Source organism: Streptomyces sp. NPDC051136 (assembly GCF_044455745.1).
Taxonomy (GTDB): Bacteria; Actinomycetota; Actinomycetes; order Streptomycetales; family Streptomycetaceae; genus Streptomyces.
This window is the reverse complement of sequence record NZ_JBITFE010000008.1, coordinates 162,717-220,387: the sequence shown is the minus strand read 5'-3', so window position 1 is coordinate 220,387 and position 57,671 is coordinate 162,717. Positions and strand designations below refer to the sequence as shown.

General features: G+C 72.9%; 46 protein-coding genes (1 of these 46 only partly in view). 22 read left to right on the top strand and 24 right to left on the bottom strand.

Annotated features, from left to right (window positions below):
* Positions 1 to 74, bottom strand: the beginning of a protein-coding gene (locus tag ACIBCJ_RS23905) for a glycosyl hydrolase family 18 protein (RefSeq protein ID WP_365978363.1). Its footprint begins 1,450 nt before the window's first position; 74 of the gene's 1,524 nt are visible here — the first part of the coding sequence; it begins with the start codon at positions 72 to 74; its stop codon lies off the left edge, out of view.
* Between the two features lie 381 nt (positions 75 to 455).
* On the opposite strand from ACIBCJ_RS23905, the gene dxs reads away from it, so the two are divergent.
* Together dxs and ACIBCJ_RS23895 are read left to right on the top strand one after the other, a co-directional pair.
* The gene (gene dxs, locus ACIBCJ_RS23900) at positions 456 to 2,384 is read left to right on the top strand and encodes a 1-deoxy-D-xylulose-5-phosphate synthase (protein ID WP_362514221.1); all 1,929 of its coding nucleotides are present in this window, start codon (positions 456 to 458) and stop codon (positions 2,382 to 2,384) included.
* Positions 2,385 to 2,521: 137 nt separating this feature from the next.
* Positions 2,522 to 4,036 carry an amino acid permease gene (locus ACIBCJ_RS23895; RefSeq protein WP_362101030.1) on the top strand — a complete coding sequence of 505 codons (1,515 nt, stop codon included), beginning with the start codon at positions 2,522 to 2,524 and terminating at the stop codon, positions 4,034 to 4,036.
* Between the two features lie 150 nt (positions 4,037 to 4,186).
* Here ACIBCJ_RS23895 and ACIBCJ_RS23890 read toward each other — a convergent pair whose 3' ends face one another.
* Positions 4,187 to 4,564, bottom strand: coding sequence for an NTP pyrophosphohydrolase (locus ACIBCJ_RS23890; protein WP_365978362.1), 378 nt, complete (start codon positions 4,562 to 4,564; stop codon positions 4,187 to 4,189).
* 168 nt (positions 4,565 to 4,732) lie between these two features.
* Here ACIBCJ_RS23890 and ACIBCJ_RS23885 point away from each other — a divergent pair, with 168 nt between their 5' ends.
* Entirely contained in the window at positions 4,733 to 5,758 is a 1,026-nt protein-coding gene (locus tag ACIBCJ_RS23885; protein WP_362101024.1) for a hypothetical protein, read from the top strand.
* A 67-nt stretch (positions 5,759 to 5,825) separates the two neighbouring features.
* On the opposite strand, the gene ACIBCJ_RS23880 is transcribed toward ACIBCJ_RS23885, so the two are convergent.
* Positions 5,826 to 6,926, bottom strand: coding sequence for an LCP family protein (locus ACIBCJ_RS23880; RefSeq protein ID WP_399283177.1), 1,101 nt, complete (start codon positions 6,924 to 6,926; stop codon positions 5,826 to 5,828).
* Between the two features lie 342 nt (positions 6,927 to 7,268).
* On the opposite strand from ACIBCJ_RS23880, the gene ACIBCJ_RS23875 reads away from it, so the two are divergent.
* From ACIBCJ_RS23875 to ACIBCJ_RS23855, 5 genes are all read left to right on the top strand, one after another.
* Complete coding sequence (locus ACIBCJ_RS23875) at positions 7,269 to 8,399, top strand: hypothetical protein (RefSeq protein WP_365978361.1); 1,131 nt, start codon at positions 7,269 to 7,271, stop codon at positions 8,397 to 8,399.
* 389 nt (positions 8,400 to 8,788) lie between these two features.
* On the top strand, positions 8,789 to 10,489 hold the full coding sequence (locus tag ACIBCJ_RS23870) for a stealth family protein (protein ID WP_365978360.1): 1,701 nt from the start codon (positions 8,789 to 8,791) through the stop codon (positions 10,487 to 10,489).
* A complete protein-coding gene (locus ACIBCJ_RS23865; RefSeq protein ID WP_365978359.1) occupies positions 10,486 to 13,239 on the top strand; it encodes a glycosyltransferase in 2,754 nt (917 codons plus the stop codon). Before ACIBCJ_RS23870 ends, ACIBCJ_RS23865 begins: the two co-directional genes overlap by 4 nt.
* A 21-nt stretch (positions 13,240 to 13,260) precedes the next feature.
* Positions 13,261 to 14,736: a glycosyltransferase gene (locus ACIBCJ_RS23860; RefSeq protein WP_365978358.1), complete on the top strand. Its 1,476-nt coding sequence runs from the start codon at positions 13,261 to 13,263 to the stop codon at positions 14,734 to 14,736.
* 50 nt (positions 14,737 to 14,786) lie between these two features.
* Positions 14,787 to 17,528 (top strand): CDP-glycerol glycerophosphotransferase family protein, encoded by a 2,742-nt coding sequence (locus tag ACIBCJ_RS23855; RefSeq protein ID WP_362101009.1) that lies wholly within the window; start codon positions 14,787 to 14,789, stop codon positions 17,526 to 17,528.
* A gap of 65 nt (positions 17,529 to 17,593) precedes the next feature.
* On the opposite strand, the gene ACIBCJ_RS23850 is transcribed toward ACIBCJ_RS23855, so the two are convergent.
* The 5 genes from ACIBCJ_RS23850 to ACIBCJ_RS23830 all read right to left on the bottom strand — a co-directional run bounded on the left by ACIBCJ_RS23850 (position 17,594) and on the right by ACIBCJ_RS23830 (position 24,656).
* Complete coding sequence (locus ACIBCJ_RS23850) at positions 17,594 to 19,723, bottom strand: 3-hydroxyacyl-CoA dehydrogenase NAD-binding domain-containing protein (RefSeq protein ID WP_362101005.1); 2,130 nt, start codon at positions 19,721 to 19,723, stop codon at positions 17,594 to 17,596.
* Positions 19,720 to 20,937 carry an acetyl-CoA C-acyltransferase gene (locus ACIBCJ_RS23845; RefSeq protein ID WP_362512334.1) on the bottom strand — a complete coding sequence of 406 codons (1,218 nt, stop codon included), beginning with the start codon at positions 20,935 to 20,937 and terminating at the stop codon, positions 19,720 to 19,722. The genes ACIBCJ_RS23850 and ACIBCJ_RS23845 overlap by 4 nt, the downstream gene beginning before the upstream one ends.
* Positions 20,938 to 21,473: 536 nt before the next feature.
* Positions 21,474 to 22,760 (bottom strand): ribonuclease D, encoded by a 1,287-nt coding sequence (locus ACIBCJ_RS23840; RefSeq protein WP_365978357.1) that lies wholly within the window; start codon positions 22,758 to 22,760, stop codon positions 21,474 to 21,476.
* Between the two features lie 256 nt (positions 22,761 to 23,016).
* Positions 23,017 to 23,679, bottom strand: coding sequence for a response regulator transcription factor (locus ACIBCJ_RS23835; protein ID WP_003972894.1), 663 nt, complete (start codon positions 23,677 to 23,679; stop codon positions 23,017 to 23,019).
* A gap of 290 nt (positions 23,680 to 23,969) precedes the next feature.
* Entirely contained in the window at positions 23,970 to 24,656 is a 687-nt protein-coding gene (locus ACIBCJ_RS23830) for a DUF3000 domain-containing protein (RefSeq protein WP_362100995.1), read from the bottom strand.
* 195 nt (positions 24,657 to 24,851) lie between these two features.
* Between ACIBCJ_RS23830 and hemE the strand changes: the two genes are divergently transcribed.
* On the top strand, positions 24,852 to 25,919 hold the full coding sequence (gene hemE, locus ACIBCJ_RS23825; protein ID WP_362512336.1) for a uroporphyrinogen decarboxylase: 1,068 nt from the start codon (positions 24,852 to 24,854) through the stop codon (positions 25,917 to 25,919).
* A 49-nt stretch (positions 25,920 to 25,968) separates the two neighbouring features.
* Here hemE and ACIBCJ_RS23820 read toward each other — a convergent pair whose 3' ends face one another.
* Positions 25,969 to 27,498 carry a glycoside hydrolase family 3 N-terminal domain-containing protein gene (locus ACIBCJ_RS23820; RefSeq protein ID WP_362100990.1) on the bottom strand — a complete coding sequence of 510 codons (1,530 nt, stop codon included), beginning with the start codon at positions 27,496 to 27,498 and terminating at the stop codon, positions 25,969 to 25,971.
* Between the two features lie 518 nt (positions 27,499 to 28,016).
* Here ACIBCJ_RS23820 and ACIBCJ_RS23815 point away from each other — a divergent pair.
* From ACIBCJ_RS23815 to ACIBCJ_RS23790, 6 genes are all read left to right on the top strand, one after another.
* On the top strand, positions 28,017 to 29,093 hold the full coding sequence (locus tag ACIBCJ_RS23815; protein ID WP_365978356.1) for a YbiU family protein: 1,077 nt from the start codon (positions 28,017 to 28,019) through the stop codon (positions 29,091 to 29,093).
* On the top strand, positions 29,075 to 30,400 hold the full coding sequence (locus ACIBCJ_RS23810; RefSeq protein ID WP_365978355.1) for a DUF6271 family protein: 1,326 nt from the start codon (positions 29,075 to 29,077) through the stop codon (positions 30,398 to 30,400). The genes ACIBCJ_RS23815 and ACIBCJ_RS23810 overlap by 19 nt, the downstream gene beginning before the upstream one ends.
* Positions 30,401 to 30,423: 23 nt before the next feature.
* Positions 30,424 to 31,647: a type III PLP-dependent enzyme gene (locus ACIBCJ_RS23805; RefSeq protein ID WP_365978354.1), complete on the top strand. Its 1,224-nt coding sequence runs from the start codon at positions 30,424 to 30,426 to the stop codon at positions 31,645 to 31,647.
* Positions 31,640 to 32,209 carry a GNAT family N-acetyltransferase gene (locus tag ACIBCJ_RS23800; RefSeq protein ID WP_365978353.1) on the top strand — a complete coding sequence of 190 codons (570 nt, stop codon included), beginning with the start codon at positions 31,640 to 31,642 and terminating at the stop codon, positions 32,207 to 32,209. Before ACIBCJ_RS23805 ends, ACIBCJ_RS23800 begins: the two co-directional genes overlap by 8 nt.
* Positions 32,210 to 32,215: 6 nt before the next feature.
* Entirely contained in the window at positions 32,216 to 33,409 is a 1,194-nt protein-coding gene (locus tag ACIBCJ_RS23795) for an MFS transporter (RefSeq protein ID WP_365978352.1), read from the top strand.
* 201 nt (positions 33,410 to 33,610) lie between these two features.
* On the top strand, positions 33,611 to 33,955 hold the full coding sequence (locus tag ACIBCJ_RS23790; RefSeq protein ID WP_166661694.1) for a hypothetical protein: 345 nt from the start codon (positions 33,611 to 33,613) through the stop codon (positions 33,953 to 33,955).
* Positions 33,956 to 34,037: 82 nt separating this feature from the next.
* On the opposite strand, the gene ACIBCJ_RS23785 is transcribed toward ACIBCJ_RS23790, so the two are convergent.
* Together ACIBCJ_RS23785 and ACIBCJ_RS23780 are read right to left on the bottom strand one after the other, a co-directional pair.
* On the bottom strand, positions 34,038 to 35,435 hold the full coding sequence (locus ACIBCJ_RS23785) for an FAD-dependent oxidoreductase (protein WP_362512355.1): 1,398 nt from the start codon (positions 35,433 to 35,435) through the stop codon (positions 34,038 to 34,040).
* Between the two features lie 27 nt (positions 35,436 to 35,462).
* Complete coding sequence (locus ACIBCJ_RS23780) at positions 35,463 to 36,509, bottom strand: DUF4349 domain-containing protein (RefSeq protein WP_365978351.1); 1,047 nt, start codon at positions 36,507 to 36,509, stop codon at positions 35,463 to 35,465.
* 200 nt (positions 36,510 to 36,709) lie between these two features.
* Between ACIBCJ_RS23780 and hemG the strand changes: the two genes are divergently transcribed.
* Together hemG and hemQ are read left to right on the top strand one after the other, a co-directional pair.
* Positions 36,710 to 38,194: a protoporphyrinogen oxidase gene (hemG, locus tag ACIBCJ_RS23775; RefSeq protein WP_365978350.1), complete on the top strand. Its 1,485-nt coding sequence runs from the start codon at positions 36,710 to 36,712 to the stop codon at positions 38,192 to 38,194.
* Between the two features lie 4 nt (positions 38,195 to 38,198).
* The gene (hemQ, locus tag ACIBCJ_RS23770) at positions 38,199 to 38,930 is read left to right on the top strand and encodes a hydrogen peroxide-dependent heme synthase (protein WP_362513959.1); all 732 of its coding nucleotides are present in this window, start codon (positions 38,199 to 38,201) and stop codon (positions 38,928 to 38,930) included.
* Here hemQ and ACIBCJ_RS23765 read toward each other — a convergent pair.
* Both ACIBCJ_RS23765 and ACIBCJ_RS23760 read right to left on the bottom strand, forming a co-directional pair.
* On the bottom strand, positions 38,927 to 40,531 hold the full coding sequence (locus ACIBCJ_RS23765) for an alpha/beta hydrolase (protein ID WP_365978349.1): 1,605 nt from the start codon (positions 40,529 to 40,531) through the stop codon (positions 38,927 to 38,929). The two genes, hemQ and ACIBCJ_RS23765, sit on opposite strands and share 4 nt — an antisense overlap.
* Positions 40,532 to 40,648: 117 nt before the next feature.
* Complete coding sequence (locus ACIBCJ_RS23760; RefSeq protein WP_362092617.1) at positions 40,649 to 41,446, bottom strand: TIGR04222 domain-containing membrane protein; 798 nt, start codon at positions 41,444 to 41,446, stop codon at positions 40,649 to 40,651.
* Positions 41,447 to 41,622: 176 nt separating this feature from the next.
* On the opposite strand from ACIBCJ_RS23760, the gene ACIBCJ_RS23755 reads away from it, so the two are divergent.
* Entirely contained in the window at positions 41,623 to 42,039 is a 417-nt protein-coding gene (locus ACIBCJ_RS23755) for a hypothetical protein (RefSeq protein ID WP_365978348.1), read from the top strand.
* A gap of 34 nt (positions 42,040 to 42,073) precedes the next feature.
* On the opposite strand, the gene ACIBCJ_RS23750 is transcribed toward ACIBCJ_RS23755, so the two are convergent.
* The 11 genes from ACIBCJ_RS23750 to zapE form a co-directional block, all read right to left on the bottom strand.
* A complete protein-coding gene (locus ACIBCJ_RS23750) occupies positions 42,074 to 43,396 on the bottom strand; it encodes a DUF692 domain-containing protein (RefSeq protein ID WP_365978347.1) in 1,323 nt (440 codons plus the stop codon).
* A 125-nt stretch (positions 43,397 to 43,521) separates the two neighbouring features.
* Positions 43,522 to 44,262: an aminoacyl-tRNA hydrolase gene (locus ACIBCJ_RS23745; RefSeq protein WP_362092625.1), complete on the bottom strand. Its 741-nt coding sequence runs from the start codon at positions 44,260 to 44,262 to the stop codon at positions 43,522 to 43,524.
* Positions 44,263 to 44,343: 81 nt separating this feature from the next.
* Positions 44,344 to 44,571, bottom strand: a complete 228-nt coding sequence (locus ACIBCJ_RS23740; protein ID WP_362513945.1) for a hypothetical protein — start codon at positions 44,569 to 44,571, stop codon at positions 44,344 to 44,346.
* 18 nt (positions 44,572 to 44,589) lie between these two features.
* Positions 44,590 to 45,462 (bottom strand): polysaccharide deacetylase family protein, encoded by an 873-nt coding sequence (locus ACIBCJ_RS23735; RefSeq protein WP_365978346.1) that lies wholly within the window; start codon positions 45,460 to 45,462, stop codon positions 44,590 to 44,592.
* A 93-nt stretch (positions 45,463 to 45,555) separates the two neighbouring features.
* Positions 45,556 to 47,079: an FAD-dependent oxidoreductase gene (locus ACIBCJ_RS23730; protein ID WP_362513939.1), complete on the bottom strand. Its 1,524-nt coding sequence runs from the start codon at positions 47,077 to 47,079 to the stop codon at positions 45,556 to 45,558.
* 66 nt (positions 47,080 to 47,145) lie between these two features.
* Positions 47,146 to 48,528, bottom strand: a complete 1,383-nt coding sequence (locus tag ACIBCJ_RS23725; RefSeq protein WP_365978486.1) for a PhoX family protein — start codon at positions 48,526 to 48,528, stop codon at positions 47,146 to 47,148.
* 99 nt (positions 48,529 to 48,627) lie between these two features.
* Positions 48,628 to 49,404, bottom strand: coding sequence for a slipin family protein (locus ACIBCJ_RS23720; RefSeq protein ID WP_362513936.1), 777 nt, complete (start codon positions 49,402 to 49,404; stop codon positions 48,628 to 48,630).
* A 208-nt stretch (positions 49,405 to 49,612) separates the two neighbouring features.
* Positions 49,613 to 51,103, bottom strand: a complete 1,491-nt coding sequence (locus ACIBCJ_RS23715) for a SulP family inorganic anion transporter (protein WP_365978345.1) — start codon at positions 51,101 to 51,103, stop codon at positions 49,613 to 49,615.
* An 8-nt stretch (positions 51,104 to 51,111) separates the two neighbouring features.
* The gene (locus ACIBCJ_RS23710; RefSeq protein ID WP_362092642.1) at positions 51,112 to 51,693 is read right to left on the bottom strand and encodes a carbonic anhydrase; all 582 of its coding nucleotides are present in this window, start codon (positions 51,691 to 51,693) and stop codon (positions 51,112 to 51,114) included.
* Between the two features lie 78 nt (positions 51,694 to 51,771).
* A complete protein-coding gene (locus tag ACIBCJ_RS23705) occupies positions 51,772 to 52,197 on the bottom strand; it encodes a hypothetical protein (protein WP_365978344.1) in 426 nt (141 codons plus the stop codon).
* Positions 52,198 to 52,445: 248 nt separating this feature from the next.
* Entirely contained in the window at positions 52,446 to 53,558 is a 1,113-nt protein-coding gene (gene zapE, locus ACIBCJ_RS23700; protein WP_365978343.1) for a cell division protein ZapE, read from the bottom strand.
* A gap of 618 nt (positions 53,559 to 54,176) precedes the next feature.
* On the opposite strand from zapE, the gene ACIBCJ_RS23695 reads away from it, so the two are divergent.
* The 4 genes from ACIBCJ_RS23695 (at position 54,177) to msrB (ending at position 57,560) form a co-directional block, all read left to right on the top strand.
* A complete protein-coding gene (locus ACIBCJ_RS23695; protein ID WP_362092650.1) occupies positions 54,177 to 54,971 on the top strand; it encodes a pyrimidine reductase family protein in 795 nt (264 codons plus the stop codon).
* 217 nt (positions 54,972 to 55,188) lie between these two features.
* Positions 55,189 to 55,662, top strand: a complete 474-nt coding sequence (locus tag ACIBCJ_RS23690; protein WP_362092653.1) for an indole-3-glycerol phosphate synthase — start codon at positions 55,189 to 55,191, stop codon at positions 55,660 to 55,662.
* Between the two features lie 87 nt (positions 55,663 to 55,749).
* Positions 55,750 to 57,138 (top strand): UDP-N-acetylmuramate--L-alanine ligase, encoded by a 1,389-nt coding sequence (murC, locus tag ACIBCJ_RS23685; RefSeq protein ID WP_362092656.1) that lies wholly within the window; start codon positions 55,750 to 55,752, stop codon positions 57,136 to 57,138.
* Between the two features lie 14 nt (positions 57,139 to 57,152).
* Positions 57,153 to 57,560, top strand: coding sequence for a peptide-methionine (R)-S-oxide reductase MsrB (gene msrB / locus ACIBCJ_RS23680; RefSeq protein WP_362092658.1), 408 nt, complete (start codon positions 57,153 to 57,155; stop codon positions 57,558 to 57,560).
* The last annotated feature ends 111 nt before the right edge of the window (positions 57,561 to 57,671 follow it).

Here is a 57,671-nt window from a genome sequence, read left to right as displayed (position 1 = left end):
AGGGCGAGGCCCGTCGCGGCCACGATGGTGGCGGCCGCGGTCAGGGCCGCGCGGATGGAACGCATGCGTCTCATGTCAGTCCCGGTGTGTGTGGGGTGAACGTCGAATCCCGTGCTGCGCTGCGGTGTTGCCGGGTACGGGGATATCGCCGGAGCATCGGGGGACGCAATGGTCTGGACCAGAATGGGACTAGACCAATTGGCCGAGCCGGACCCCGCCGGGCCTGGACACCGTGCGCCCGGGGCACTGGACCACCCGGGTAAAGGTGTCCCCAAGCCGGACGGCGACGTGCCGGACGTCACGGACGGGGAAGACGCCACCGGGGAGACGTAGAAGGGCCCGCCGCTGGGTAAGGCCGAACGCGTGACGTACGACGCACCGCCCGGACACGTTCCGCCGGAGCGGAACATTAGACTCGACGAGCCCGGCAACAGCTCTACTGCAAGGAGGCACGGGTGCCGCTGCTGACCCGCATCACGGGACCGCGCGATCTGGACCGGCTCAGCCTGGAAGAGCTGAACCAGCTGGCCGAGGAGATCCGTACCTTCCTCGTCGAGGCCGTGTCCAAGACCGGCGGCCACCTCGGCCCCAACCTCGGCGTGGTGGAACTCACCCTCGCCCTGCACCGGGTCTTCGACTCGCCGAAGGACAAGGTGCTCTGGGACACCGGCCACCAGTCCTACGTGCACAAGCTGCTCACCGGACGCCAGGACTTCTCGAAGCTGAAGATGAAGGGCGGCCTGTCCGGCTACCCCTCGCAGGCCGAGTCCGAGCACGACGTCATCGAGAACAGCCACGCGTCCACCGTCCTGGGCTGGGCCGACGGCATCGCCAAGGCCAACCAGGTCCTGGAGCGCGACGACCACGTCGTCGCCGTCATCGGCGACGGCGCCCTCACCGGCGGCATGGCCTGGGAGGCGCTGAACAACATCGCCGCCGCCAAGGACCGCCCCCTGGTCATCGTCGTCAACGACAACGAGCGCTCCTACGCGCCCACCATCGGCGGCCTCGCCAACCACCTGGCGACCCTGCGCACCACCGACGGCTACGAGCGCTTCCTGGCCCGCGGCAAGGACCTCCTGGAGCGCACCCCGGTCGTCGGCCGCCCGCTCTACGACACCCTGCACGGCGCCAAGAAGGGGTTGAAGGACTTCATCGCCCCGCAGGGCATGTTCGAGGACCTCGGACTCAAGTACGTCGGCCCGATCGACGGCCACGACCTCGAAGCCCTGGAGTCCGCCCTCACCCGCGCCAAGCGCTTCGGCGGCCCGGTGATCGTGCACTGCCTCACCGAGAAGGGCCGCGGCTACCAGCCCGCCCTCCAGGACGAGGCCGACCGCTTCCACGCCGTCGGCAAGATCCACCCCGACACCGGCCTGCCCATCTCCACCTCCGGCGCCGACTGGACGAGCGTCTTCGGCGACGAGATGGTCAAGCTCGGCAGGGAACGGGACGACGTGGTCGCCATCACGGCCGCCATGCTCCAGCCGGTGGGCCTCGACAAGTTCGCCAAGGCCTTCCCCGACCGCGTCTACGACGTCGGCATCGCCGAGCAGCACGGCGCCGTCTCCGCCGCCGGCCTCGCCCACGGCGGCGTCCACCCGGTCTTCGCCGTGTACGCCACCTTCCTCAACCGCGCCTTCGACCAGGTGCTGATGGACGTGGCCCTGCACAAGTGCGGGGTGACCTTCGTGCTGGACCGCGCCGGTGTCACCGGCACCGACGGCGCCTCCCACAACGGCATGTGGGACATGTCGATCCTCCAGGTCGTCCCGGGCCTGCGCCTGGCCGCCCCGCGCGACGCCGACCAGGTCCGGGCCCAGCTGCGCGAGGCCGTCGAGGTGGACGACGCGCCCACCGTGGTCCGCTTCTCCAAGGGCGCCGTCGGACCCGCCGTGCCCGCCGTGGGCCGCGTCGGCGGCATGGACGTGCTGCGGGCCCCCGGCACCGACACCCCGGACGTCCTCCTGGTCTCGGTCGGCGCCCTCGCGCCGATGTGCCTGGAGGTGGCCGGCCTGCTGGACAAGCAGGGCATCTCCACCACCGTCGTCGACCCGCGCTGGGTCAAGCCCGTCGACGAGGCCATGGCCCCGCTCGCCGAGCGGCACCGCGTGGTGGTCACCGTCGAGGACAACTCCCGCGTCGGCGGGGTCGGCTCCGCCGTCGCGCAGGCCCTGCGCGACGCCGGCGTCGACGTGCCGCTGCGCGACTTCGGCATCCCGCCGCGCTTCCTCGACCACGCCTCCCGCGCCGAGGTCCTGGCCGAGATCGGGCTCACCGCGCCCGACATCGCCCGCCAGGTCACCGGCCTGGTCGCCAAGCTCGACGGCCGGTACGACCGCGCCGGCGCCGGGGTGGACCAGGTGGAGGCCGCGCGCGACTGACGTACGACCGGACGGGCAGGTTCCCCCACTCGTCGGGGTGGTGAAACCTGCCCATCCGCGTGAATCCGCTCACGCCGGGGCATACGCAGTACGCCCCCCTCTCGATCATGTCGGGGACGACGCGTCGGAGGTAACCCGTGAGCAGCAGCAGCCTTTTCAGAACCAAGAAGATCGAACAGTCCATCCGTGACACGGAGGAACCGGAGCACGCGCTCAAGAAATCCCTGTCCGCGCTGGATCTGACCGTCTTCGGCGTCGGTGTCGTCATCGGCACCGGCATCTTCGTCCTGACCGGCACCGTCGCCAAGGACACCGCCGGCCCCTCCACGGCCTTGGCCTTCGTCGTCGCCGGTGTCGTCTGCGCGCTCGCCGCGCTCTGCTACGCCGAGTTCGCCTCCACGGTCCCGGTGGCGGGCTCCGCCTACACCTTCTCCTACGCCTCGCTCGGCGAACTGCCCGCCTGGATCATCGGCTGGGACCTGGTCCTGGAGTTCGCGCTCGGCACGGCGGTGGTGGCCGTCGGCTGGTCGGGCTACATCCGTTCGTTCTTCGAGAACGCCGGCGTGACCTTCCCGGAGGCCCTGAGCGGCCGGGACGGGGCCGAGGGCTTCGGCTTCGACATCCTCGCCGCCGCCCTGGTCCTGGTGCTCACCGGCATCCTCGTCCTCGGCATGAAGCTGTCGGCGCGGATCACCTCGCTCGTGGTCGCCATCAAGGTGACCGTCGTCCTCATCGTGATCATCGCGGGCGCCTTCTTCGTCAAGGGCTCTAACTACGACCCCTTCATTCCGAAGTCCCAGCCGGTGGAGGCGGGCGGAGGGCTGCACTCCCCCCTGGTCCAGCTGATGTTCGGGTGGGCCCCTTCCAACTTCGGCGTCATGGGCATCTTCACCGCCGCCTCGGTCGTCTTCTTCGCCTTCATCGGCTTCGACATCGTCGCCACCGCCGCCGAGGAGACCAGGAACCCGCAGCGCGACATGCCCCGCGGCATCCTCGGCTCCCTGTTCATCTGCACCGTGCTCTACGTGGCCGTTTCCATCGTGGTCACCGGCATGCAGCACTACAGCGAACTGTCCGTCGACGCCCCGCTCGCCGACGCCTTCAAGTCCACCGGGCACCCCTTCTTCGCGGGCGTGATCAGTTTCGGCGCCGCTGTCGGCCTCACCACGGTGTGCATGATCCTGCTGCTCGGCCAGACCCGGGTGTTCTTCGCGATGAGCCGCGACGGACTGCTGCCCCGCTTCTTCTCCCACGTCCATCCGAAGTTCCGCACCCCCTACCGGCCGACCATCCTGCTCGGCGTCGTCATCGCGATCGTCGCCGGCTTTACCAGCCTGAGCGAGCTGGCCGAGCTGGTGAACATCGGCACGCTCTTCGCCTTCGTCGTCGTCGCGATCAGCGTGATCATCCTGCGCAGGACCCGCCCCGACCTGCCCCGCGCCTTCCGCACGCCGCTGGTCCCGGTGCTGCCCGTCGTGTCCGTGGCGGCCTCGCTGTGGCTGATGCTGAACCTGCCCGCCGAGACCTGGGTCCGGTTCGGCATCTGGATGGCGATCGGCTTCGTCGTGTACTTCCTCTACGGCCGCACCCACAGCCGCCTGGCCCGGGGCGAGGAGACACCGGCCGAGCCCTCCGCCCCGAGCGGACCGTAGCTCACCCCCGACCCGTCGCGCCGGGGCCCCGCACGTACCGACGTGCGGGGCCCCGGCGTCGTGTCGCGCGTGCGGTGCCCCGGCGTCGTGGTGCGCGTGCGGTGCCCCCGCGCCGCGCGCGTACCCGCCCTGCCGGAGGGGCGCCGGCCCTCAGTCGGGCCGCACCGTCCTGGGCCCCGCCACCTGAGCACCCAGCTCCGTCACCCGGCGGCGCAGCTCGCGGTCGGCCGTCACCACCAGGACGGGCCGGTCCTCCCCGGCCCGCGCGACCAGCCCGACCATGTGGTCGTCCCCGCTGCCCGGCGCGGACTCCACCCGTACGCCGGGCACGGACTCCACCCCGCGGGCCGCGCCCTCGACGACGAGCACGATCTCCACCGGCCCGTCCCGCTCCGGCACCCCGTCCGCCGCCAGCCGGTCCCGCAGCCGCTCGGCGGCCCCGCGCCGGTCCCGCCACCAGCCGTCGGGCACCGAACCGACGACGTTCGCGGCGTCGACGACCACGAGCAGCGGCGCGTTGCCTTCCATCCCGCCAGGGTCCCACGCCCGCCCGACCTCCCCGCCGGTACGCCCGCCCGCCGTCCCCGCCGGTGCGCCCGCCCGCCGTCCCCGCCGGTGCGCCCGCCCGCCGTCACGGGTACGGGCAGGGCCGTACCCGATCGACACGGAGGGGGCGGCCCCGCTTAGAGTGATCGGGTGAACGGCGACTGGCTTCTCCTCGGCCGCGACGGCCGCCTCAGTGTGTACCTCCCGTCGGACGACGCGGCCCTGTGGCGGGCCGAACGCGTGCCCGCGGGCGCCTGGGAGGCGCCACGCCGCATCGGCGGCGACCGGGAAGTGCGCCCGGACGGCCTCGCGGCCGGACGCGGCCCCGACGGCTACACCCACCTGGTCACCTGGCGCCGCACCGGCGCGGGCCGCTGCGACCTCGTGCACACCACGCACTTCCGGCCGCTGCTGGCGCCGCTGGACTGGCAGCCCGCCGGCCACCCCAACAAGCAGGGCGACCGCACCGGAACCCCGGCCGTCGCGGTCGACGCGCAGGGACGCGCGCACGTCTTCGTCCGCAACGGGGGCGGCGGCATGAGCATGGTGGCCCAGCAGGAGAAGGGCGGCTGGGAGCCGTGGCGGGACCTCAAGGGCCGCGGTGTCCAGGAGTCGCCCGCGGCCGTGACGGCCGACTCCGGCCTGGTCGAGCTGTACGCGCCCGTCGAGGGCGGCATCCTGCACTGGCGCCAGGACAAGCCGGGCGAGCGACCGGTCCTGGGGGAGCGCCTCGACGCGGCGGTCCGCCCCGGCACCCTGCGGGCCCTGGCCACCTCCGCGGAGCACACCACGGCCTTCTTCACCGACGACGACACGGGTGAGCTGTGCGCCTGGCGCCCCGGCGAGAAGCCCGCACCCCTGGTGCCCGCCGCCGGCCCCGGCCCCGTGTCCGCGGTCCGCACCGTCATAGACGGCCACGACTGCACGCTCGTCGCCCAGCGCTCGGCGGCCGGCGGCCGCGTCGCCTTCGCCGCGTACCCCTCGGAACTGGAGGAGGTGGGCGCGTCCTGGACCGAGTCGGGCCCCGCCCTGCCGGCCGACGCGACGGTCTCCCTGACCCTGGACGCCGATGCCCGCCTGGTGGCGGCGACCCTGTCCCCGTCGAGCGGGCAACTCCTGCTGAGCCGACGGAAGGACGAGGCGGGGCTGGCGCTGGGGGCGTGGGAGGCGGTCTGAGGAGGGCACGCCGAATCCCCTCGGGAGGAGAGAAGCCCCGGGGGCCGGGAGCCGGGAGCCGGTCGGCTCAGGAAGCCTTGCCGCCCGCGGGGGACTTCTTCGCCGACTCCGGGATCTCCTGGTCGCCGCGGATCGCCTTCCACAGCGTGGACGCCTGCGGCTCCGCGGCCACCACCCGGTTCGGGTCGACCTTGTCGTACGCCACCGGCAGCATGATGGTCTCCATCGTGGACGGGTCGACCCCGTTCAGGCTGCGTCCGAAGTCCGCGAGGGCGGTGAGCGAGGCGAGTTCGGAGTCGGTGGTGAGGGCCGCGGTGAGCGTGTCGGCGATCTTGTAGGTCTTGGTGGGGCTGCCCAGCAGGTCCTGATTCTTGATCTCGCTCAGCAGAGCGATCATGAACTCCTGCTGGAGGCCGATCCGTCCGAGGTCGCTGCCGTCGCCGATGCCGTGCCGGGTGCGCACGAAGGCCAGCGAGTCCGTGCCGTTCAACTTGTGCGTGCCGGCGGCCAGGTCGAGCCCGCTGGACTTGTCGTGGATGTCCTGGTCGACGGTGACGGTGACGCCGCCTATCGCGTCCACCAGGTCCTTGAACCCGGCGAAGTCGATCTCCACGTAGTGGTCCATGCGGACCCCGGACATCTTCTCCACCGTCTTGACCACGCAGGCCGGACCGACCTGCGAGTAGACCGAGTTGAACATCACACGCTCGGCGGAGGCCACCTCGGAGCCGTCCGGCTTGGTGCACGCGGGCCGGGTCACGAGTGTGTCCCGCGGAATGCTGACGGCGACGGCCTCGGTGCGGCCCTCGGGGATGTGCATCACCAGCGCCGTGTCCGAACGGGCCCCGGCGACCTTGCCGGTGTTCAGATCGGCGTTGTCGCCGGCCCGTGAGTCGGAGCCGAGGATCAGGATGTTCTGCCCGGAGGTGGGAAGCTTCTCCGGCCGGTCCTTGCCGATCGCCTCGTTGATGTCGACGCCCTTGATGTTGCCGTTGAGGTCGCTGTAGAGCCAGTAGGCGGTGCCGGCCGCGGCCACGACGAGAACACCCAGAGCGATCAGGATGTTTCGGCCTGTGTGGCGCTTCTTCTTCTCGGCTCTGCGGCTCCCGCGCCCGCCGGGCGGGGAATGGCGGGCAGGCGGCACAGGGGTGCTCAGGTCGTGGCTCACGGCGGGGTCCTCGCAACTCGTGCCCAGAGGGCAAGGGCAGCGGCCGCTCCCGTGAGGGGCCGGGTCGGTGCTGCTCGGCTGACGCTTGGTTGGCACTGAACTATAGACACGTGATCGAGCACCCGTACGAGCGATGTGCCCGGTTGTGTGCCCCCGGGCTAGTGCCGAAGCGGCCGGCCTCTTCGGGGCTCCACCCGTCCCGGCGGGCGTTGCCGCAGCAGTCGTACGAGGCCGACGGGCCACCGCCGCACCACTGGGACACCTGTTCGGGTGTGCGTATGATGTGGCGAATTCTGGAGTCATCTGTGGACACCAGGCATGGCGTAGGAAGGGGCGGCGCCCATGCGCGGCAGAGGTGCGCAGGCGGTGGACCGGGGGTCCCGATCCCGTGTCGCGGCCGAGGTGCAGCCCGCGCGCGCGTCCGTGACGGCGGCGGCCACGGGTGCCTGGCTGCTGCGCGGACACGATGACCGCCTCACCGTGTACGCGCTTGCCCCCGGTGGGGTCCGCCGCTGGACGGAGACCGCGGTCGGCACCGGCCGCTGGGGCGGGCCGGACTTCTTTCCCGCCGAAGGCCTGACCGATCTCGCCGTGGCCCAGGGGGCCAACCGCTACGCGCACTTCCTCGGGCGGCGGGAGAGGCGGACGGGCGGGGAGGGGCCGAAGGTCGATCTGCTCTACGCCGTGCAGTACCAGTCGGGGCGGACGCTGGGGGACTGGCGTTCACTCGGCAACCCGTACCGGGGCGCGGGTGAGGCGGTGACCCTCGGTGCGCCGACCGCCGCCGTCGACGGCCAGGGCACGGTGCATGTCTTCGTCTCCGGAGGCCCCGGCGGCGTCATGCTGCGACGTGAGGCCAGGAGCGGGGCGTGGGAGGCGTGGAAGGACCTGCGCGGTGGCGCGGTCGCGGGCGGGCTGAGTGCCTCGGCGAACTCTGCGGGCCTGGTCGAGCTCCTCGCACCGGGACACCGCTCGGTCATGCGCTGGGTGCAGACGGAACCCGGGGCCGACATGCGCCGGGCGCAGGACCTCACGCCGGCTCCCGTACCCGGCTCCGCCGCCCTCCTGGAGACCGCGCCCGGGGTGTTCACCGCGTACTGGTCCGAGCAGAGCGGGACGGGCGTCTACGCGCAGCGTCCTGGTGAGTGGGCCTTTCCGGCGGGCGGAGCCCCGGGAGAGGGGCCTCACGCCACGCTCCGTGCCGCCGTCGACGGCTACGACTGCACGATCCTGGCCCACCGGGGGCGTACGGGGACAGCCGTGTTCGGGGTCTGCGGGACCGGCGCGGAGTCCGGTGGTCTGTGGTGGACCGACACCGGACTGGCCTGCACCGGCACCCCTGCGCTGGCACTGGACGGACACGGCCGGATCGTCATGGCGATGGTCGCGGCGGACGGCGCCGTCCTGGTGAACAGGCAACGGCCGGAGCCCGGTCTCACTCTCGCCGACTGGGACCGTCTCTCGGGCGACTGACAGCACGTCTCCTACAACAGGCCGTGCCGAAAGTCCAGGCACTTAAATGGTTGTATCCGTTGCATGTGGTGATCGTCACGCACCGGAAGCTGTCCGTCAGCTGTATTGATCTGGACTTTTAAGAAACCATTATGTGAAAGTTTGATGGATTGCCGGTGTGCGGTGATCGCAGTGCAATCGGGGGTGATGGGCCCCCGTGTCTGGAAACGCATGCTTCTCACGGTTCAGGGCCCCTCACAGCGAGGTGCGGGTGCCCTCGGACGGCGGAGCTGCCGGGTACGGATGGTGGATGCCGCGTGGGTGGCTCGGACAACCCTGAAGCCGGAGCGCTGATTTCGGCGTACCGGTCCGCGGTTCCGACCGGTGCGAGGCGGCGCATCGTCCGGGGGGTGCCGACCCCGGTCCGCAAGGCGGTGAAGACCTCCCTCACCGCCGCCGACTCCATGCGCTCGGCCGCGGTGGTCTGGGCGATGGGAGGCAAGCGCAATGCCCCCCGGCACAGTCCCGCGCACAGTCGGCGAGTCGTCCGCGTCGGCCGCCGCCACATGCGTGCGCTGCTGGTCGAGGGGGCTACGGACTGGGCGGCCCGCGCCCGCAACCTCAACCTGGTGGTCTCCGTCCTGGAGTCGGCGGGCATCGACTACTTCTGCGTGCGGGGCACGAACAGCGGCCTGCCCGCCGTCGCCGTTCCCGCCGCGTCCCGCGCTCTCGTGGAGGAGATGCTCCAGCTGGCCTTCGCGCAGGCCCCGGGGTACGTGGGTCCGGCCGGGGGCGACGAGGCCCGCATGGAGCCCGGTGACGAGGAGCGGTCCTGGCGCCAGCTGCGCAATCACAAGGTGCTGCGTGTCGCCTGGTACGTGTGCGACCCCACCCAGCAGCTGGTCTTCGGCGCGGCCAGCGGCTGTGACATCGAGATGTGGACGGAGCGGGACGGGGAACTGCGCGCTCCGCGTCCCAACCGGGTCATCGACGCGGTGCCGGCGGGGGCCGCGCGCAAGTCGGCCCCGCAGAGTCTGTTCAGCCCCATACCTCCCGCCTACCGTACGGGGGAGGCGCGGACGCTGGCCGAGTTCGCCGTACCGCTCCCCGAGGACCACCAGTTCCCCATCGACGTCGTCTACACGTGGGTGGACGACTCCGACCCGGCCTGGCGGGCGTCCCGCGACAACGCCCGCCGGGGTTTCGCCGAGGACGGGCTGCACGAGCAGGCGGCGAACGACTCCCGCTTCACCAGCCGTGACGAACTGCGCTACTCACTGCGGTCGCTCCACCAGAACGCCCCCTGGGTGCGGAACGTCTATCTCGTGACAGCGGGACAGGTGCCGTCCTGGCTGCAGCGGCGGCACGCCAACCTCCGAGTGGTGGACCACCGGGAGATCTTCTCCGAGCCGGACGCGCTGCCCACGTTCAACTCCCACGCCATCGAGAGCCAGCTGCACCACATCGACGGGCTCTCGGAGTGCTTCCTCTACCTCAACGACGACGTGTTCTTCGGCCGGCCGGTCACGCCCGCGCACTTCTTCCACCCGAACGGCATCACCAAGTTCTTCACCTCGCCCGCGCTGATCCCGGGTGGTCCCGCGTCTCCGGACGACCTCCCGGTCAATGCCGCGGGCAAGAACAGCCGATGGCTCATCGCGCAGAAATTCGGTACCGCCATTTCCCAGAAGATGAAGCACACTCCGCACGCGCTGCGCAGAAGTGTGCTGCAGGAGATCGAGGAGACGTTCGGCCAGGAGCACGCGTCCACCCAGCACTCACGCTTCCGTTCGCCCGATGACGTGCCGATCGCCTCGTCGCTGCACCACTACTTCGCGTACCACTCGGCACGGGCCACGGTGGGCGAGATCCAGTACCGGTACATCGACCTCTCGGCAGATCTGGCCGAGCGGCGTCTCAATACGCTCCTGGCCAACCGGAACATGGACACCTTCTGCCTCAACGACACGGTGGAAGTGGCTGACCCGGACGCGCAAAGGATCATGCTGAATCGTTTCCTCGAAGCGTATTTCCCGGTGCCCAGTCCCTACGAAGTCGCGGACCGCCACCAGGAGGCCATCGAGCCTGCGAGCGAGTCCGTCCACGCATGAACGCCTATGACGTCACGCTGGTCGTGCCGGTGTACAACGTGGAGCAGTACCTCCAGGAGTGCCTGGAGTCCATCGCGGCGCAAACGGCGTTCGAGCGCTGCGAGGTCCTGCTCGTCGACAACGGAAGCACCGACGGCTCCTACCGGATCTGCGCCGAGTTCGCCCGCCGGCACGTGAACACCACGGTGCTGGTGCGCCGCGGCGGGGGCGCCGGGGCGGCCCGCAACCTCGGGATGGACCGGGCGACCGGTGGCCGCATCACCTTCTGCGACTCCGACGACGTACTGCCGCCCACCGCTCTGGAGCGCATGCTCGACGCGGCCGAGAGGACCGGCGCCCAGGTCGTGGTCGGCATGATGGAGACGTTCCCCAAACCGACCAACTGGGCCTGGAAGGGATACTTCGGACACGGCGACCGGACTTTCGCCAGCGTCGCGGAGATGCCCGAGCTGGTGCACAGTGCGAGCGCCTGCAACAAACTCTTCGACGTCGCGTACCTGCGCTCCCACGGCATCCGCTTCGCGGAGGGCGTCCACTTCGAGGACGCCTACGTCGGCGTCGCCGCGCTCGTCCTGGCCACCCGCCTCGCCCTGGTCGACCAGTGCGTCTACCAGTACCGCAAGCGCGCCGCGGGCAACTCGACCATGGACGCCATCTGGACGCGGCGGCAGAACTACTGGGACCACCTCCAGTTGGTGGAGTACCTGCATCGCATGCGCGCGGGGCTCCCGGACCTCCCGCGGGCCGTGCTCGACCTCTTCCTGGTGCGGAGCTACCAGGGCTTCGCGCTGCGGGCACCCGAGCTATTCCAGGGCGCCGAACTGGAGGACATCTACTCCCGCTGCCGCGCCGTCTACCGGGACGTCGACCCCGACCTGGTCGTCAGGGCCACCGCCGACACGCGCCACCGGGTGGCCTACCTGGCCTTCCTCACCGGCGACTTCGGCCTCTTCGCCGACCGGGCCGCCAGCGTGCACAAGCTCTCCGTGCGCGACGGCGTTCCGTACCTCTTCGGCGACCTTCCCGGCGGGCTGTCCCCGTTGGCCCGGGCCACGCCGTTCACCGCCCGCCTGGAACACGTACGCAAGGTGCCGGGGACCGGCACGCTGCGGCTTGCGGGACGGTTCGAGGTGGGCGGCATGCCCATGTTCCGACCGTTGGACGGGCATCTGAGCCTGCGTGTGCGCGGAAGCCGCCTCAGCGTCCCCGCCACGCAGGTCCGCCGGCGCGACATGAAGAACACCCGGCCCGACACGGAGTGGGGCGGCTTCACCGCCGACCTGCCCCTCGACGCGCTGCGGCAGGGTGTGCACGACCTCGAGTTCGTCGTCGACGCCGAGGGCGGTCAGGCGATCACACCGTGCCTGGTCGCCGCGGGATATCTGCGTGGGGCGCGCGTCGTCGGGCACGGCGGGACCCGGGTGGTACCGCACTGGAAAGGGAAGAACCGGGCGGTACTGATGGTCCTCGGACCGGCGCGCAGGCCCGGCAGGCGCACCGTGCTGAACGGCCTCGTCGCCAAGGACGCCAAGCACGTACTGCGCCGTCGGCCGTTCTGGAAGCAGCGGCTGATCCGGCTGCTGACCCGACCGCTGGCACCGCTGCTTCTGGGGCGGGACCTCTGGCTGATCGGCGAGCGGGGCGACACCGCGCAGGACAACGGCTGGCACCTGTTCCGGCACCTGCGCACGGCCGGGAAGCGGCGCGGCGTGTACTACGTCATCCGGTCAGGAAGCCCGGACCGGGCCCACCTCGCGGGGCTCGGGCACGTCGTGGCGCACAGCTCCTGGAAGCACAAGCTGCTGATGCTGCACGCGTCGGCACTGGTCAACGCCTACGACATCGACACCTACATGCTGCCCGACGGCTGGGACCGGACCCGCTACCTCAAGCACCTGGACTGGCGCGTGGGCGCTCGCCGTGTCTTCCTGCAGCACGGCGTGACGGACAAGGACGTCAGCAAGGGCCTGCACCGCAACCGCACGGGCGTCGACCTCATCCTCGCCGTGAGCAGGGACGAGGGGCGGTTCCTGGCTGAGGAACTCGGCTACGAGGGGCAGGTGGCGGTCGCCGGGTTTCCCCGCTTCGACGCCCTCACCCCCGCCAGGGGCGGGCGCACCATCCTGTTCATGCCGACGTGGCGCGCCTACCTGACCGTCGCCTCGTACAGCCGTGACGGCAAGGACCGAGAGGCGCGACGGGCGGCACGTGACCGGTTCCTCGCCTCCAGCTACCAGGAATTCATGGTCCGCTTCCTGAACGACCCGGCTCTTGCCGCCGCCCTGGACCGGTACGACTACACGCTGGAATTCCTGCCGCACTACGAGATGCGCGCGATGGTCGGGGAGATGGTGCCGGACCGGAAGCGCATCCGGGTCATCGACCAGAACCAGGTCAGTGTGCAGGAGGCCATGCGGCGCTGCGACCTGTTCATCACGGACTGGTCGTCCACCGCCTTCGACATCGCGTACCTCGGGACTCCTCTGGTCTACGCGCAGTTCGACGCCGACGAGTACTGGGACGGGCACTACCAGAAGGGCTACTTCGACGCCCGCCGTGACGGATTCGGGCCGGTCCGCGAGTCGGCCGAAGAGGTCGTCGCCGAAGTGGTCCGCTATCTGCGGGGAGGCTGCGCGAGGGAACCCGAGTACCAGCGCCGGGCGGAGAGGTTCTTCGAGTACCGGGACCAGCAGAACAACGTGAGGGCTTCGGAAGCGATCGATCGCCTGGTTCGGGGGGCGAATCATTGATGTGGTGTTCCAGGAGGAAGTATGTCCCAAGCCAACCGTGACGTGACAGTCGTCGTGCCGTTCCGCGACGTCCAGAACTATTTCGCCGAGTTCCTGGATTCGGTGGCCGCGCAGACGGCTCTGGCACATGCTCATGTGATCCTCGTCGACAACGGCAGCAGTGACCAGTCGGTGGCGATCGCGAGCGAGTTCGCGGCCCGGCACCCGAATGTCGACCTGGTCGCCCAGCCCGAGGGCCGGGCCGGTGACGCGCGCAACATGGGCATGGACATGGCCACCACGCCGTACATCATCTTCTGGGACGCGGACGACATCGTGCCCGAGCGGTCACTGGAAGTGCTCCGGAACACCATCGTCAAAACCCGGGCCACGGTCGTCGTGGGCCGTGAGAAGCACGTTCCGAAGCCGGTCAAAGCGCCGTGGCACACGTACTTCGGCAAGAACGTCAAAACGGTGAGCAGTGTCGTCGACCTTCCTGACCTGATCCACTCGGCGTCCTGCTGGAACAAGATCTTCGACCTCGACCTGCTGCGCTCCCGGGGCATCCGGTTCGGTGCCGGCACCGCCTTCGAGGACGCCTACGTCTCCGTGCCCGCGCTGCTGCTGTCGGAGCGCATCGCACTGGTCGACGCCCCCGTCTACGAGTACCGCAGGCGCGGTGACGGCACCTCCGTCATGGACACCATCTGGGACCTCCCGCAGAACTACGCCGACCAGCTGGTGATGCTGGAGTACCTCGCGGCCATGCGCCAGACGCTCACACCGTACGAACAGGAAACGCTGGAACGGTTCCTCGTGCGCAGCATGCAGGGATTCCTGCTGAGGGCGCCCCGCGTCTTCGGTGAAGCCGACTGCCGCCAGCTCTTCGAGCGCTGCCGCGCGCTCTACTGGGGCATCACCTCCGAGCAGTTCGCCCGCAGCACGAACGACACCCGGCACCGGCTGCCCTACCTCGCCCTGCACTACGGGGACTTCGACCTCTTCTACCGTCCGGCCGCCGTCCTCGGCCCGGTCTTCGGCCGAGAAGGGGACCTCTACGTCGACTACCCGGGCACGTCCTGGGGGCTGCCGCTCACGAAGGTCACGTCCGTCCCGGCCAGCATCGAGGGCCTCTCCGCGGGAGACGGTGGTACCGCGCTGATCCACGGCCGCTTCTCGGTCAACGGAATTCCCGACGAACTGCTGGCCAAGCTGGAACTGCAGGTCTGGTTCGAGCGCAGCGGCAAGACGCTTCCGGCGGTGAACCACGGGCCGTCGCACGACCGGCCCGACCAGGCGGGGGCCCTCTTCAGCGTCGCCGTCGACCCCCGGCAGTTTCCTGCCGGCGCCTTCCCCGTAAGGCTGGTGGTGTGCACCCGCGGCCGGGACGTCTCGCGCCCCTGCACCGTCTCCCCGGCCCTGGCCCAGCACCCGCCCGTCAACGGATTCCACGGCCTCGCGCGGATCACCGCCGAAGGCGGCAGCGCCCAACTGGTCGTCGAGTCCGGTCACCACTGAGCAACGTCAGCTCCAGAAATGGGGTATGCAGCAGAAATCAGGAGTCTTTCGTGTTCGATCCCCTCTACGCCGTCGCCGTCGTCGTCCCCATCTTCAACGTGGAGAGATATCTCCCGGAGTGCCTGGACTCGCTGGCCCGCCAGACGATCTTCGACCGCTGCCAGGTGGTGCTGGTCGACAACGGCAGCAGCGACAGCTCGGCCGCGATCGCCGCGGAGTTCGCCGCGCGGCATCCCAACGTGTGGGCGTTCGTGCACGCGGAGGGGAAGGCCGGCGGCGCCAGGAACGCGGGCATGGACCTGGTCAGCGCGCGCTACATCACGTTCTGCGACTCCGACGACGTACTGCCGGACGACGCCCTGGAGAACATGTGGCGGACCGCGGTCAAGGAGCGGGTGCCGCTCACCATCGGGCGCATGGAGACGTTCCCGGAGGAGACCGGCTGGCCCTGGCTGCGCTACTTCGGCAAGCAGGTTCAGGTGCACCCCGGAATCGAGAACATCCCGGAGATGATCCACGGCGGAAGCGCCTGCCACAAGCTCTTCGACCTCGAGTTCGTCCGCGCCAACAACATCCGCTTCCGCGAGGGCGTGCATTTCGAGGACGCCTTCTTCTCCGTCCCCGCCATGCTGCTCGCGGACCGCATAGCGATGGTGCCGCACACGGTCTACAAGTACCGCAAGCGCGCGGCCGAGGACTCCACGATGGACAAGCTGTGGGAGCGCACGGCCAACTACTGGGACCACCTCCTGCTGGAGGAGTACCTGATGAGCTTCCGCTCCCGCCTTTCCGGGCACCGCCAGGAGGTCCTCAACCGGTTCCTGGTGCGCAGCTACCAGGGTTTCGCCCTGCGCGCGCCGCAGGTGCTGCCCGAGGACGAGCTGTTCCAGCTCTTCCAGCGCGCCCGCGCGGTCTACACCCTGGTGACACCCGACGCGGTCATCGGCTCCACCCACGACGCCCGCCACCGAGTCCCGTTCCTCGCGATGTACATGAACTGGTACGAGCTCTTCGCCCGCCCGGACCAGGCAGTCAACGGCGTGTACGGACGCGGCGGGGACCTCTACCTCGACATCGCGGTGCCGAGCGCGCTGCTTCCGCTGACCAAGATCTCCTCCACCAGCGTGCACGTGGAACGCATCCAGGCGGACCAGGAAACCGGTGGTGTGCTCGTCGCCGGCCGGTTCGTCCTCAACGGCCTTCCCATGGGCCGGCCCATGCGCAACCGGCTGCAACTGTGGGTGGAGAAGAGCGGGCAGATGGTTCCCGCGAAGCAGGTCTGGCGCAGTGACCTGCTCGCCACCCGTGACGACCTCGCCTGGGGCGGGTTCGAGGCGGTCGTGCCGGCTGGTGCCCTCAAGGACGGCGAGTTCCCGCTGAAACTGGTGTTCTGCACCACCGGCCGAGACGTCTCGCGACCGTGCATGACCACCACGGCCATGTTGCGCGGTGCCCGTCCCATGAAGGTCGCGGACCGCTGGATCCTTCCGCAGTCGAAGGGCAAGGACAACGCCGTGCTGGTCGTCCGGGAAGCGGAGGGCCGGGACGGTGACAAGGACTTCGAGGAGTTCCTGGAGGGCCTGGACCGGGACCAGAAGAAGCGCAAGGCGCCCTTCTGGCGCGCCCGCGCCATCAGACGGGCCACGCTCCGCTTCTTCCGCCACAAGGAGATCTGGCTGATCGGCGAGCGCAGGGACACCGCACAGGACAACAGCCTGCACCTGTTCACCTATCTGCGCCGGCACGAGCGTCGCCGCAAGGCGTACTACGTCATCGAGAAGGGCAGCGCGGACCACGCCAAACTGAAGCGCCTCGGCAACGTGGTGGCGCACAGCTCCTGGAAGCACAAGCTGCTCATGCTGCACGCGTCCCTGCTCGTCAACGCCTACGACATCGACTCGTACATGCTCCCCGACGGCTGGGACCGCACGAAGTACCTCAAGCATCTGAACTGGCGCATCGGCGCCCGGCGGGTCTTCCTCCAGCACGGGGTCACCGACGAGGACGGCAGCAAGGCACTGCACCGCAACCGGACCGGCGTGGACCTGGTGTTCGCGACCAGTGACCGGGAGGCCCAGTACTTCTCCGAGCACATGCACTACGGCGACCAGGCCAGGGCGCTGGGCTTTCCGCGCTTCGACGCTCTGCAGCCGGACCGCGGCCGGCGGCGCGTCCTGCTGATGCCCACCTGGCGCAAGTACCTGACGATCCCCTCCTACCTCCAGCAGGACGGTGCCGACCGGGACGCGGTGGACGAGATCTTCCGGGAGTCGACCTACCGGGAGTTCATGGTGCAGCTGCTGCGCCACCCGAAACTGCTGGAGGCGCTGGAGCACTACGACTACGTGCTCGACTTCCTTCCGCACTACGAGATGCGGAACATGGTCGACGGAGTGGTACCGGACCATCCCCGGGTGCAGCGCCTGGACCAGACGAAGGTCAGCGTCCAGACGGCCCTGCGCCAGTGCGACCTGTTCATCACCGACTGGTCCTCGGTCCACTTCGACATGGCCTACCTCGGCACCCCGCTCGTCTACGCGCGGTTCGACCCCGACGAGTACTGGGCCAAGCACGCCAGGAAGGGATACTTCGAAGCCGCGTACGACGGGTTCGGGCCGGTGTGCGGCAACGTCGAGGAAGTGGTGACCGAAGTGATCCGCTATCTCGGCAACGGCTGTGTCCGCGAGCCGGAGTACGACTACCGGGCGCGTGCCTTCTTCGCCTTCGAGGACCGCGACAACTGCGCCCGTGCCACGGCCGCGATCGCGGAGCTCGCCGCGCAGCAGGCGTAGGACGGTCCACGGCATGCGAAAGGGCCCCCGCCTCGGGCGGGGGCCCTTCAGCACTGCGGAAGGAGCTACGCCGGAACCGACGCCACCCCCGCCTCCAGGAACCGCTTCCCGTTCACCCGCTCCGAGACGCCCTCGCGGTCCAGGTACGGCGTGATGCCGCCCAGGTGGAAGGGCCAGCCGGCGCCGGTGATCAGGCAGAGGTCGATGTCCTGGGCCTCGGCGACGACGCCCTCGTCGAGCATCAGGCCGATCTCCTGGGCCACCGCGTCCAGGACGCGGTCGCGGACCTGCTCCTCGGCCAGGACGGAGTCGCCCTGCTTGAGGAGGGCGGCGACCTCCGGGTCCAGCTCGGGCTTGCCGCTGTCGTAGACGTAGAAGCCGCGCTTGCCCGCCTCGACGACCGCCTTGAGGTTCGGGGAGACCGTGAAGCGCTCGGGGAAGGACCGGTTGAGGGTCTCCGAGACGTGCAGGCCGATGGCCGGGCCGACCAGTTCGAGGAGGACCAGGGGCGACATCGGCAGGCCGAGGGGCTCGACCGCCTTCTCCGCCACCTCGACCGGGGTGCCCTCGTCGATGACGTTCTGGATCTCGCCCATGAAGCGGGTCAGGATGCGGTTGACCACGAACGCCGGGGCGTCCTTGACCAGGACCGCGGTCTTCTTCAGCTTCTTGGCGACGCCGAACGCCGTGGCCAGCGAGGCCTCGTCGGTCTGCTCGCCGCGGACGATCTCCAGCAGCGGCAGGATCGCGACCGGGTTGAAGAAGTGGAAGCCGACGACCCGCTCGGGGTGCTTCAGCTTCGACGCCATCTCCGAGACCGAGAGGGAGGAGGTGTTCGTCGCGAGGATCGCGTGCGCCGGGGCGACGGCCTCGACCTCCGCGAAGACCTTCTGCTTGACGCCCATCTCCTCGAAGACGGCCTCGATGACGAAGTCGGCGTCCGCGAAGCCCTCGGCCTTGTCCAGGACACCGGAGACGAGGGCCTTCAGCCGGTTCGCCTTGTCCTGGTTGACCCGGCCCTTGGCGAGCAGCTTGTCGATCTCGGCGTGGACGTAGCCCACGCCCTTGTCGACGCGCTCCTGGTCGATGTCCGTGAGGACGACCGGCACCTCCAGGCGGCGCAGGAAGAGCAGCGCGAGCTGGGAGGCCATCAGGCCGGCGCCGACGACGCCCACCTTGGTGACCGGGCGGGCCAGCGACTTGTCCGGGGCACCGGCGGGGCGCTTGCCGCGCTTCTGCACCAGGTTGAAGGCGTAGATACCGGAGCGCAGTTCGCCACCCATGATCAGGTCGGCGAGGGCCTGGTCCTCGGCGTCGAAGCCCTGCTGGAGGTCGCCGTTCTTGGCGGCGGCGATGATGTCCAGGGCGCGGTAGGCGGCCGGGGCGGCGCCGTGCACCTTGCCGTCGGCGACGAAGCGGCCCTTCGCGACGGCCTGGTCCCAGGCCTCGCCGCGGTCGATCGCCGGGCGCTCGACGGCGATCTCGCCCTTGAGGACGGACGCCGTCCAGATCAGCGACTGCTCCAGGAAGTCGGCGCCCTCGAAGATCGCGTCCGCGATGCCGAGTTCGTAGACCTGCGCGCCCTTGAGCTGCTTGTTCTGGTTCAGGCTGTTCTCGATGATCACCGAGACGGCCTTCTCCGCGCCGATCAGGTTCGGCAGCAGCGTGCAGCCGCCCCAGCCGGGGACCAGGCCGAGGAAGACCTCGGGGAGGGAGAACGCCGGGAGGGCCGCCGACACCGTGCGGTAGGTGCAGTGCAGGCCGATCTCCACGCCGCCGCCCATCGAGGCGCCGTTGTAGTAAGCGAAGGACGGCACGGCCAGGTTCGCCAGGCGCTTGAGGACGTCGTGGCCGCCCTTGCCGATGGCCAGCGCGTCCTCGTGCCGCTTCAGCAGCTCGACGCCCTTGAGGTCGGCGCCGACCGCGAAGATGAACGGCTTGCCGGTGACGCCGACGCCGACGATGTCGCCGTCCGCGGCCTCCTTCTCGACCTGGTCGATCGCGGCGTCGATGTTCGCCAGCGACTGCGGGCCGAGCGTGGTCGGCTTGGTGTGGTCGTGACCGTTGTCCAGGGTGATGAGCGCGAAGCGCCCGACGCCCAGGGGCAGGTCGAAGTGGCGTACGTGCGCGCTCGTGACGACCTCGCCGGGGAACAGCTCGGCCGCCCCCTTCAGCAGCTCTGCGGTGGTGCTCACTTGTCCCCCTCGAAGTGCGGGTTTTCCCAGATGACCGTCGCGCCCATGCCGAAGCCGACGCACATGGTGGTCAGGCCGTAGCGGACGTGCGGCTGCTCCTCGAACTGGCGGGCCAGCTGCGTCATCAGACGGACGCCGGAGGAGGCCAGCGGGTGGCCGAAGGCGATGGCGCCGCCGTACTGGTTGACGCGGGCGTCGTCGTCGGCGATGCCGTAGTGCTCCAGGAACGCGAGGACCTGGACGGCGAAGGCCTCGTTGATCTCGAACAGGCCGATGTCGGAGATCGACAGCCCGGCCTGGGCCAGGGCCTTCTCGGTGGCCGGGATCGGGCCGTAGCCCATGACCTCGGGCTCGACACCCGCGAAGGAGTAGGAGACCAGGCGCATCTTGACCGGGAGGCCGTTCTCGCGGGCGAAGTCCTCGCTCGCGATCAGCGACGCGGTCGCGCCGTCGTTCAGACCGGCCGCGTTGCCCGCGGTGACCCGGCCGTGCACGCGGAACGGCGTCTTCAGGCCCGCCAGGTTCTCCAGCGTGGTGCCCGGGCGCATCGGCTCGTCGGCGGTGACCAGGCCCCAGCCGGTCTCGCCCGCCTCCTCGTTGGTGCGGCGCACCGAGACCGGCACCAGGTCGGCCTGGATCTGGCCGTTGGCGTACGCCTTCGCGGCCTTCTCCTGCGAGCGCACCGCGTACTCGTCGGCGCGCCGCTTGGTGATGCTCGGGTAGCGGTCGTGCAGGTTCTCCGCGGTCATGCCCATGAACAGGGCGGACTCGTCGACCAGCTTCTCGCTGACGAACCGCGGGTTCGGGTCCACGCCCTCGCCCATCGGGTGGCGGCCCATGTGCTCGACGCCGCCGGCGATGGCGACGTCGTAGGCGCCGAAGGCGACCGAGCCGGCCACCGAGGTGACGGCGGTCAGGGCGCCCGCGCACATGCGGTCGATGGAGTAGCCGGGGACCGAGGTCGGCAGGCCCGCCAGGATGCCGGCGGTGCGGCCGATGGTCAGGCCCTGGTCACCGATCTGCGTGGTCGCGGCGACGGCGACCTCGTCGATCTTCTTGGGGTCGAGACCGGGGTTGCGGCGCAGCAGCTCCCGGATCGCCTTCACGACCAGGTCGTCGGCGCGGGTCTCGTGGTAGATGCCCTTCGGGCCCGCCTTGCCGAACGGGGTGCGGACGCCGTCGACGAAGACGACGTCCCTGACGGTACGAGGCACGATGGCTCTCCTCCAGGGTGCGGGATGGCACTGCTGCGGCACGCATGCACTGAGCGCGCGCTCAGTCCCATGCTACTTATGAGTAACGTAGCTGCCCAGTCCCCCCGGCCGGAGCGGCGAAGGTCACACCGCCCGTCACACCGCTGGAGCACCGCCCACCCCGCCGGACCGGCCGCCGTCACCCCGCCGGACCGGCCGCCGCTCGCCCCGCCGGACCGGCCGCCGTCGCGTGGGGCGATCGGTCGCCCGTCGCCCGTCGCGCGTCGATCGGTCGCCCGTCGCCCGTCGTTCCGTCCGACCGGTCGTACGCCATGACGCCCGGCTGTTCGTCCGCCGTGCCGGCCGGTCGTTCGCTGTGCCGTCCGGCGCTTCGGCCGGCCGCTCACACACCGCCGAGCCGGCGGGCCGGGCGTAGCCGAGCCGACCCGCTCGTCCGCCACCGGGCCGACCGCGGCTCACCCCCGGTCGTCCGCCCGTCCAACCGTCCGCCCGCACCGCTCGCTCTCGTGATCTGGCCGGAACCCGCCGTTCCCGTGCTACGGCGCCGTCTCGCGCAGCGCCGCCACCAGGACCGGTGTCACCTGCTCCACCTGCCAGGGCCGGGCTCCGTGCCCGGCGAGGGCCGCGCTCACGGACTCGGTGTCGACCGTCGCCGGCGGCTCCCAGCAGACCCGGCGCACCGTGTCCGGCGTGATCAGGTTCTCCTGGGGCATGTTCAGCTGCTCGGCCAGCGCCGTCACCGCCGCGCGTGCCGCGGTCAGCCGGGCCGCGGCGACCGGGTCCTTGTCGGCCCAGGCCCGCGGCGGCGGCGGGCCGGTCACCGGCTGGCCGGGCTGGGGCAGCTGCGACTCGGACAGCGCCCTGGCCCGGTCCACCGACACCTGCCACTGCTCCAGCTGCCGGCGGTTCACCCGCCCGAACCCGTGCAGCGCGGCCAGCGCGTGCGCGTTGGCCGGCAGGGCGAGCGCCGCCTCGACGATGGCCGCGTCCCCGAGCACCTTGCCGGGCGAGACGTCCCGGCGCTGCGCGATGCGGTCACGGGTCTGCCACAGCTCGCGCACCACCGCGAGCTGACGGCGCCGGCGCACCTTGTGCATGCCGGAGGTGCGGCGCCAGGGGTCCTTGCGTGGCTCGGGCGGCGGGGCCGAGGCGATCGCGTCGAACTCCTGCCGGGCCCACTCCAGCTTGCCCTGCCGGTCCAGCTCCTTCTCCAGGGCGTCCCGCAGGTCGACCAGCAGTTCGACGTCGAGCGCGGCGTAGCGCAGCCAGGGCTCGGGCAGCGGGCGGGTGGACCAGTCGACGGCCGAGTGGCCCTTCTCCAGGACGAAGCCCAGGACGTTCTCCACCATCGCGCCGAGACCGACGCGCGGGAACCCGGCGAGCCGCCCGGCCAGCTCGGTGTCGAAGATGCGGGTGGGCACCATCCCTATTTCGCGCAGGCACGGCAGGTCCTGGGTGGCCGCGTGCAGCACCCACTCCGCGTCGGCGATCGCCGCGCCGAGGGCGGAGAGGTCGGGGCAGCCCACCGGGTCGATGAGGGCCGTCCCCGCACCGTGGCGCCGCAGCTGCACCAAGTAGGCGCGCTGGCCGTAGCGGTACCCCGAGGCGCGCTCGGCGTCGACGGCGACGGGGCCGCTGCCGGCTGCGAAGGCGGCGATCACCTCGGCGAGGGCGTCCGCGTCGGCGATCACCGGCGGAATGCCCTCGCGAGGTTCGAGCAAGGGGATCGGCGCCTGACTCGCAGAAGATCCGGCGTCGTCCGGAGGGGCGCCTCCGGTGGTTCGCAGTGAACGGTCTGCTGCGGTTTCGTGGGCGTCGGTCACCTGTCAAGGGTATCGGTGGATCGACCGCGCCCGCCGACGGAACGTTCCGTCGGCGGGCGCCGGGGGGTCGTAAACCAGTCAGGTCAGTGAAACCTCGTCGTCACGAGCGGCGACGCGGCACGGTCTTGAGGGGCGGGAGAGGGAGGGAGAGGGGAGCAGCGGGGAGGGAGCGGAAGGAGCGGCGAAGGGGGAGCCGGGGGAGCGGAAGGCCGGTGCGGCCCGGACAGGTCCGGGGCGGGAGGGCGGGTCGGGGCGGTCAGTGAATGATGCCCGTGCGCAGGGCCACCGCGACCATTCCGGCGCGGTCGCCCGTGCCGAGCTTGCGCGCGATGCGGGCCAGGTGGCTCTTGACGGTCAGGGCGGACAGGCCCATCGAGACGCCGATCGCCTTGTTCGACTGGCCCTCCGCGACCAGTCGCAGCACCTCCACCTCACGGCCGGAGAGCTCGCGGTAGCCGCCCGGGTGGCTCGGGGCACCCGGGGGGCGGCGGTGCAGGCGGGCGGCGGCGGCGCCGATGGGAGCGGCGCCCGGCCGGGTGGGGAGCCCGACGTTGGTGCGGGTACCGGTGACGACGTAGCCCTTCACGCCGCCGGCGAGGGCGTTGCGCACGGCGCCGATGTCGTCGGCCGCGGACAGGGCGAGCCCGTTGGGCCACCCCGCCGCGCGGGTCTCCGACAGCAGGGTCAGGCCCGAGCCGTCGGGGAGGTGGACGTCGGCGACGCAGATGTCGCGGGGGTTGCCGATGCGGGGACGAGCCTCCGCGACGGACGAGGCCTCGATGACGTCGCGCACACCGAGCGCCCACAGGTGGCGGGTGACGGTGGAACGGACGCGCGGGTCGGCCACGACCACCATGGCGGTCGGCTTGTTCGGGCGGTAGGCGACCAGGCTTGCAGGCTGCTCGAGGAGAACGGACACCAGGCCTCCTGGGGTGCGGGGACGGAGCCGGCTCATGGGGGTGAAGCCGGGATGAACCGTGCTTTCAAGGTCACAGTCGTCTTCGGCACCGAACGCGTCCGCCTTTAGAGAATGATCACGATCTGGTGAGTAACAATCCGAGCAATTCGGACACGCGGTCGATCATTCGAAGATCGAACGGTTTCACACTTTGTCGATACGAGCCCGAAAGTGGCCGTGTCGACAAAGTGACGGAACCCGTTCCGGGCGTGCGGACCCGCTGCCCGGAACGGTGAACGACGCCTGAGGCGTCAGCGTGACTGCGGGCCGCGCCGCTGCGGCAGCGTCACGATGGACGCGTCGCCCGGCGCCGCCGGCGGCAGGCCCGCGACCTGGGCCAGCAGATCGCACCACGAGGACAGGTGCGCCGCGGTGTCCGGGACGCCGCCCAGGCCCTCGCGCGGCGTCCAGGACGCCCGGATCTCGATCTGCGAGGCTGCCGGGCGGGCCGAGAGACCCCCGAAGTAGTGGGAACTCGCACGCGTGACCGTGCCGCTGGGCTCGCCGTACGACAGCCCGCGCGCCTGGAGCGCGCCGGTCAGCCAGGACCAGCACACGTCGGGCAGCAGCGGGTCCGCCGCCATCTCCGGTTCCAGTTCGGCCCGTACCAGCGTCACCAGGCGGAAGGTGCCGTGCCAGGCGTCGTGCCCGGCCGGGTCGTGCAGCAGCACCAGCCGTCCGTCCGCCAGGTCCTCGTCGCCGTCGACGACCGCGGCCTCCAGCGCGTACGCGTGCGGGGCGAGCCGCTGCGGTGCGCGGGTCGCCTCCACCTCGATCTGCGGCCTCAGCCGCGCGGCGCGCAGCCCCTCCACGGCGGCCGTGAAGGCGGGTGGAGCCGTGCTCCCGTCGCCCCCCTTGTGCCGGGCCTCTTCCTCGGTCCCCTTCGCGTCGTCCATTCCGCCAGCGCCGTCCGACAGTCGTCCCTGAGCCGCAGCCATGCGGGGAACATTAAGCGGAACGGCGGCCCGGCGCAGGGAGGGACACCCGCGTGCGGGCGCGATGTCCGGATCACGCGGCCTCGTGGGGGCGTGCGGGAGCCGCCCCGCCCGTACCGAGCGAACCGCCCGGGCCGCGTCCGCGGGCCGCCCACCCGTGGTCCGGCGGCCTCCGGGGGACATGCGAGACTTGCCGGTGTGAGTGCCAACCAGAGCCCCGCGGGCCAGCAGCCGACCGCCACGTACGACTCCGCGTTCCTCAAGGCGTGCAGGCGTGAGCCGGTGCCGCACACCCCCGTGTGGTTCATGCGGCAGGCCGGGCGCTCACTGCCGGAATACCTGAAGGCGCGTGAGGGCATTCCGATGCTCGAGTCCTGCATGCGGCCGGAACTGGTCGCCGAGATCACCCTCCAGCCGGTGCGCCGGCACGGCGTGGACGCGGCAATCTACTTTAGCGACATCGTGGTCCCCCTCAAGGCCATCGGCATCGACCTCGACATCAAGCCCGGCGTCGGCCCGGTCATCGCCAACCCGATCCGCACCCGCGCGGACCTGGCCCAGCTGCGGGACCTCACCCCCGAGGACGTCACCTACGTCACCGAGGCCTTCGGCCTGCTCACCCGCGAGCTCGGCGCGACCCCGCTGATCGGTTTCGCGGGGGCGCCGTTCACCCTCGCGAGCTACCTCGTGGAGGGCGGCCCGTCCCGCAACCACGAGCACACCAAGGCCCTCATGTACGGCGACCCGCAGCTGTGGGCCGACCTCCTGGACCGGCTCGCGGACATCACGGCGGCCTTCCTCAAGGTGCAGATCGAGGCGGGCGCGAGCGCCGTCCAGCTCTTCGACTCCTGGGTCGGCGCGCTGTCCCCGGCCGACTACCGCCGCTCGGTGCTGCCAGCCTCCCGCAAGGTCTTCGAGGCCGTCTCCGGCTACGGCGTGCCGCGCGTCCACTTCGGCGTCGGCACCGGCGAGCTGCTCGGTCTCCTCGGCGAGGCCGGCGCGGACGTCGTCGGCGTCGACTGGCGCGTCCCGCTGGACGAGGCGGCCCGTCGCGTCGGCCCCGGCAAGGCGCTCCAGGGCAACCTGGACCCGGCCGTCCTCTTCGCCGGCCGGGAAGCGGTCGAGGTCAAGACCCGCGAGGTCCTGGACGCGGCGGCGGGCCTGGAGGGCCACGTCTTCAACCTCGGTCACGGCGTCCTGCCGACCACCGACCCGGACGCCCTGACCCGCCTCGTGGAGTACGTCCACACGCAGACCGCGCGCTGACCCGGGCACCTCGCGCGAGGCCGCGGCCCACCCCGGTGGGCCGCTCGCCTCACCCGGCCCGGCCCGCGGCCGCGTCCGTGAGGACCTCGGCCGCGGCCACCCCCGAGGCCGCGCTCGCGCCGTGGGTGAAGATCTGCGCCGCCGCCGCGGTGACGGTGCCCGGCAGGCCCATCTCCACGACGATCGCGTCCGGGCGGGCGGCGGTCAGGCCGGTCACGGCGCGGCTCATCCACGCGTGCCGGGCCGCGTCGCGGGCGACGATCACGAGCGGGCGTCCCGCCGCCGGTTCCAGGGCGCAGCTGTCCAGCGCCACCGACCCCTCCTCCAGCTCCTGCCCGCGCACCCGCACGGAGGTCGTGCCCGGCAGCCGCTCGCGCAGCGGGCCGGCCACGCCCCAGGGCGTCTGACTGCCGACGGCCATGTTGGTCACCGGGACCAGCTCCACCACGTGCGGCGCGGCGGTCAGCGGCAGGGCGGCCCGCGCGGCGCCGGTGAGCCGCACGGCGCGGCGCGCGGCGACGTGCCCGATGCCGTCCCCGGCCGCCTCCCCGGCGGCACCCGCCGCCCGCAGCCCGGCCGACCAGCGGGCGAACTCCCGTACCCGGTCCGCCGCCCCGGCCAGTCGCTCCGGCGGCAGCCGCCCGCCCCTCACCGCGGCGACCAGTGCCTCTACCAGCCGCACGACGGTGGCCTCGTCGGCGCTCTCGCCGCCCACGCAGACGGCGTCCACGCCGGCGGCGACGGCCTTCACCGTGGCGCCGTCGATGCCGTACCGGCGGGTGACGGCGCCCATCTCGATGGCGTCGCTGACCACGAGGCCGTCGAAGCCCAACTCCTCGCGGAGCAGGCCCTGGAGGACGGGCCGGCTCAGTGTGGCCGGCAGGTCGGGGTCGTAGGCGGGCACCAGCAGGTGGCCGCTCATGACCGCGCGCACGCCGGCCGCGACCGCGGCCCGGAACGGGGGCAGCGCCTGGGCGGCGATCTCGTCCCGTCCGGCCGGGTACGCCGGCAGGTCGTGGTGGGAGTCGACGGCGACGTCCCCGTGGCCGGGGAAGTGCTTGGCGCAGGCGGCGACGCCGGACGACTGGAGACCGCGGATCCAGGCGGCGGTGTGCCGGGAGACCACGTCGGGGTCCGAGCCGAAGGAGCGCACGCCGATGATCGGGTTGTCCGGGTTGGAGTTGACGTCCGCGCTCGGGGCGTAGTCGAGGCTGACCCCGGCGGCGCGCAGCTGCCGGCCCAGATCGGCGGCGACGGCCTCGGTCAGCTCCGTGTCGTCGACGGTGCCGAGCGCCAAGTTGCCCGGCCGGGACGAGCCGGTCGCGGACTCGATGCGGGTGACGTCGCCCGCCTCCTCGTCGATCGCGACGATCAGGTCGGGATTCTCGGCGCGGAGCCTGGCGGTCAGCCGGGCGACCTGCTCGGGGGAGACGATGTTGCGGGAGAAGAGCACGACGGAGGCCAGTCCGTCGCCGATGTCGCGCAGGATCCAGTCCGGAGCCTCGGTGCCCACGAAGCCCGGTTGGAGGACGGAGAGCGCGAGCCGGCGCAACTCGCCGCCGGGCATGCTGGAGGACATCGGCAGCGCCTTTCAGCCGTTTTCAGGGTCGCTTCTTGGTACGGACCAAGGAGGGCGCGTTCAGGGTAACCAGACGTGTCAAGAGTGCCTCTCGCCGAACTCGGAAGTAACAACTCACCTCGTCGGGAGGGGTGTTGACACCTTCCCTTGGTCTAGTCCATTGTGAGGCGCATGTTCGGCGAGGGGTCCCTGTGACTCCAGTTTCCGCGCCGGGCACCAGCCGCGGCCGGACTGCGCAGACCGCCGTCGCGGCGACGACTTCCGTACGACGACTTCCGTGACGACCACCCCGGACGAGACGACCACTCCGGACGGGGGCGCGGACCGGGGCGACCCCTGAGCGGGGCCCTCCCCGAGCGGGACCACCCCGTCCGTCCGAGCCGCCCCCGTCGCCCGCTTCCGCCCCGTGCCGGCGAGCGGGCCCCGCTGCCACCACCGACCTCATGTGCGACGGCCGACCACCGTCGCGCACACCGCCGTCGCCCGCACGGGGCGACGGCGAGGATCTGGAGCACCACATGGCGACGCCCGATTCCTACCTCCACCGAGCCCCGTCGGACCTGCCCTACTTCAGCGCGGACGCCGACACCTACCTGGCCCGCACCCAGCTCCGCGACCTCCGCAAGACACGTCCGCTGCGGGTGCTGTCCGAGGAGGACTTCGCCCACTGGCAGACGTACGGCTACGTCGTCGTGAAGGAGGCGATACCCGCCGACTCCGCACGCCGACTGCTCGACTTCGCCTGGGAGTTCCAGGGACTCGACCCCGAACGCCCCGACACCTGGTACCAGGAGCGCGAGTACCGCTCCGACCTCGACCGCGAGCTGCACATCTACGGCTTCGTCGAGGCGTACCACCACCAGCTCATCTGGGACAGCCGCCAGACGCAGCGCGTGTACGACGCCTTCGTCGACGTCTGGGACTGCGAGGAGCTGTGGGTCACCCTGGACCGGCTCAACCTCAACCCGCCCAACGTGGGCAACCGCGACCGCGCCCTCATCGACAAGCCCGACCGCGGCTTCGACATCGAGCTGCACTGGGACGTCGACACCTCCCAGGGCGTCCTGCCGCAGCGCGTGCAGGGCATCATCGCCCTCAACGACACCAAGCCCGACCACGGCGGCTTCCAGTGCTGTCCCGAGCTGTTCCGCCGCTTCGACCGCTGGAAGGCCCTCCAGCCCGACGACCGCGACCCGATCCGGCCCGCGATCGACCGCGCGGACATGCCCGTCGAACGGCCCGACCTGGAGGCCGGCGACCTGCTCATCTGGAACGGACTGCTGGCCCACGGCGTCGCGCCCAACGTCTCGGGCGAGGGCGTGCGCGCGGTCCAGTACCTGTCGATGATGCCCGCGCTGGAGACCCACCGCACCCTGCGCGACTCCCGCGTCGACTCCTGGCGCACCCTCGCCACCCCCGACTGGAACGCCACGCTGCTCGGCGACGCCCACCGGCACGAGTCCGAGCGCTACGGACCCGCCGAACTGACCGACCTGGGCGCCAAGCTGCTGGGCCTGCGCTCCTGGCACGCCGACACCGACGGCGGCGACACCGACGAGGCCACCGGGGACGCCGCATGCGCAGCATCTGCCTGACCCTTCCCACCGACCGGCCCTGCCCGGACACCGTCACGGCCCTCGGCGCGGAAGCCGCCTACGCCGCCGACCACTTCGACATCGATGTCCACCTCGTGGTCCTCGACTCCTGCCCGCCCCCGGACCGGGCCGCCCACGCCGACGCGCTGCGGCGCCTGCCGGCCCACCCCCGGATCACGGCACACCACCTCGACGAGACCGCTCAGCGCGCCTTCCTGACCCGGGTGACGCAAGGCTCCGGCAGCGCCAAGCCCGAGCTGCTGCTCGACCTCATGCTCCCCGACGGACTGTCCTACGGCGCCTGCACCAACCGCGCCTTCCTGATCGCGGCCGCGCTCGGCTGCGACTCCGTCCACCGCAGGGACTCCGACAGCCGCTACCAGCGCGTGGCCGGCCGTACGGTCTTCCCCGTCCACCACGAGCTGCTCTCCCTCGGCCGGCCCGCCGCCGACGCCGTGCCCCACGTCACCGAGTCGGCCCTGCCGGAGCCGCTCCTCGCACGGCGGGTCGCCATGGTGGGCGGGTCCTTCGTGGGCGAACTGTCCGTGGACATCGCCCGGATACGGGACGCCGACCCCGGTGTCTACCAGGACGTCGTCTCCCTCTGGGCACCCGAGCACTGGCCGGCCGAACGGAAGCGGGAGCTGGTCGAGGAGTCGTTCACGGGTGCGGGCACCGCCGCCTTCGTGCGGGACCACGCCCTGCTGACCGTGGTCGACCCGATGCGCGTGGACATGTGCAACATCGCCTTCCACGGCGCCACGGTGAGTGAACGCGTCCCGCTGCCGCCCGCCCGGGACACCATCGGCAGCGACTACTTCCTCATCCACCTCGTGCACGACGCCCGGCTGCCGGGTGTGCTGCACAACCGGCACATCGTCAACTACTACACCGGGGAACGCAGAACGGGACCCGGCTTCCTCGCCTACCAGACCCGCTTCGCCAAGTTCCTGCTCTCGATGCTGTACTTCCACCACGTCTACGACCGCATGGCCGAGGCGGGCGACGCCCTGCTGGACGAGCACGGCCGGGCCCGCCCCGCCGCCGTCGCCGCCCTGGCCCGGGAGAGCACCGGTCTCGACACCGCGGAGAACGTCCGCCGGCTCGACGCCCTCGACGCCGCCTACCGCCGGCTCGGCGGCGAGTACGCCGACGTCGCCGACCACCTGGCCGGCCGCCGCGAGCGCCTGCTCGACGAGGCACGCGGCGACATGACGGACTTCGCGCTGCTCACCGAGGCCTGGGAGGGGATGGTCGCCGCCGCCAAGGCCACCGCCCCCGCCCCGGCCGCGGGACGGCCCCGGTGAGCGCGGCGGGCACGGTGAGCGCGGTGGGAACGGCGACGGGCGCGGGCCTCAGCGCGCCCCTGGCCGCCGCCCTCGCCGGCGCCACCGAGGACCGGCTGGTGTACGACCTGGCCGGCATCGAACGGAGCCATGACACGCTGCGCGACGAACTGCCCGGCGTACAGGTGCGGTTCGCGATGAAGGCCTGTCCGCTCGACGAGGTCCTCGCCGCGCTGGCGCGCCGGGGCGCCGGTGCCGACGCGGCGAGTCCCGGCGAGGTCGAGCAGGCGCTGCGGGCCGGGGTGCCGGCCGGACGCGTGCACTACGGCAACACCGTCAAGTCCGACCGCGACATCGCCGAGGCGTACCGGCTCGGTGTCCGCACCTTCGCCACCGACAGCGTCCAGGACGTGGCCGCCCTCGCCGTCCACGCCCCCGGCGCCCGGGTGTTCTGCCGGGTGGCGACGGGCGGGGCGGGGGCGGTGTGGGGCCTGAGTCACAAGTTCGGCTGCCCGCCCGGCGACGCCGTCCGGGTGCTGGCGGCGGCCTGGGAGGCGGGACTGGTGCCGGCGGGCCTGTCCGTGCACGTCGGCTCCCAGCAGATGACGGGCGAGGCCTGGCACGGCGCCGTCGAGGACCTGGGCGAGGTCCTGCGCGGCCTCGGCCGGCGCGGCATCCGCGTCGACCACGTCAACCTCGGCGGCGGCCTGCCGGCGCTCGGCTACCGCGACCGGCGCGGCAACCCCCTCGACCCACCGCTGGACAAGATCTTCGCGGTGATCCGGGAGGGCATGGACGAACTGCGCCTGATCCACGGCGGTCCCCTGGAGTTCGTCGTCGAACCCGGCCGGTACCTCGTCGCCGACCACGGCGCGATCCGCGCCCACGTCACCCGCCTCACCGAACGCCGGACGGCCGACGGCGAACGGCGGCACTGGCTGTACCTGAGCTGCGGCAAGTTCAACGGGCTGTACGAGATGGACGCCGTCCAGTACCGGCTGGTCTTCCCCGGTCACCCGGGCGGCCCCTGTGTCCCGGCCGTCGTCGCCGGTCCCACCTGCGACAGCGACGACGCCTACGCCCACGACGAGGGCCTGGTCCCGGTGCCCGAGGCGCTGGCCTCGGGCGACCCGGTCTGGGTGCTGTCCTGCGGCGCCTACGCGACCAGCTACACCACCCTGGGCTTCAACGGCTTCGCCCCGCTCCCGTACGCCTGGGCCGACGGCCCCGAGGGGACCGGCCCCGAGGGGACTGGCGCCGATGACTGACGCCGTGCGCGTGCGTCCCCTCGCCGACGGGGACTGGGACGCGGTCGTGGAGCTGGAGCGGGACGCCTACGGCGGCCTCGGCCTGTCGGAGGGCCGGGCCGCGTTGCAGTCCAGGGCCGCGGTGTCGCCGGACACCTGCTTCGTCGTGGACGTCGGCGCCCGCACCGCCGGGTACGTCCTCGCGCTGCCCTACCCGCCGCGCCGCTACCCGGACCTGGCGGGCACGGAGCAGGCGACGGCCGGGCACCCGCCGGGCAACCTGCACCTCCATGACATCGTCGTCGCCCCGGACCTGCGCCGCAGAGGGCTCGCCCGGCATCTCCTGCACCACCTCACCGCCACCGCCCGGGCACGCGGCGACGAGCGGATCTCCCTGGTGGCCGTGGGCGGCACCGAGCGGTTCTGGTCGGCCCGCGGCTTCGTGCCCGAGCCGGGGGTGGTGCCGGCCGGTGAGTACGGCGGCGGCGCCGTCTACATGTCCGGGCCGGTGCCCGCCGCCCGGCGGACTCCCGACCCCACCGTCCTCTCCCCGTCCGCCCCCACCCTGCGCGAAGTGAGCTGATTGCGCGTGTCCCGTCTCCACGACCCCTTCCTGCGCGGCCAGGTGGCGATCGCCGCGCTGTTCCTGTCCCTCGGCTTCCAGTACGCCACCTGGGCCGCGCGGATCCCGGCCGTCAAGGCCGACCTGGACCTGAGCGCGGCCGAGGTGGGGGTGCTCCTGATGGCCGCGGGGGTCGGCGCGGCGGTGTCCTTCCCGGCGGTGGCCTGGCTGATGCGCCGGATGGGTTCGCGCCGGCTGGCACTCCTGTCCCAACTGGGCCTGGCGCTGCTGCTGCTCGCCCTCGCGGCGGCCCCGAACTACCCGGTGGCCCTGCTGGTGATGTGCGTCGACGGCGTCCTCGTGGGCTGCCTGAACGTGGCGATGAACGCGCAGGGCGCGGCACTGGAGGCGCGGCACGCGCGCAACACGATGGCGCGGCTGCACGCCGTCTTCAGCGCCGGCTCCCTGCTCGCGGCCCTGCTCGCCTCCGGCATGACCGCCGCCACCGGATCGGTCGCGGCGCACTTCGGCGTCGCCGTCGTCCTGCTCGCCGCGCTCGGCGCGACGGCCCGCACCGGACTGCTCGACGACGACGCCCCGGCCGCCGCACCCGCTCCCGCTGACCCGAAGCCGGCCCGCCGCTGGACCGTCCCCTCCCGGCCGACCCTGTGGATGTGCTGCGCCATGGTGTTCGGCACGGTCGCCGAGGGTGCCATGAACGACTGGTCCGCCCTCTACCTGAAGGACGTCGCCGAGGCGGCGGCCGAACTCGCCCCGCTCGGCATCGCCGTGGTGTCCGGGATGATGGTCGTCGCCCGCCTCTTCGCCGACGGCTGGCGCAGCCGCTGGGGCGACGGGCGGGTCGTCCTGCTGGGCAGTGCCGTGGCCGGTACCGGTCTCGCCGTCGCCCTGGTCAGCGGCGGCGTCGCGCCGGCGCTGGCCGGCTTCGCCTGCATGGGCCTGGGCATCGCCGCCGTGACCCCCTGCGTCTACGCCGCCGCCGCCCGGCAGGGTTCGGACGCGCTGACGCTGGTCGCGGCCATGGGCACCACGGGGCTGCTGGCCGGGCCGCCGCTCATCGGCTTCATCGCCGGGGCGAGCAACCTGGCGTGGGGCATGGGAGCGGTGGCCGCGTCGGCGGGGGCCGTCGCTCTGTGCAGCACCCGCATCCGCTGGACCGCCCCGGCCCCTGTGACGCAGGGCGAGGCGACCCCCGCCTGACCGCACCGCACCGCGCCACCTTCGGCGAGCCCGGCCCGGCATCGAGCCGCGCTCCGCGTTCCGCGGGCTCCGGTCGGACGGTCCGCCGCCGACCGGAGCGGCGGCGGACCGTTGAACGCCCCCGCCCGCACGTACGTATGCCCTCTCAACCGCCCGCGGCCCGGGGAAGGCGGAGCGCGGGGACGACGTGAGGAACAGGCGATGAACGAACGGGTCACACCGGCTCCGGCGATGCACGCGCTGCCCGACGGGGAGGCCGAGGTCGCCCTCGTGCTGCGGCTGCCCTGGGAGGACGTCGCCCGGCTCGGTCAGGAGGCCGGGCGGCTGGCCGCGCAGACGCAGCGGCCGGTCACCCTGGACGAGGCGGTCAGCCACCGGCTGCGCTCCACCCGGCCCGCGACACACGCGAGGCCCGCCGGTGAGCAGCCGCCCGCGGTGGCCGCCCCGGGGCCGATGACCGCCCCGGGCTCGGTGTCCTCCCTGCCGTCCCGGCCCCCGGCCGAGCAGGCACGGCAGGCCATCGACCGCATCAACGGGACGGCGTAGCCCCCGGCGCCCCCCGTGCCGTGGGCTCCGGCGTCTCCGCGCGGTGCCGTGGGCCCCGACGTCCCGCTCGGCGGCGTACCGCTCAGCCCTGCCGCTCGACCGCCCGGGTCGCCTTGCGGGCGGCCACCAGCACCGGATCCCACACCGGCGAGAAGGGCGGCGCGTAGCCGAGGTCCAGGGCGGTCATCTGCTCGACCGTCATCCCGGCCGTGAGGGCCACCGCGGCGATGTCGACCCGCTTGCCCGCGCCCTCACGGCCCACGATCTGCACCCCGAGCAGTCGCCCGGTGCGCCGCTCGGCCAGCATCTTCACCGTCATGGGGGAGGAGTTCGGGTAGTAGCCCGCGCGGCTTGTGGACTCGATGGTCGCCGTCACGAACCGCAGCCCGGCGCGCAGCGCGTCCTTCTCCCGCAGACCGGTCCGCGCGATCTCCAGGTCGCACACCTTGCTGACCGCCGTGCCGACCACGCCCGGGAAGGTCGCGTAACCGCCGCCCGCGTTGGTGCCGATGACCTGCCCGTGCTTGTTGGCGTGCGTGCCCAGCGGAATGTGCCGGTGCTGTCCGGAGACCAGGTCGAGCACCTCCACGCAGTCGCCGCCCGCCCAGATGTTCTCGTGGCCGCGTACCCGCATCGCCAGGTCGGTCAGCAGCCCGCCGTGGGCGCCGAGCGGCAGCCCCGCGGCCTCGGCGAGCCGCGTCTCGGGCCGTACACCGATGCCGAGCACCACCACGTCCGCCGGGAACTCCGCGTCCCGCGTGGCCACCGCCCGGACCCGGCCGTCGTCACCGGTCAGCACCTCGGTGACCTCCGCGCCGTTCACCATGGTGATGCCGAGGCCCTCCATCGCCCCGTGCACCATGCGGCCCATGTCCGGGTCGAGCGTCGACATCGGCTCCCGGCCGCGGTTGACGACCGTCACCTCGTAGCCGCGTTTGATCAGTGCCTCGGCCATCTCCACGCCGATGTACCCGGCGCCGACGACCACCGCGCGACGGCCCGGTGAGCCCGCCAGCGTGTCGAGCAGCGCCTGCCCGTCGTCCAGCGTCTGCACCCCGTGCACGCCGGGCGCGTCGACACCCGGCAGCTCCGGCCGGATCGGCCGCGCCCCGGTCCCGATCACGAGCTTGTCGTACGACGTCCAGGACTCCGCCCCGGAATCGACGTCACGCGCGCGTACCCGGCCGCCGGCCACGTCGATCTCCGTGACCTCGGTGCGCATCCTCAGGTCGATGTCGCGGGCGCGGTGCTCCTCGGGCGTGCGGGCGACGAGCCGGTCCCGCTCGTCCACGTCGCCACCGACCCAGTACGGGATGCCGCACGCCGAGAAGGAGCTGAAGTGACCGCGCTCGAAGGCCACGATCTCCAGCTCGTCCGGCCCCCTCAGCCGGCGCGCCTGCGACGCCGCGGACATCCCCGCGGCGTCGCCGCCGACGACGACCAGTCGTTCCCTCGTACCACCCGCAGCGCTCATGCTCATGCGAACACGCTACGCGGGCGGGGCATTTCAGTCCTCTCCGCCTGCCTCCCCGCCGCGCGCCGCCTCCCCGCGCGGCGACGCCGGAGCCGTCGCCGCGCGGCCCAGCCGGGGGCGCAGGACCCGCAGCCACAGCAGCGCCAGCAGCGCCGCCACCGCGGCGAACGGCAGCACCGCGCCGAACACCACCGCCACCCAGCGCAGCATCGTCACGAAGGCGTCCCAGCCGCCCGCCAGCGCGTCGACGAACCCCGGGTCCTCGTCCTCGTCCTTCTTCTCGGCGGGCCTCACCGGCGTCTCCGACAGGGACAGGGTGATGGTGGCCAGGCTGGTGCGGTCCTTCAGGGCAGCCTGCCGGGCCAGCAACGCCTCCAGCTCCGCCTGACGGGTGCTCAGCTCGCCCTCCAGGGTCACCACGTCGCTCAGCTTCGTCGCCCGGTCCATCAGCTCGCGGACCCGGGCCACGCTGGCGCGCTGCGACCTCACCCGGCTGTCCACGTCCACCACCTGGTCGGTGACGTCCTCGGCGGTCGCGTTGCGCTGCACGAGCTTCCCGGCGCCCTCCAGGTCGTCCAGCACGTCCTCGTACCGCTCCACCGGCACGCGGAGCGTCACCTGGGTCCGCTCGTGACCCTCCGTGTCGCGGGTGGTGGTCTCGTCGCCGACGTAGCCGCCGGCGTTCTCGGTCGCGGTGCGGGCCGCGTCGAGCGCCTTGGGCGTGTCCTCGACCTGGACGCTCAGCGAGACGGTGCGGATGATGTGGGCCGGGGCGAGCTTCGGCGGCGCGCTCGCCCCCGAGTCCTCGCCCTTTCCGCCCTCACCGGCGGCGCCGGTCCGGCCGTCCGCCTGCGAGCCCTCCGCCCGCGAGCCCTCCTGCGGCGCGGCCGCCTTGTCGCCGCCGCCCGCGTCGGAGGCGGAGTCGGAGTCCGACGCGCTGCAACCGGTGAGGGCGAGCGCCGCGACCAGCAGGAGCCCGGCCAGCGCGCGGGCGCGGGGAGCGGGCCCGCGGTTCGCCGCTCGCCGTGCGGTGGCCGGCCGGGCCGCGGATCGTGCGGCCGTTCGTCGTGCCTGCGTCATGGGTCCCCCCGCTTGTCGCGTCGACTGATGTCTCTACGACGCGCTAAGGGGTGCGCACGACGGCGCGGAACGGTTCCGAAGAGATCACGGTCCGGACTCGCGGGCCGGAGTGCGGGTGCGGGCCCGGGACTCGCGGCCCCGGACGCCGGGTCCACCCCCGGCACCGGGGCGGCGCCGGTGCCGTCTGAGACGCTGGGGACATGTGCGCAAGTGAGACCCCAGCGGGTGGGCTTCCCCAGGACGCGGGACCCGGACACGTCGTCGTCGTCGGAGCCGGCATCGCCGGACTGGCCGCCGCCCACCGCCTCCTGGAGGGCGGCGCCCGGGTGACCGTCCTGGAGGCGTCCGGCCGCGTCGGCGGCAAGCTGCTGCCCGGCGAGATCGCCGGCGTCCGCGTCGACCTCGGCGCCGAGTCGATGCTGGCCCGCCGCCCCGAGGCCGTCGGCCTGGCCCGCGCCGCGGGACTCGCCGACCGCCTCCAGCCGCCGTCCACCGCGACGGCCTCCCTGTGGACCCGCGGCGCCCTGCGCCCCATGCCCAAGGGCCACGTGATGGGCGTCCCCGGCACCGCCGCCGCCCTGTCCGGCGTGCTCTCCGCGGAGGGCCTCGCCCGCATCGAGCGCGACGCCGAACTGCCCCGCACCGAGGTCGGCGACGACGTGGCCGTGGGGGAGTACGTCGCCGCGCGCCTCGGCCGCGAGGTCGTCGACCGCCTCGTGGAGCCGCTGCTGGGCGGCGTGTACGCGGGCGACGCCTACCGCATCTCCCTGCGCTCGGCCGTGCCGCAGCTCTTCGAGGCCGCCCGCGCCCACACCTCCCTGACCGAGGCGGTGCGCGCCCTCCAGGGCCGTACGGCCACCTCACCGCCGAGCGGCCCGGTGTTCATGGGCATCGCGGGCGGCATCGGCACCCTCCCGCCCGCCGTCGCCGAGTCGGTCCGGGCGCGCGGCGGCGAGATCGTCACCGACGCGCCCGTCACGGAGCTGCGCCGCACCGCCGCCGACGGCTGGCGGATCGTCGCCGGGGACCGGGTGCTGCACGCCGACGCGGTCGTCGTCGCGGTCCCCGCCCGCCCCGCCGCCGAGCTGCTGCGCGCCGAGGCGCCCGCGGCCGCGGCCGAGCTGTCCGCGGTCGAGTACGCCTCGATGGCCCTGATCACCCTCGCCTACCGCCGCTCGGAGGCCGCCGCGCTCCCCGAGGGCAGCGGCTTCCTCGTGCCGCCGGTCGACGGGCGCACCGTCAAGGCGTCCACCTTCGCCTCCCGCAAGTGGGGCTGGATCGCCGAGGAGGACCCGGAGCTGGTCGTCCTGCGCGCCTCGGTGGGCCGGTACGGGGACACGGAGATCCTCGGCCGCGACGACGAGGGCCTGGTCGCCGTCTCCCGGCACGACCTGGCCGAGGCCACCGGCCTGACCGCCGCGCCGGTCGCCACCCGCGTCACCCGCTGGCAGGACGGCCTGCCGCAGTACCCCGTCGGCCACCACGCGCGCGTGACCCGCGTCCGCGCGCACGTCGCGAAGCTGCCCGGCCTCGCGGTGTGCGGCGCGGCGTACGACGGCGTCGGCATCCCGGCGAGCATCGCGAGCGCGTACGCGGCCGCCGACCAGATCCGGGGCGACCTGCGCGGTGTGGAGCAGCTCACGGCCCACCCGGTGCAGAGCCTGCACGGCGGAGCGGGAGAATAGGGCCATGAGTGACGACGCCTCCACCCCCGCGGCCGAGCGCATCCCGAACAAGGGCAAGCTGGCCAAGGACCTCAACGAGGTCATCCGCTACACCCTCTGGTCCGTCTTCAAGCTCAAGGACACGCTCCCCGAGGACCGCGCCGGGTACGCCGACGAGGTCCAGGAGCTGTTCGACCAGCTCGCCGCGAAGGACGTGACGATCCGCGGCACCTACGACCTCTCCGGTCTGCGCGCCGACGCCGACCTGATGATCTGGTGGCACGCGGAGACCGCCGACCAGCTCCAGGAGGCGTACAACCTCTTCCGCCGCACCAAGCTCGGCCGGGCGCTGGAGCCGGTCTGGTCGAACATGGCGCTGCACCGCCCCGCCGAGTTCAACCGGGCGCACATCCCCGCCTTCCTGGCCGACGAGACGCCGCGCGACTACATCAGCGTCTACCCGTTCGTGCGCTCCTACGACTGGTACCTGCTGCCCGACGAGGACCGCCGCCGCATGCTCGCCGACCACGGCAAGATGGCGCGCGGTTTCCCGGACGTGCGCGCCAACACGGTCGCCTCCTTCTCGCTGGGCGACTACGAGTGGATCCTCGCCTTCGAGGCCGACGAACTGCACCGCATCGTCGACCTCATGCGCCACCTGCGCGGCTCCGAGGCCCGCCGCCACGTCCGCGAGGAGATCCCGTTCTACACCGGGCGCCGCAAGGACATCGCAGAGCTGGTCGCCGGACTGGCCTAGTCGGACTCCGGTGCCGCGGCCTTCCTCGGCTCCGGTTCCGGGCGCGGGGCGCACGACGCGTCCCGCGCCGGGAGGCGTCCCTCCAGCAGGTACGCCTCCAGGTGGCCGTTGACGCAGGCGTTCGGCCCGCCCGCGATGCCGTGCGTGCCCGCGTCCCGCTCGGTCACCAGCACCGAGCCCGCCAGCCGCCGCCGCAGCTCCAGCGCGCCCTCGTACGGGGTCGCCGCGTCCCGTTCGGCGGCCAGGACCAGCGTCGGCGGCAGCTCGCCCGGCGCGGTGCGCACGTCGAGGGGCCGCTGCCGGGGCGCTTGCCAGTAGGCGCACGGCAGGTTCGTCCACACGTTGTCCCAGGTCTCGAACGGTGCCCGGCGGGCCAGCCGGGTGTTGTCCCGGTCCCAGACCTCGAAGTCGGTCGGCCAGGGCGCGTCGTTGCACTCGACGGCGGTGTACACGGCGTTGGCGTTCTCCGCCCCCACCGCGCCCGCCGCGGTCCTCGTCCCCGCCTGGTCGACCAGCGGCTGCGGATCCCCCTTCAGGTACGCCGACAGCGCCTCGGCGCGGTGCGGCCAGTAGTCGTCGTAGTACCCGGCCTTCAGGAACGCCCCCTGAAGCTGCGCGGGCCCGACCGTGCCGCCCGCCGGACGCACCGCCAGCCGCGCGCTCGCCTCCTCGTAGCTGTCCTGCACCTTCCTCGGCGTGTCCCCGAGCCCGTACACGGCGTCGTGCTCGGCGATCCACTCCTTGAAGTCGTCCCAGCGGTCCTCGAACGCCTCCGACTGGTCGAGGTTGTTGCGGTACCAGACCTGCCCGGGGTCCGGGTTCACCACCGCGTCGAACACCATCCGCCGTACGTGCGAGGGGAACAGCTCCGCGTACAGCGCGCCGAGGTAGGTGCCGTACGACCCGCCCATGAAGGTGAGCCGCCGCTCGCCCAGTGCCGCGCGGACGACCTCCAGGTCCCGGGCGTTGTTGAGCGAGTGGTAGTGCCGCAGCGCGTCCCCGCCGCGCTCCGCGCAGCCCCGCGCGTACGCCTCGGCCTCGGCGGCGCGCCGCTTCTTGTACGCGTCCGAGGGCCGCGTCGGGGCCGGCCGGGGGCCCTTGAAGAAGTCTCCGGGGTCCTGGCAGGACAGCGGCGCGGACGGCGCGACCCCGCGCGGGGCGTACCCGACGAGGTCGTAGGCGGCGGCGAGGCGCTTCCACTCGGGGACCATGCCGACCAGGGGGAAGTACAGCCCGGAGGCGCCGGGGCCGCCCGGGTTGTAGAGGAGTGCGCCCTGACCCCGGACCTCGCGCCCGGCGTCGGCGGGGTCCTTGTGGGTGGCCCGCACCCGGCTGACGGTCAGCTCGATGCGCTTGCCGTCGGGGCGGGCGTAGTCGAGGGGCACCGCGACCGTGCCGCAGCGCATGGCGCCCGGCAGTTCCTCCGCCTTCGGGCAGCTGCCGAAGTCGATCCCGGCCGCCGCCGCGCGCCGGGCGGCCACGGCGGTGCCGTGCGCCTCGGCGGAACCGGGGCCCGCCGCGGGCGCCGCCGGGGCCGGGGCGGTGGTGAGGGCGGTGAGCAGCAAGGACCCGGCGGCCGAGTAGAGGGCGGCAGCTCGCATCGCGTATCCCTTCGGTGGCACGGGGAGTGACACAAGGGATGGTTGGTTCACCGGACGGCAGGGGCAAGCACCGCCCGCGGGTGTCGCCGCCGCGTGCGCCCGTACGCCCCCGGCGCGTCAGACCCGGCGCTCCTCGTGCTCCCCGGTGTACTTCTCGCGGTGCGCGAAGGCCGCCCGCAGGTCCGGTTCGCCGATCGCGTGGACCCCCCGCACGGCGACCGAGGTGAGGAAGGACCGGTCGTCGCCCGAGCCGTCGGCCTGCCGCACGAGGGCGCCGATCAGCCGCTGTCCGGCGGGGGAGGCCCAGCGCGCGTACGGGTGGATCTCCATGCGCGTGATGGCGAGGCACCCCAGGGTCAGGGCGAGCGGCAGGGCGAACCACAGGGCGATGAGCAGACGCGGCTCCGTGGCGGGCAGCGGCATCGCCAGGGAGACCAGACCGAGCGCGCACACGGTCAGCGAGGCGACCCGCACCCGCCGCACCCCGGCCGCGACACCGTCCGCCCCGCCGTCCGGTACGGCGAGGCCCGCGCCCACCAGCCGGTCGGCCAGGCCCCGGACGGCGTCGGCGGCGGCCGCGGCCGCCCGTACCGGCGCTATCCGCGACTGCCCCCCGGGTCCTATCGCCCCGATGACCGACCGCTCCATCTCGTCCCGGCCGCACGGGTCCACGACGGTCGCCCAGCCGGTGTGCGCGAGCAGCAGCCGGCGCTGGCGCGCCATCGAGACGAGCGTCAGGTCGGCCACCCGCCGCGGGCCCCCGGACAGGAACGCCGCCTCGTACAGCGTCAGCGCGTGCTCACCGGCGGCGGCGCGCGGCTCGACGGCCGCCGCGCGCACGGCGGCCAGGCACAGCCGCAGGCACGCGAGGCCGGCGACGGCCCAGGCCGCCAGGAGGAAAAGAACCCAGAACATGCCGTACTTCTATGCCAAAGGCATTCGCCGGCGCCATAGCGTTTTCATCCGAATCTCGCGAGGGGGCGGCCGACGCGCACCGAACAAAGTTGAACCCGTTCAAATTTCGTGGCACCGTGAGCGCCTGCCGCTCCGCCGCACCGGCCGAGCAGGTGTGACGTGGGCAAGGGGGAGTCGTGCGTGAGGAACGAGGGCGAGCCGCCGCGGCGGGGTGGCGTGGGGTGGTCCCGGTGGGTGCGGTCGCGGTGTTGATGCTGACCACGGGGTGCATGTGCCAGCAGCAGACACTGGCTCGGACCGACGTCGTGGGCACCTGGACCGGAGGCGACGCCGGGACCCTGCGCTTCGAGGACGACGGCACCGTGGTCGCCACCGGCCTCGCCGAGTACGACGACGACGGTGACAAGGTGTCGGAATGCAGCGGCACCGGCGAGTGGAGCGTGTATCCCGACGACGGGGCGGCGGAGCTGTTGAGCGTCGACGTCTGCGAAGGCAACCCGTGGAGATTCGGCGGCTCGAAGGAGCATCCGCAGATGCGGCGCAGCGTGGGCGATCCCGACCGCGGGCACTTCCAGACCCTCGGCCGCGAGTAGCGGACGCCGCCGGCGCGTCCGGCCCGTCCCCGGTTCAGCGGCGCAGCAGAACGCGCCTGGTCGCACGGGCCAGCCGGACCCCGGGGCGGGCCGACCGGGGCGCCGGCCCCGACCGCTCCAGCCACCACTCCCGCAACGCCCGCCGTACGGCCGGGTCCTGGTCCTCCGCCGTCCGCAGCACGTGCGCGGCGAAGTCGAGGGCGTCCCGCCGGTAGCCGCCGGTCATCGGGCACCCCTGCGCGTAACCGAGGAAGGCCGGACGGTACCCCGCGCCCAGGATCACCGGCAGCTCGGGCGCGACCTTCCCGACCACGTCGGCCCGCTTTCCGGCGAGCGCCCTCGCCTGCACGCCCAGCCGCACCCGGTCGAACCCCTCGGGCACCGGCGTCCCGGCGACCAGCGCGGACAGCAGCGCGGCCTGAGCGAGCCCGAGCCGCTGCCGTACGGCGTCGTCGACGCCCGGGCCGGCGTCCGTACCGACGCCTGAGGCGCGCGGCGTCACCGTCACCCCGGTGGGCGCCGCCTGCGTCGCCCTTCCCTTCGCGACGGCGGCGCCGATCGCGGCCACCTCGCTCCGCAGCTCGTCGCCTTCGGGGAAGTTCTCGTCCCGCTCCAGCAGGACGCCGGGCGGTGCGACGCGGGAGGCCAGGTCGGTGAGGATGTCGAGGACCGGCTGCGCGACGGGGTGTGCGTGGCTGTCGTGCCAGACGCCGTCCCGCTCGAAGCCGCCCGCGACATGGACGTAGGCGATGGCCTCCAGGGGGAGTTCGCCCAGCGCCTCGGCCGGGTCCTCACCCCGGTTGACGTGGTTGGTGTGCAGGTTCGCCACGTCGATCAGCAGCCGTACGCCGGTCCGGTCGGCCAGCTCGTACAGGAACTGCCCCTCCGTCAGCTCCTCGTCCGGCCACGAGATCAGCGCGGCGATGTTCTCCACGGCGAGCGGGACGGGCAGCGCGTCCTGCGCGATGCGCACGTTCTCGCACAGCACGTCGAGGGCGTCGCGGGTGCGCGGCACGGGCAGCAGGTGTCCCGCTTCCAGCTGCGGGGAGGCGGTGAGCGCCCCGCCCGCCCGCACGAACGCGATGTGCTCGGTCACCAGCGGCGACCCCAGGACCTCGGCCCGCTCGGCCAGCGCCGCCAACCGTCCCGCGTCCGGCCGGTCCCCGCCGCCGAGACCGAGCGACACGCCGTGCGGCACGACGGTCACCCCGCGCTCGCGCAGCCGCAGCAGCGAGTCGGGCAGGTGCCCGGGACACAGGTTCTCGGACACGGCCTCGACCCAGTCGATGCCGGGCATCCGCTCCACGACGTCCGCGATCTCCGGCCGCCATCCGATGCCGGTGCCCAACCGTGCCATGGGCTCCATGGTCGCCCCCCTCCTGAGAACTTGCCGGGGGTATCGCCCGGCCGCCCCGGGCCGAACCCCGGGCGGGGCATGTTCAGAGCAACATCTGAGGTTCGGGCGGCACCGGCCGCCCGGACCTACCGGCCGTCCCGCAGCGCCGGATGGTCCGCCACCACCGTGCACGAGCCCGGCGCGATCTCCGTGAACCCGGCGTCGCGCACCACCGGCAGGCCGGCGGTGGTGAGGCCCCTCCAGCGGGACGGGTCCGCGGTGCGCACCGACAGCGGGAAGCCCGCGTCGCGCCACGCCGTCCGCTCGCCGTCGGACAGCTCCCACCAGGCGAGCTGCGCGCCGTGACCGGCCTGGGCCATCGCCTTGCCCGCCGACATGTCCAGGTCGGGGTTCATCCAGAGCACCGGCGCGGTGGGGTCGGCCCCGGCGGGCGGCTCCGGGTCGTCGAGGTCGGTGCCGGAGACCTGGAGACGGGCCAGGTCCTTGGGCCAGCCGTCCAGCGGGACCGGCGGGAAGACCCGCACCTCGGCCGCCTTGCCGGTGACCGTGACGCCGGGCAGCGCCTCCGCCCGCCGCCACTCCGCGCCGCGGGCCCGCCGCACGACCTTGCGGATGCGGGCGTCCTGCCAGTCCCGCATCGCCCGCGCCCACTCCCCGTCGCCGGTGGACCGCTCGTCGCCGAGCATCACCAGCACCGCCCGGGCCGCGGTCTCCAGCGCGTCGGTACGGGCCGGCGGGGCCGCCCGCTCGATGCGCACGACGAGCGGCAGCACGAACTGCGGCGCCAGGTCGCGCTCACCGGGCTCGGGACGGAAGGGACTGTCGGGGACGGAGGCGGGGACGGGTGCCGTCGGGTCGTTGCTCACGCCCCCAGTCTGCCAACCCGGCCGCACGCGGGAGCACGGCCCCGCACGACGCGGGCCCGGCGCGCGCCGGTCGGCCCGGAATCAGCCCGAACAGGCCGTGCGCTGCGCCTCCTGCCACTCGCAGACCGGGCAGAGCGTAATGCCCTTGTACGACTCCGGGTACTCCGTCGGCTCGCGGCACAGCACGCAGTCCGCGTACGGCGGGCCGTCGGCCTTCGGCGGCCGGGCCGCCGCGTCGATCAGGGAGTAGCCGCCGGGTTCGCAGCCGGAGCCGGAGCCGTCCGGGCCGTGGTCGTGGTCGCTGCTCATGTCTCCAGCGTAGGCCCGTCAGCGGCGGCCGTTCGCGGCGCCGACCAGGTCCGAGACCTTCACGAAGCGATAGCCCTGGCGGCGCAGCTCGGGCACCACCGCCCGGACCACCCGCTCGGTCACCGGGGCGGCGCTGCGCGTGCAGTGCATGACGACCACCGAACCCGGCCGCACCCCGTCGAGCACCTGCCGGGTCACCGCGTCGGCGTCCGTGGCGAAGGCGTCCCCGCTCACCACGTCCCACTGCACGGCGGTGACCCCGGTGGCCGCCAGCTCCTTGAGGGCCGCCCGGTCGTAGCAGCCGCCGGGGAAGCGGAAGTACGGCATCGGGTTCGCCACCCCGGCCTTCGCGAACGCGGTGTACGCCCGCTCCAGGTCCGACCGCATCCGGTCCTCCGGCACCGTCGGCAGGCCGTAGCAGTCGTCGGTGTAGGCGTAGTGGCTGTAGGAGTGGTTGGCGATCTCGAACCGCGGATCCCGGCCGATGGCGCGGGCCTCGTCCGGGTACTCCTCGGCCCACCGGCCGGTCATGAACACCGTGGCCGGCACCTTGAGCCTCCGCAGCGTCGCGATCAACGGCGGGTTGTCGAAGTGTTCACCCGCCGCGGCCCGGGGCCCCTGGTCCGCGGTCATGTCGGCGTCGAAGGTGAGGGCGACCAGCTTGCCGCCCCGCCCGCGGTCCCTCCCGCCGTCCGTGCGCGGGCCGTGTTCGAAGACGGGGGTCAGGCCCGCGGGGCCGGGGGCCAGAGTGGGCGCCCGGGACGGGGAGGCGGACGGTGCCGGGGCCGAGGGGGCCGGGCGGGGGGCCGTCCCGGAGCCGGTGGTGCCGCAGGCGGCGAGGGCGGCGCCCAGGACACAGAGCGCGGTGGCACGTCGTAGGAGAGTGATCACCGTACGAACGTAGGAGTGGGATGTTCGGCTTGTATGACTATGTGTGCTCGACGTGCCGACCCGCTCACCCGACCGGACGAGAGGGCGGAGCCGTCAGATGTCCCGCTGCTCCAGCGGTTTCGTCGCCGGACCCTCCAGCACCTTGCCGTCCGTGTCGAAGCGGGAGCCGTGGCAGGGGCACTCCCAGGCGCGCTCGGCCGCGTTGAAGTCGACGAGGCAGCCCAGGTGGGTGCAGCGCGCCGAGACGGCGTGCAGGGCCCCCTCGTCGTCCCGGTAGACGGCGAGCCGGTCGCCGCCCGCCCGGACCACCGCGCCCTCGCCCGGCGGCAGCGAGTCCACCGGCGGTGCGGGCCGCAGCCGGTCGCCGACGAAGTGCCGTGCCACCTCGGCCTGCGTCTTGAGCAGCGCCGGCGCCTCGCGCACCGCCGTGCGCAGCCTGCGCGGGTCGTACAGCCCGCTCCACGCGCACTCCTCGCCGGTGATCTGCGCGGTCAGCAGCCGGCCCGCCATCATGCCGCCGCTCAGTCCCCAGCCGCCGAAGCCGGTGGCGACGTAGGTGTGGTGCGCGCCGGGGTGCAGGAGGCCGGCCATCGGCACGGTGTCGGTGGGGTCGATGTCCTGCGTGGCCCAGGCATGGGTGCGCTCGGTGCCCGGGAAGTGCTCGTCCGCCCAGGCGGCCAGACGCTCGAAGCGCTCGCGGGTGTCGCCCGTGCCCGGGGTGAAGTGCTCCCCGGTGACGATCAGCAGGCGGCGCCCCGCGTCGTCCAGGGGTGCCGTGCGCACCGAGCGGGTGTTCTCCTCCGGCGTGATGTACATGCCGTCGACGTCCCGGCCGGCCTCGACGGTCCCGGCGACGACCAGCTCGCGGCGCGGGGAGAGACGGGCGAAGAGCAGCGCCCGGTCGAAGATCGGGTAGTGGGTGGCGACCACCACGTCCCGGGCGGTGACCGTCGCTCCCGCCTCGGTCCTCACCCGGCACGGCTCACCCTCGTCCAGACCCTGGACGGTGGTGTCCTCGAAGATCAGCCCGCCGTGCGCCTCCAGGTCGGCGGCGAGGGCCAGCAGGTACTTGACGGGGTGGAACTGGGCCTGTCCGGTCACCTTCACGGCGCCCGCCACCGGGAACGGCAGCCCGGTCTCCGTCACGAACGACGCCGGCAGCCCCGCCTCCTTCGCGGCGGCCGCCTCGGCCCGCACCTCGGCGACGCGGCCCGGGTCGCGGACGTACGTGTAGGCGTCGCGCGTCTCCCAGTCGCAGTCGATGCCCAGCTCGGCGACGATCCCCGCGGCGCGCTCGATCGCCTCCGACTGCGAGCGGGCGTACAGCCGGGCGCCCTCGGGGCCGCGGGTGCGGCGCAGCTTGTCGTAGACCAGGGTGTGCTGCGCGGTGAGCTTGGCGCTGGTGTACCCGGTGACGCCCGCCGCGACCCGCCCGGCTTCCAGGACCACCACGCTCCGCCCGGCCCGCACCAGCTCCCAGGCCGTGCTGAGCCCCGCGACGCCCGCCCCGATCACGACGACATCGACGTCGAGATCCTCCGCGAGCGCGGGGCGGGGCGCACCGCCCGCTGCCGTCTGAAGCCAGTACGAGCCGTTGACCTGCACGTTCTGAGTCATGCGGCCCGAGTACCCCGGGGTCGCGGATTCAGTGGCCGGACGGTGCGCCCCGCCGGTGCCCCGCCGCTACCTGCGCCAGGGGCCGGTGACCGCGAAGGTGGTGCCGGGCGTGTAGCAGTTGACGTACATCGTGTCGCCGTCGGGGGAGAAGGTGACCCCGGCGAACTCGCCCCACTCGGGCTCCTCCTCCGTCCCGATGTTCTGCGCGCCGCGGGCCATCGCGTACACCTCGCCGCGCCGGGTGAGGCCGAAGACGTGCTGGGCGCCGTTGCCGTCCTCGCAGACCATGAGCCCGCCGCTGGGGGCCAGGCAGATGTTGTCCGGGGACTCGCCGGGCAGCTGCACGTCGGTGTCCGGACCGAAGACGATCACCAGGGTGAGCCGGCGCCGCTCGGGGTCGTAGCGCCAGATCTGGCCGTAGTGGTCGGCGGCCGAGCCCTCGTCGCTGTGGGCGAAGGACGACACGAAGTACACGCTCCGCCCGCCCCAGTAGCAGCCCTCCAGCTTCTGCGCGTGGGTGATGCCGCCCCGGCCGAAGTCCTGGAAGCGGATCGGCGTCCCGTCGGCCAGCGGGTCGGGCACGTCCACCCACTCGACGCGGTCGAAGGTGGCGCCGGTCTCCTGGATCGAGGACAGGTCGGGCACGCCGGGCACGCGCATCGCCTGGAGCCTGCCGCCCGCCCGCAACGAGCCCCTGCCGCCCAGCGGCTTCTCGGGCAGGAACCGGTAGAAGAGGCCGAAGGGCCGCTCGAACGCGTCCTCCGTCTCGTAGACGACACCGCGCCGCGGGTCCACGGCGATCGCCTCGTGCTGGAAGCGGCCCATCGCGGTCAGCGGCACCGCGCCGGTGCGGTGCGGGTCGGCCGGGTCGACCTCGAAGATGAAGCCGTGGTCCTTGGTGTAGCCGTTGGTGCCGGCCCGGTCCTCGGTCTCCTCGCAGGTCAGCCACGTGTTCCAGGGCGTGTGCCCGCCCGCGCAGTTGACCGCCGTACCGGCGATCGCGACCCGCTCGGACAGGACGTGGTTGCGGGAGTCCAGCTCCAGCGCCGTACAGCCGCCCTTGCCCTCCGGGTCGTACGTCAGGCCCTTGACGGTCGGGACCGGGACGCGGCCGTCGGGGCGGTTCTCGTGGTTGCGGACGAGGCGGGTGTGGCCGTGCCGGCCCGGGAAGGCCGACATGCCGTCGTGGTTGGACGGCACCGGGCCCTCCCCTGAGCGCAGCCGGTCGCCCTCGCGGGACAGCACCCGGTAGCGGAACCCCTCGGGCAGGTCGAGCAGACCGTCGGGGTCGGGGACGAGGGGGCCGTAGCCGGTGTGGCCCATGGACTGGGCGGCGGCGGTCCCGGCGAAGAGTTCGGAGAGGGCGCCGGTGAAGGCGATGCCCGCACCCAGGGCTCCGGTACGGGCGAGCACCTGGCGTCGGGTCGCAGACTTGCCGGACGTGGGCATGGGGGACATGGGGGAAACCTTCCTGCTGGCGGACAGGACTGTGACCCCGCCGTGTCTATCACCTGCCAGGAGCCCCGGGAACCACGCGTGTAGCTCGTGTCACCGCTCGGCCGGGTGCTCCTGTGCCCTTTCCAGGAACCGCAGCAGCTCCACCGGGAAGGGCAGGACGAGGGTGGAGTTCTTCTCGGCGGACACCGCCACGACCGTCTGGAGCAACCGCAGTTGCAGGGCCGCGGGCGTCTCGGACATCTCCCGGGCCGCCTCCGCGAGCACCTTCGACGCCTGGAGTTCGGCATCGGCGTTGATGACCCGGGCCCGCCGCTCCCGGTCGGCCTCGGCCTGCCGGGCCATCGACCGCTTCATGGTGTCCGGCAGGGAGACGTCCTTGATCTCGACCCGGTCGATCTGCACGCCCCAGCCGACCGCCGGGCTGTCGATCATCAGCTCCAGCCCCTGGTTCAGCTTCTCCCGGTCGGACAGCAGGTCGTCCAGGTCGCTCTTGCCGATGATCGACCGGAGCGAGGTCTGCGCCATCTGCGAGACGGCGAACCGGTAGTCCTCCACGCGGACCAGCGCGTGGGCGGCGTCGACGACCTTGAAGTACACGACGGCGTCCACCCGCACCGTGACGTTGTCGCGTGTGATGCCCTCCTGGGCCGGCACGGGCAGCGTGACGATCTGCAGGTTGACCTTGTGCAGCCGGTCCACGAACGGCACGATCATCGTGAACCCGGGACCGCGCGCCTCCCCGGCGAGCCGTCCGAGGCGGAAGACGACCCCGCGTTCGTACTGCCTGATGACCCGCGCGGCCGCGGCGACGTACAGGACGCCCGCGCTGCCGACGGCGGCGGCCGCGGTGAGAAGCTCCTGGACCATGGCGAGTCGACCTCCTCGCTAGGAGGACCCTATTCCACCCTTTCTGTCACGATAGGCCCGAGTCCCGGTGGAAAGCCATGCCCGGTCCGACCGCTTCGGTCGGTGACCGGTCGGCCGGCGACCGCTCCGCGCGAGGGCGGCGCCCCGGCCCTGGCCGGCGGCGCCCCGGCCCGGGGCAGGCTGCCACGGACCGGGACGCCGCCGCCGGCTACGCCACCGCCTTCTCCGGTGCGGTGACCTTCACCGGTTCCGTGCCCGCGGCGCTGTGCCGCTCGGCCCAGTTCTCCAGGGCCGTGCGGCAGGCGTGGTCCAGGTGGTGCAGGCCGGACAGGTCCAGCTCGACCGGGCGGTCCTGCGGCAGTGCCTCCAGGCTCTCCAGCATCTTCGGGAGGCGCAGGAAGGTCGCGTTGCCGGTCAGGTGGGCCTGGACGGGCCCCGCGCCCTTGTCGACGATCTCCATCCGGAGGTGCGAGGCCTCCCAGGCGGTCTTCACCACGGACAGCGCCAGCCCGATCAGCACGCCCTCGAACATGTTGACCGCGACGATCGAGACGGCCGTGACCACCAGGATCAGCGCCTCGCCCCGGTGCCCGCGCCACAGCGCCACGAGCCCGCGGAACGGGATCAGCTTCCAGCCCGCGTGGACCAGGATCCCGGCCAGCGCGGGCAGCGGGATCAGGGCCAGCGCCGAGGGCAGCAGCGCGGCGAACAGCAGCAGCCACACTCCGTGCAGCACCCGGGACGCCTTGGTCCTGGCACCGGCGCCGACGTTCGCGGAGCTGCGCACGATGACCGCGGTCATCGGCAGGGCGCCGAGCACACCGCACACGGTGTTGCCCGCACCCTGCGCCATCAGCTCCTTGTCGTACTCGGTACGCGGCCCGTCGTGCAGCCGGTCCACCGCCGCGGCGCTGAACAGGCTCTCGGCCGAGGCGATCAGGGTGAAGGCGACGATCGTGCCGAGGAAGCCCACGTCCGCCAGCTCGCCGAAGGCACCGGCCCCGGGCGGCTGCACGGAGTCCAGCAGCCCGTTGACCTCGACCGTGGCGACCGACAGGCCCAGTGCCGCCGTGGCCGCCGTGGCCAGCACCACCGCGGCCAGCGCGCCGGGAAGTGCCCGCGCCCGCTTCGGCAGCCGCTTCCACAGCACCATCACGGCGACGGTGCCCGCGCCGAGGGCGAGCGAGGTGAGCGCCTGCGTGCTGCCGAACGCGTCGGCGGCGGCGCCCGGCAGGCCGGTGAGCTTGTCGATGCCGGAGGCGGGCGCCTGGAGACCGGCGGCCGCGTAGAGCTGTCCGGCGATCAGCACCAGGCCGATGCCGGCCAGCATGCCCTCGACGACCGACAGGGAGATCGCCCGGAACCAGCGCCCCAGCTTCAGGGCGCCCATCACCAGCTGGACGAGCCCGGCGGCGAGCACGATCACGCCGAGCGCCGGCAGTCCGTACTGGTCGACCGCGCCGAAGACCAGCACGGTCAGCCCGGCGGCCGGGCCGGAGACCTGGAGGCTGCTGCCCGGCAGCAGCCCGGTGACCAGGCCGCCCACGATGCCGGTGACCAGGCCCAGTTCGGCCGGGACGCCGGAGGCGACGGCCACGCCCACGCACAGCGGGAGCGCGACCAGGAACACGACGAGGGAGGCGGTGAGGTCCTGCCGCCAGTGCGGGAACCTCCGGTTCTGCTCGGCTATGAGGGACATGCCGGCGCTCACAGGATCTCGAACGCGTCGGTGTCCGCACGGTGGTGCCGCACGAGACCGGTGTGGACCTCGTAGTACCAGCCGTGCATCCGCAGCCGGCCGTCCGCCAGCCGCCGGGCGACGGACGGGTAGGCGCTCAGGCGCAGCAACTGCGTCCGTACGTGCTGCTGCACGGCCCCGGCGACCGTCGGGTCGGCGGGATCGCAGGGACCCGGCTCGCCGGCCGCGAGCGCCAGCCAGTCGCGCACGGCGGGCACGGCGGTCAGGTCGTCGCCGCGCACCAGGGCGCCGACTGCGCCGCAGTGCGAGTGGCCGCAGACCACGATGTCGGCGACGCCGAGTACTTGGACGGCGTACTCGATGGTGGCTGCCTCGCCGGAGGGACGCTCGGCGTCGTGGGGCGGGACGATGCTGCCCGCGGTGCGCAGCTCGAAGAGCTGCCCGGGCCGGGCGCCGGTGATCAGGGCCGGTACGACCCGGGAGTCGGAGCAGGTGATGAACAGGACTTCGGGCGACTGGCCTTCGGCGTGCCCGGCGAACTCCTCAGGGCGCTGTCCGAACGTACGGGCGTTGTCGATGAGGGGCTGCATGATGCGGATTCCTCCTGGCGCGCGGTGGGGTGCGCGTCGGACGGGTGGGACAGAGGTGGGGGATGTGCCGGGCGTCCCTCAGCAGCGGAAGACCTGAAGTGCCGCGGGGGAGCGGTCCGTCGCGGGTCTGGAACCCCGGCGGGCGGCCTCGCCGAGCGCCAGGGACGTGCCGGCGGCCGGGGCGTGCCGGTCCGTCATCGGGCGCTCGGGCGGCTCGGGCTGGGGAACGGCGGTGGTCCGGTGCCGGTCGCGCACGCGTGCGGGCCCGTGGGGGTGGACGGACCGGCCGGGATCGTGGCACCCGGCTCGCTCTTCGTGCGCCGCGGGGCCGGAGGGGGTGACTCCGGGCTGGGCGTTGGCCAAGGCGTCACGGCTCGTGTGCGCGAATGCGAAGGACGCCGAGGGGGCGAAGAACTGAAGGGCCATCAGGACGGCGACGAGGAACGGGAGGACCGTCCGTGCCGTGGCGCGCAGGAACATGTGGCCCCCCTCCAGGCAGTTCACGCCTCAACTGTCTGCCGGTGCACGGTCGGTGCATCGCCAGGACCGGACCAATACCGGGTCAATGGAAGGTCAACGAGCGGTCAAGAAACACGTTAACCCTGCAAAGGGCTTTGCAGGGTTAACGTAGCGTTACGGGCTGAAGAGCGCCTGAAAAAAGCGGGTGGGATGGCGTGAACAGACCGTCCCCGGGTGCGCCGACGCGTGAGGTGGGCCGGCTCAGGGGGCGTCGACGAGGCGCGCCGCGTGGCTCAGGGGGCGTCGACGAGGCGCGCCGCGTCCCGGGCCAGCGCGGTGAGGCGGGAGATCGCCCGGAAGTACTTCTTGCGGTACCCGCCCTTCAGCATCTCCTCGCTGAAGAGCCGGTCGAAGGGCAGCCCGGAGGCCAGGACGGGCACCTCACGGTCGTAGAGCCGGTCCGCGAGCACCACGAGCCGCAGCGCCGTCGACTGGTCCGGCACCGGGCGCACCCCGGTGAGGCACACGGCGGCGAGGCCGTCGGTCAGGGCGCCGTAGCGGCTCGGGTGGACGCGGGCGAGGTGGTCGAGGAGGGCGGGGAAGTCGTCCAGGGACGCCCCCTCGGTGGCCTGCGCGGCACGGGTCACCTGCTCGTCGGAGTGCGGCGCCGGGGCCTCGGGCAGCCCGCGGTGGCGGTAGTCCTCGCCGTCGATGCGCAGGGCCCGGAAGTGGGCGGACAGGCCCTGGATCTCGCGCAGGAAGTCGGCCGCCGCGAAGCGGCCCTCGCCGAGCTTGCCGGGGAGCGTGTTGGAGGTGGCGGCGAGCGCCACGCCCGCCTCCACGAGCCGGGCGAGCAGGCTGGAGACGAGGACGGTGTCGCCCGGGTCGTCGAGCTCGAACTCGTCGATGCACAGGAGGCGGTGCCCGGAGAGGGTCTGCACGGTCTGCTGGAAGCCGAGGGCGCCGACGAGGTTGGTCAGCTCCACGAAGGTGCCGAACGCCTTGCGGGAGGGCTCGGCGGGGGTGGCGTGCCACAGGGAGGCGAGCAGGTGGGTCTTGCCGACGCCGTAGCCGCCGTCGAGGTACACCCCGCGGGGACCGGCCGGGGCCTTCGGGGCCTTGCCGCGGCCCAGCCCGAAGAAGCCGCGCCTGCCGCCACTCGCGCCGGGAGCCTCGCCGAGTCCGCTCGCGAAGCCCTCCAGGACCCGTACGGCCTCGCTCTGGCTGGGCTGGTTCGGATCCGGGATGTACGTGCCGAAGCGGACCGAGTCGAAACGCGGCGGGGGCACCATCTCGGCGACCAGACGGTCCGCGGGGACGTGGGGCTCACGGCCGCACAGGGAGAGCGGGCCCGGAGCGGTCCCGGATATCGGGGCGGGGCCGGAGGCGGGGGAGGAGGACGACACGGTGCTCAATGGTAAAGCCTGCACGGGACCCGGCCGCCGCGCGGGGCCGGGCGGTGCGGCGACCGGTGCGGGCGCCGGGTGCGGGGGTGCGGGGCCCGGTGGGGTGCCCGGCGCGTTCCGGGTGCCCCTGGGCGCGGGGGCACCGTAGGACGTCCGGCGTGCGGGACGGGGCGCCGTGTGCGCGGGGCGGACCGTCGGGCGTGTTCCCGGAGCCCCGGCGCCCGGGCACGCGGGCCTCGCCGTAAGGCCCGCCTGCGCGGCGAAGGCCCCGGCTGGGCGGGGGCGGGCGAGGCCGTACGGTGCTCGGCCTGCGCGGTGGGGCGCCGGGTGCCGGTGGGGTGTCCGGCCCGGTCGGACGTTTCCCGGGGGCCCTGGCGCCCTATGGCGCGGGCCGCGCCGTTAGGCCCGGCCTGCGTGGCGGTGGCCCCGGCTGCGCGGGTGCGGGAGAGGCCGTACGGTGCTCGCCTGCGCGGTGGGGCGCCGGGTGCGCGGGGGCGGGTGCCGGTGGGGTGTCCGGGGCGGTCCGGCGTGATCCTGGGCGCCTCCCGGCCGCGGGCGCCGCCGTACGGTGTCTGGCCTGCGGGGTTGGGAGGCGGGACGCGTGGAACACTGCACCGCATGCGACGCCTGTTCCCCGTGCCCCCCGTGACCGATCCGACGGCCGGACCGGACCCCGACCGGACCGACCGGGAGTGGAGCCTGGCCGAGCTGGCCGCCGCCTACGCCTACCCGGAGCCGGACGGGCGGCGCGAGACGTGGCTGCGGGCCAACATGGTCTCCACCCTGGACGGCGCCGCCCAGCACGACGGACGTTCCCAGCCCATCTCCAGCGCGGCCGACATGCGGGTCTTCGGCACCCTGCGCGCGCTGGCGGACGTGGTGATCGCGGGCGCCGAGACCGTACGGCAGGAGGGGTACCGCCCCGCACGCGTCCGGCCGGACTTCGCCGAGGCGCGGCGGGCGGCCGGCCAGCCACCCGTACCGGTGATCGCGGTGGTCACGGCCGGTCTGGAGCTGGACTTCTCGCTGCCGCTGTTCACCTCCCCCGTCGTCCCCACCCTGATCCTGACCGGAGCCGCCGCGGCCCCCGACCGGATCGCGGCCGCCGAGAAGGCCGGGGCCAGGGTGGTGATCGCGGGGGACGGCGTCGGTGTGGACCCGGCCCGGGCCCTCACCGCGCTCGCCGGGCTGGGACACACCCGGCTGCTGACCGAGGGCGGCCCGCGGCTGCTGGGGCAGTTCGTCGCGGCCGGCGTGCTCGACGAGCTGTGCCTGACCGTCTCCCCAATGCTGACCGCGGGCGACGCGCAGCGGATCGCGGGCGGTCCCGCGGTGGGGGTCCCGCGGCGGTTCACGCTGGCGTCCCTGCTGGAGGAGGAAGGTTTCCTCTTCAGCCGTTACCGGCGTGACTAGGGCGATCCCGGGCAGGCGGGGGCGGCGGCGACCGGACACGGGTCCGGTCGGTGCCGGCCTTCGGGTAATCGGCGGAACGTTCCGTTCCGTTTAGTCCGCGCCGGGCACACTGAATCCGGCAGTACCCGTGCGATGACGGGGCAGGATGGTTTCCGCAGGGTCCGGCACGGCCTACGGAGGGTGGGCCCACAGACCCTCGAAGGAGAAGGGGCGCCTGGTGTTCACAAGCGTTTTGATGATCGAGAAGGCCCTGACGTCCGCCGACGTGGAGTTCGTCACCACCTTGCACGGGGACGAGCAGGTCGCCTTCCACGTGCTGCTCCAGCCGCGCGGCGATCAGGCGGACCGCCTGCTGCGGGCCATCGACGACGTCGCGCTCGGCGAGCTCGACGACGCCGTACGGGAGGGCGAGACCCCCGAGGGGCAGGAGGCCCAGAGCGTGGGGGAGCGGGCCCTGGAGGTGTCCCTCACCGCCCTGCGCGCGTCCGGCGCCCGGGCCGAGGGGCGCCTGATCGAGGACCACCCGCTGGACGAGTTGAAGGACCTGGCCATGGAGACCGGGGCCGACGAGGTGATCGTCCTGACCGACCCGCACTACGTGGAGGAATTCTTCCACCGCGACTGGGCCTCCCGGGCCCGCCACAAGGTCGGTGTGCCGGTCCTGAAACTCTTCTCCCACAGCAAGGCATAGGCTGGTCCCGCGCCCCCGCTCAGGGGGCGCGCCCGTCAGCCAGACCACCTCACGCACCACCCGTCGCACCTCTGGGGAGAACAGCGCATGGCACCCGGCCTTCCTACCGCCATGGACCGACCGCACTTCATCGGCATCGGCGGCGCCGGGATGTCGGGCATCGCCAAGATCCTCGCCCAGCGCGGCGCCCGGGTGGCGGGCAGTGACGCCAAGGAGTCCGCGACCGCCGGGGCGCTGCGCGCGCTGGGCGCCACCGTGCACGTCGGGCACGCCGCCGGGCACCTCGCCGACGACGCGAGCTGCGTGGTCGTCTCCTCGGCCATCCGCGAGGACAACCCGGAGCTGGCCCGCGCCGCCGAGCTGGGCATCCCGGTCGTGCACCGCTCCGACGCCCTGGCCGCCCTGATGAACGGCCTGCGCCCGATCGCCGTGGCCGGCACCCACGGCAAGACCACCACCACCTCGATGCTGGCGGTCTCCCTGTCCGAGCTGGGTCTCGACCCCTCGTACGCGATCGGCGGCGACCTGGACGCGCCCGGCTCCAACGCCCTGCACGGCACCGGGGAGATCTTCGTCGCCGAGGCGGACGAGAGCGACCGCAGCTTCCACAAGTACGCCCCCGAGGTCGCCATCGTCCTCAACGTCGAGCTCGACCACCACGCCAACTACGCGTCGATGGACGAGATCTACGAGTCCTTCGAGACCTTCGCCGACCGGATCGTGCCCGGCGGCACCCTGGTGATCGCGGCCGACCACGAGGGCGCCCGGGAGCTGACCCGGCGGCTGGCCGGCAAGGTGCGCACGGTGACGTACGGGGAGTCCGAGGACGCCGACGTGCGCGTCCTGTCCGTCGTCCCGCAGGGCCTGAAGAGCGAGGTCACCGTCGTCATGGACGGGGCCGAGCTGACCTTCGCCGTCTCCGTCCCCGGCCGCCACTACGCGCACAACGCGGTGGCCGCCCTCGCCGCGGGCGCCGCCCTCGGCGTCCCCGCCGCCGAGCTGGCCCCCGCGCTCGCCGCGTACACCGGCGTCAAGCGGCGGCTCCAGCTCAAGGGCGAGGCGGCCGGAGTCCAGGTCGTCGACTCCTACGCGCACCACCCCACCGAGATGACGGCCGACCTGGAGGCCATGCGCGCCGCCGTCGGCGACGCCCGCATCCTGGTCCTCTTCCAGCCGCACCTCTTCTCCCGCACCCAGGAACTGGGCAAGGAGATGGGCCAGGCCCTCGCCCTCGCGGACGCCTCCGTCGTCCTCGACATCTACCCGGCCCGCGAGGACCCGATCCCGGGTGTCACCAGCGAGCTGATCATCGAGGCCGCCCGGGCCGCGGGCGCGGACGTCACCCCGGTCCACGACAAGGACGCGGCGCCCGCGCTGGTCGCGGGAATGGCGAAGGCCGGTGATCTCGTTCTCACCATGGGCGCGGGCGACGTCACCGACCTCGGACCGCGCATCCTGGACGAGCTGTCGAAGTAAGGGGCTGAGGACTCATGTCGTACGACGTCGAGAAGCCGGACGAGCAGTGGCGGGCGGAGCTGGCCCCGGCCGAGTACGCCGTGCTGCGCGAGGCCGCCACCGAGCCGGCCTTCACCGGTGAGTACACCGACACCAAGACCGAGGGCGTCTACTCCTGCCGTGCCTGCGGTGCGGACCTGTTCACCTCCACGACCAAGTTCGCCTCGCACTGCGGCTGGCCGTCCTTCTACGACCCGAAGGACACCGACGCGGTCGAGCTGATCGAGGACCGTTCCCACGGGATGGTGCGCACGGAGGTGCGCTGCGCCCGGTGCGGGTCGCACCTCGGGCACGTCTTCGAGGGCGAGGGCTACCCGACCCCGACCGACCAGCGGTACTGCATCAACAGCATCTCGCTGCGGCTCACGCCCGCCGAGGGCTGAGTCACCGGGGGGGGGGGGGGGGGGGGGGGGGGGGGGGGGGCCGCCCGCCCCCCCCCCCCCCCCCCCCCCCCCCACCCGGCGCTCCGGAGTCCTGCCGGAGCCCTGAGGGGT

Coding starts and splice junctions, on each gene's coding strand:
- ACIBCJ_RS23865 (WP_365978359.1), top strand. CDS start 10,486: ATGAACGCCTATGACGTCACGCTGGTCGTGCCGGTGTACAACGTGGAG.
- hemG (WP_365978350.1), top strand. CDS start 36,710: ATGTGCGCAAGTGAGACCCCAGCGGGTGGGCTTCCCCAGGACGCGGGA.
- murC (WP_362092656.1), top strand. CDS start 55,750: ATGGCACCCGGCCTTCCTACCGCCATGGACCGACCGCACTTCATCGGC.
- ACIBCJ_RS23695 (WP_362092650.1), top strand. CDS start 54,177: ATGCGACGCCTGTTCCCCGTGCCCCCCGTGACCGATCCGACGGCCGGA.
- ACIBCJ_RS23890 (WP_365978362.1), bottom strand. CDS start 4,564: ATGGAAGGCAACGCGCCGCTGCTCGTGGTCGTCGACGCCGCGAACGTC.
- ACIBCJ_RS23800 (WP_365978353.1), top strand. CDS start 31,640: ATGACTGACGCCGTGCGCGTGCGTCCCCTCGCCGACGGGGACTGGGAC.
- ACIBCJ_RS23760 (WP_362092617.1), bottom strand. CDS start 41,446: ATGTTCTGGGTTCTTTTCCTCCTGGCGGCCTGGGCCGTCGCCGGCCTC.
- ACIBCJ_RS23710 (WP_362092642.1), bottom strand. CDS start 51,693: ATGCAGCCCCTCATCGACAACGCCCGTACGTTCGGACAGCGCCCTGAG.
- ACIBCJ_RS23750 (WP_365978347.1), bottom strand. CDS start 43,396: ATGGCACGGTTGGGCACCGGCATCGGATGGCGGCCGGAGATCGCGGAC.
- ACIBCJ_RS23875 (WP_365978361.1), top strand. CDS start 7,269: ATGCGCGGCAGAGGTGCGCAGGCGGTGGACCGGGGGTCCCGATCCCGT.
- ACIBCJ_RS23820 (WP_362100990.1), bottom strand. CDS start 27,498: ATGTCCTCCAGCATGCCCGGCGGCGAGTTGCGCCGGCTCGCGCTCTCC.
- msrB (WP_362092658.1), top strand. CDS start 57,153: ATGTCGTACGACGTCGAGAAGCCGGACGAGCAGTGGCGGGCGGAGCTG.
- ACIBCJ_RS23830 (WP_362100995.1), bottom strand. CDS start 24,656: ATGGCTGCGGCTCAGGGACGACTGTCGGACGGCGCTGGCGGAATGGAC.
- ACIBCJ_RS23790 (WP_166661694.1), top strand. CDS start 33,611: ATGAACGAACGGGTCACACCGGCTCCGGCGATGCACGCGCTGCCCGAC.
- ACIBCJ_RS23810 (WP_365978355.1), top strand. CDS start 29,075: ATGCGCAGCATCTGCCTGACCCTTCCCACCGACCGGCCCTGCCCGGAC.
- ACIBCJ_RS23720 (WP_362513936.1), bottom strand. CDS start 49,404: ATGGTCCAGGAGCTTCTCACCGCGGCCGCCGCCGTCGGCAGCGCGGGC.
- ACIBCJ_RS23740 (WP_362513945.1), bottom strand. CDS start 44,571: ATGAGCAGCGACCACGACCACGGCCCGGACGGCTCCGGCTCCGGCTGC.
- ACIBCJ_RS23780 (WP_365978351.1), bottom strand. CDS start 36,509: ATGACGCAGGCACGACGAACGGCCGCACGATCCGCGGCCCGGCCGGCC.
- ACIBCJ_RS23725 (WP_365978486.1), bottom strand. CDS start 48,528: ATGCCCACGTCCGGCAAGTCTGCGACCCGACGCCAGGTGCTCGCCCGT.
- ACIBCJ_RS23785 (WP_362512355.1), bottom strand. CDS start 35,435: ATGAGCATGAGCGCTGCGGGTGGTACGAGGGAACGACTGGTCGTCGTC.
- ACIBCJ_RS23860 (WP_365978358.1), top strand. CDS start 13,261: ATGTCCCAAGCCAACCGTGACGTGACAGTCGTCGTGCCGTTCCGCGAC.
- ACIBCJ_RS23765 (WP_365978349.1), bottom strand. CDS start 40,531: ATGCGAGCTGCCGCCCTCTACTCGGCCGCCGGGTCCTTGCTGCTCACC.
- ACIBCJ_RS23815 (WP_365978356.1), top strand. CDS start 28,017: ATGGCGACGCCCGATTCCTACCTCCACCGAGCCCCGTCGGACCTGCCC.
- ACIBCJ_RS23730 (WP_362513939.1), bottom strand. CDS start 47,079: ATGACTCAGAACGTGCAGGTCAACGGCTCGTACTGGCTTCAGACGGCA.
- hemQ (WP_362513959.1), top strand. CDS start 38,199: ATGAGTGACGACGCCTCCACCCCCGCGGCCGAGCGCATCCCGAACAAG.
- ACIBCJ_RS23715 (WP_365978345.1), bottom strand. CDS start 51,103: ATGTCCCTCATAGCCGAGCAGAACCGGAGGTTCCCGCACTGGCGGCAG.